The organism is Psychrobacter sp. UBA6766 (assembly GCF_002453355.1).
GTDB lineage: Bacteria > Pseudomonadota > Gammaproteobacteria > Pseudomonadales > Moraxellaceae > Psychrobacter.
This window is the reverse complement of sequence record NZ_DKGQ01000022.1, coordinates 1-57,671: the sequence shown is the minus strand read 5'-3', so window position 1 is coordinate 57,671 and position 57,671 is coordinate 1. Positions and strand designations below refer to the sequence as shown.

The following is a 57,671-nucleotide window of genomic DNA, read 5'->3' as shown; positions in this document are numbered from 1 at the left end:
AACTTCAAGGCCAATGAGTTACCGTATTGAAGCTGGAGATGTCATGAGTATAGCACTCACTGACTATCCGAATATCAGTGCCTCAACATCAAGCCTGACTGTCGATCAGCAGGGTTTTATTCAATTTCCATTGATTGGACGCCTGAAGGCGAGTGGCATGAGTGTGCCGCAGTTCACTGCAGTCTTGCAAGGTAGGTTGCAACGCTATCTGAAATATTCAGACCCGCAAGTCCGAGTCATCAACTATCTTGGTAGCAAATTCTTTATCGATGGAGAAGTTGCTAAGTCTGGCGAGTTCTCTATTGCTGATGCACCGGTTACCTTATATGGCGCTTTGTCCATGGCAGGGGGCGCCACTACGACAGGCGATTCAAATAATATTGTATTAAATCGCCGAGGTAAAAACTATAGCTTAGGTTTGCAATCATTGAGACAGATGGGGCTATCTGCCAACCAAGTTTATATACAAGATGGCGATTCCATTCATGTTAATAGTCAAAGTCGTAATAAAGTCTATGTTTTGGGGGAGTTTGGTCGAATTGCGCCAGTCGCTATACCTGAGCAGGGGCTAAGTCTATCGCACGTAATGGGTGAATCAAGTGGTCTCAATCCCAACACCGCCAATGCTGCCAAAGTATATATTGTCCGTGACAATCAACAGTACAACTACACCAATATCTATTATGTCGATATGCAGACTATTACGGGCTTAGCATTGGCAAACCGCTTTGAGATGCAAGCCAATGACATTCTTTATGTGGATCCTACGGGTCTAACGCGTTGGAACCGTGTGCTAAGTGCTCTTTTACCCTCAACTTCGGCGATCAGGTCACTCTCAGACTTTTAAGCGCTAAGGGTTATGGCGTTTGAGAGTAGCATCGCGAGCCTTGAAAAATGGACTAAAAAAATAAGCGAACCGACTCATACTAATTGATGAAGACATAGTCATGGATAACAATGTTATGGATAACAATTCAAAAGACTTATCTAAACACAACAATGATAAAGATAATAATTTACTGGGTCTGCTTTTAGTATTACTACGCGGCTGGAAGATCATTGTTTTGTGCGCAATTTTGGGTTTGATCATAGGGGTATTATATGTTCGCTACGAAAATCCCACCTTCAAATCAGATGCCTTGGTCCAAATTGATGAAACCTCCAAAAACTTATCAGGGCTCGGAACGAATATAGGAGAGCTATTGCCCCCTGATGATAGTTCAATGCAAGCGCAGATTAAGCTAATAAGATCCCGCATGGTATTAGAGCCAGTGGTTGATTTGCTGCATTTGGGTATTAAATTGAACGATCCGGCAGTTAATCAGATAGATAGAATCAGAAACAACCAGACGAACGTGCAAATGAATAGTGCTGATGGCGTTGTACTCGAGACGAGTAACGGCCGGATAGAAGTGAGTCAATTCGATGTAACAGAAGATTATCTAGATAAGCCCTTCACTTTATTAAGAACTAACACAGGCTTTGTCTTGAGTAATGACAGTGAACAATTTCAGGGGCAGTTGAACAAAGCCTATCGTTTCACCGGTAAGAAAGGTCTCATTGACATTACGGTCAATGATCTACCTACTGATGAGCACCCTATCGACATCACTAAGCAATCACTGCAAATTACCACGGACTCTATCAATAGCGCTTTGTCAGTAGTGGAAGAAGGCACTAAGACCGGTATGATTGAGCTGTCTTTGTCAGGGCTAAACCAAAAGCAGGTCAGCCTAATATTAGAACATATTGTACTGTCTTATAGTGCACAGGATCAAACACGCAGCTCGGAACAAACTATCAAAACCATTGAGTTTATGAAAAAACAAATTCCAGCATTAAAACAAAAACTCAAAGAATCAGAAGCCATATTTAATAAATTTCGTGAGAACTCTGGGACCATTGATGTGGCACAAGAAGCGTCAATATTGCTGAGTGAAAATGCTGGAATTGATACACAAATTAGTGAGCTTAAGCTAAAAAGAGCAGATCTAACCACTTACTATACCAATGAGCATCCTCTAGTCATCCAAATCAACGAACAACTTGGCGTATTGAATGCTAGAAAGCAGCAAATCGACAATACCATCAATAAATTGCCAGAAGTACAAAGAGAGTTTTTGACCCTCTCTGAAGATGTAAACATCGACAGAGAGATCTATCTTACTATCCTTAAGAACTACGAACAGCTAAAAATTGCCAAAGCAGGTGAGGTCAGCGCCGCCCGTATCATTGATTTGCCTATCAATACTAATAGAAGCATCACCCCCAAAAAACAATTAATAATGACGTTAGCCACCCTAGCAGGTGCTCTGCTAGGTGCTTTATTAGTGTTTATGATACATATGCTTAGAAATGCTGTTAAGGATCCTGAACGTATTGAGTCTAAGACAGGGGTGCCAGTCATCGCCACGATTCCACGCTCTGCTGTATTATCGCGATTAAGTGCTAACAAAAAGGCCGCCCCTCGTATGCTGGCGCATGTTGATAATAGTAGCTTGAGTTATGAAGCAATCAAAAGCCTTCGAACGAAACTTATATTAAGTATGCCGTCAGTCATTTCAAATAGCCAACAGGCAAAAGTACTTTTATTCACTGGTGAAAGCCCAGGTGTCGGCAAGTCGTTTATCTCGGCTAATTTGGCAGAAGTCTTTGCTCAGCTGAACAAAAAAGTTTTGGTCATGGATGCAGATATGCGTTTGGGTGAGCTGCACAAGGTCTTTGGTATGAGTCAATATGATGGCTTGGCAGATTATCTGTTGCTAGACGAGAGTAGTTTGCAACTTAACCTACTTAACACACCGAACAAAAGCGCCGCTGCTCAAACAATTAATGAGGTTTCTGATTTTAGTATAGATAACTTTATTCATCCGACGGGTATCAAGCATATTGACTTTATGCCACGTGGAGGGCATCCCAGTGATCCTGAATCGCTATTAATCAGCGAAAGATTTGATGCTTTGTTAACAAGATTAAAGTCTCAGTACGACTACATTATCATCGACTCACCACCATTATTGGCCGCTTCAGACGCTATGGTATTAGCGCAACATGCAGACAAAGTACTCATGATAACTAGGTACGACGCTTCAATGGAAAAACAGTTGATCTATGCCGTTAAGCAAATGGATGAGTCTAATATCCAAGTAGATGGCATTATTCTTAACGATGTCAAGCAAGGTCTTATGAGTAAATATAGCTATCATTATCGCTATACCTATGCCGACAGTCGGTAATACAGGGCATTGTAGTTACTATTACATTTTCGATCACGCTCTTCAAAAACGCTTAGGTGGTAGAACGCTATGACAAATATAAATGAGCTAAAAATTGCTGTGATTGGTTTGGGATATGTCGGACTTCCTCTGGCAGTTGAGTTTGGCAAGCAGCTTTCAGTGGTAGGTTTTGATATTAATGCCAGCCGTATTGCTGCGCTAATGTCAGGTACAGACCATACATTGGAAGTTAGTGATGAAGAGCTAGCTGTAGCGACACATTTGCGTTATAGCTCAGATATCCAAACACTCAAAGACTGTAATTTTTTTATTGTAACCGTGCCGACACCTATTGATAGCTCAAAGCAACCCGACTTGACGCCGCTAATCATGGCCTCAAAGGCAATAGGTTCATTACTAAAGAAAGATGACATTGTGGTGTATGAGTCTACGGTCTATCCTGGCGCGACCGAAGAGGTTTGTGTGCCAGTACTAGAAGAAGTATCTGGATTAATCTTCAATCAAGACTTTTATGCAGGCTATAGCCCTGAACGGATAAATCCAGGTGACAAAGAGCACCGCGTGACTAATATTTTAAAAATAACGGCTGGATCGACACCTGAGGTCGCCGATTTTATTGATAACGTTTATAACTTAATCATTACTGCGGGGACGCATAAAGCACCGAGTATTAGGATCGCAGAAGCAGCCAAGGTCATCGAAAACACCCAAAGAGATGTCAATATTGCCCTGATTAATGAGTTAGCGGTCATCTTTAATAAGATGGGAATAGATACCGAAGCAGTGCTCAAGGCAGCGGGAACCAAGTGGAACTTTTTACCGTTTCGTCCCGGCCTAGTGGGTGGTCATTGTATCGGTGTCGATCCTTATTATCTGACTCATAAGGCACAAGCTATCGGTCATAATCCTGAGATTATATTGGCAGGTCGGCGTTTGAATGACAGTATGGGTGAGTATGTGGTCACGCAGTTGGTCAAAACCATGATCAAAAAGCGCATACAAGTTGAAGGTGCTAAAGTTTTGGTTTTAGGACTCAGTTTTAAAGAAAACTGCCCAGATGTACGTAATACTAAGGTCATCGATATTGTACATGAGCTACAAGCATACAATATCGAGATCGACGTTCATGACCCTTGGATAGATGCCAACGAGGCTAAGCGGGAATACAGTATTACTCCTATCGCTCAGCTTGTAACAGCGCAATACGACGGTATTATTTTAGCGGTCGCTCATGAGCAGTTTGTAGCGATGGGAATAGAGAACATAAGAGCATTGGGTAAAGATAATCACGTTCTCTATGATCTAAAGTATTTGTTTACCAAAGAAGATGCCGATATACGCCTTTAAGTATTCAGAGTAATCAAAGTAATAAGGGAGATATTTGCTATGAAAGTAACCGTCTATCAACAAGTTACAGAAGCATTAGTCAATGAACCAAAGACTTGGCTTATTACAGGGGTTGCAGGATTTATAGGCTCAAATTTACTAGAAACTCTGTTATTACTCAATCAAAAAGTCATTGGATTAGATAATTTTTCCACAGGTTTTCAGCATAACTTAGACGAGGTTCAATCGGTGGTAACGTCCGAGCAATGGCAGCGTTTCAACTTCATAGAAGGTGATATACGCAATTTAGCAGACTGCCAAACCGCTTGCACAGATATTGACTATATTCTCCATCAAGCAGCATTAGGCTCAGTGCCACGTTCTATCGCAGATCCTATTAATACCAATGATACCAACATTTTAGGCTTTTTAAATATGCTTGTCGCCGCTCGCGATGCGAAGGTGACAAGCTTTACCTATGCCGCTAGTAGCTCGACTTATGGTGATCATCCAGCATTACCAAAGGTTGAAGATGCTATTGGTAAGCCTTTATCCCCCTATGCTGTGACCAAGTATGTCAACGAGCTATATGCTGACGTTTTCGCTCGTACTTATGATTTTCATACTATTGGTCTGCGTTATTTTAATATCTTTGGTAAGCGTCAAACCCCGGACGGTGCTTATGCGGCGGTGATACCTAAATGGACAGCCGCTATGATTCAAGGCGATGAGGTTTATATCAATGGTGATGGTGAAACCAGTCGTGATTTTAATTTTATCGAAAACGCGGTACAGGCCAATATCTTGGCAGCTACCGCCAATGATGATGCCAAAAACCAAGTCTATAATGTGGCTGTTGGTGGTCGTACCACGCTCAATACTTTATTTATGGCACTAAAAGATAACTTAAACGTTAATGGCGTAGATTATAGCCAAGCGCCTATTTATCGTGGCTTTAGAGAAGGGGATGTACGCCACAGTCAGGCTAATATTAGTAAGATTCAAGGCGCTTTGGGCTATGACCCTCAGTTCGATGTTGTTCAAGGTATAAAAAAAGCGATGCCTTGGTATGTCACTTTTTTACAAAAGAGCTTGTATGGTTGATACCAAATAAAATAGAGACGTTGCCTTATGACACAGAACTTTATAAATGTTTCTAGGGTGCTGTGTCTACTTCGCTAGAGGCTGTAAAAAAATGCTCCCAGTCTCGCTGCATCCTTTTTATATTGAACTTATTATAGTTGGATAAGTTATGTTAACAGTAATCAAACAGCTCTTTGCCCTGCTGACCGATAAACAGTTAAAACAATTTTATATATTGCAATTGCTGGTGGTTATTATGGCGTTTACAGAGCTATTGGGTATTGCGTCTATAGCCCCTTTTATGGCGTTAGTTGGCGATATTAGCATACTAGAGACTAATGGCGTTTTTGCGCAGTTGTATCAGATGTCTGGTCTGAATAATCCAATGGACTTCTTATTTTATACTGGTGTGATCGTTCTGGTTATGCTGACATTTTCTACTGTGGTTTCCATGTTCACCACTTGGAGATTGTCAATATTTGGCGCACGTATCGGTACTGAGATTGCAGATCGACTTTATACTTACTATATGCAGCAAAGCTGGCAGTTTCATGCCAGTGGCAGTAGTGCACAGCTGACGAAGCAGGTATCTACAGAGGCGGCAAGGATAAGCTCACAAATTGTCCAGCCACTCATGACGATGAATGCAAAAATAGTATTGGCTCTGTTCATATCCATCAGTATTGTGATTTATGATCCAGTGGTCGCTATCTTGGGCTTATGCATCTTTTCATTGGCATATTTTTTATTATATAGAATGGTTCGAGAAAAGCTCGTTGACAATGGTCAGCAATTATCAGAAGTCTCTACTGAGCGTTTTAGGCTGATGAATGAAGGGTTTGGCGGTATTAAAGATGTATTGCTACTCAACCGCAGCCATGATTTTATTGAGCGTTTCCAAAATAGGGGTAACGCCTTTGCTCGTGCTCAAGGTACCAATATAGCTATTAGTCAAGTACCACGATATTTTATAGAGTTGATAGCCTTTGGGGCGATGATTTCCTTAGTCTTAGTATTGGTTAAATTGCATTCTGGCAACTTAGGAGAGGTCTTACCTATTTTAGCAATTTATGCTCTAGCAGCATTTAAGTTGTTGCCAGCGCTACAGCAAATATACTCTAGCCTATCTCAAATTAAAGGTAATATTGCTGCTTTTGAAGCCATCAGAGAAGATTTAGAACAGTCATTTGAAAGTCAGAAAACTAGCAATGATACCGCTATATCCACCTCAGTTGATCTAAAAAAAGGCATCAAGCTCAGCGACATAACGTTCAGCTATCCTGGTAAAGATAGACCGGCTGTGAATGGCGTTACTATTGCTATTCCTGTAAACAGTGTGATTGGACTGGTTGGTTCATCAGGCTCTGGCAAGTCAACTTTGATAGATCTACTGCTTGGCTTATTAACGCCGCAACAGGGCAGTATATATGTCGATGATATCCGTATCACTACAGATAATAAACGAGCTTGGCAAGATCTATTGGGATTTGTACCACAAAGTATTTTTCTGAGTGAAGGGAGCGTCGCTGAAAATATAGCCTTTGGTATTCCGGCGAAAGACATCAGCCTTGAGCAAGTTAATAAAGCGTTAAATCTAGCCAATTTGACAGAATTGGTCGAGCAACTGCCAGAAGGTATCAATACGAAAGTAGGTGAGCGCGGCGTACAGCTCTCAGGTGGACAGCGGCAACGTATTGGCATTGCCCGCGCACTCTATCATGAAGCAGAGGTTTTAGTATTCGACGAAGCAACCAGTGCATTAGATGGTATTACTGAAAAGACAGTCATGGACGCTATCCACGAGTTCAGTGGTCAAAAGACTATTATTATGATTGCACACCGTCTAAAGACAGTAGAGAAGTGTGATCTTATCTACTTTATGGAACAGGGTAAAATAATTGATTGTGGGACTTATCAGGAACTTGTAGCACGTAATGTCAAGTTCAAAGAAATGGCACAATACGCTTAGCGTTGGCAGCGAGAGGTTTGGCATGTATTTAAGTTTGATTGTCCCGTTTTTCAATTCGGCACATAAATGCAAGAGACTTCTTAAACGTATATCAGAAATAACGTCGAGCGATCTTGAGGTTGTTTTAATTGATGATGGCTCAACTGATAGCACTTATCGTTTACTTACCGATTTTAGAGATAACCTACCACAGGCTAATATAACCGTAGTAAAACAAAAAAATAAGGGCCCTGGTGGTGCTAGGAACACGGGGTTAAAACGGGCAAACGGTGAATATGTTTGGTTCATCGACTCTGATGATGACATCACGCTAGAGGCATTAGCATGTATAAAAAGCAACTGCGCCAATCAGTATGATTTTATCGATTTTAATGTTGTAAGCTCAGACGGTATTCCTGTCAATAGAATGGGTGTGTTGGCAGGCAGCTATCGAGATAGACAAGAAATTTCTTCTCTGCTTTTTAGCAAGTTTTTGTCTCAAACATGCAAAGCTTTTAGGCGGAAGTTTTTGATTGAAAATCAGGTTCTTTATCCTGAATACTGCTATTACGAAGACATTCCACTGGCGTTTACTTTTCCGCTTCTCGTCACGAGTTTTTTAAAAACAGACATCGTTGGCTATCTATACCATCAAGAGTACGATTCTATCACGAGAGGTGAGATAACGCTAAAATCACTTGACCGTCTTTATACATCAACTCGTGGACTGAGAGAGGGTTTGACACTTGCCAAAACGGATATAGAAATCGATATCATAAAGCAGCGTTTTATTCAGCTGTACTTGATAGACAGTGCTGAGATGTTCTTTAGTGTCATGCCCAATAAAGGGTGGATAAGTATTTGGCGAATTATGAGCGAATATCGAAGATTGGCTAAGCAATTTAATATAAGTTTAACCCCTTTTCCTCTCATTAATGAAAAGGACTATCAGTATAAAATTTATTTCCAAGCACAATGGCTTATGTCTTTTATGATAACGGGAAATCAGGCGGCTTATTTTGCAAGAATAAGGAAAAAAGCGTGGGGTTTTTGACCTCCTCCCCTCCCTAAAATGAGGGGATTCCTACTACTAGACGCTCAAGCCCGAGCGCGAGAATGTTTTTTGCCGCATTAATATCGCGGTCATGAGTGACACCATACTCGCAAAGCCATTCTCTTATTCCAAGACCCGTCCTACCTTTCGGACTGTTTTGGCGTGAGCCACAACACGAACAAGTTTGGGTGGTGTAACTTTCATTTACCTCACCATAGTAGCAACCTGCGTTCTCGCACTTATAGGTCAGTTGCCGCTTAATCTCAAACCAACCTGCATCATAGACGGACTTGCGAGCTTGCCCCTAGTGAATGATGTTGATTGAAGTTTGCCAATGATGATTATTTTATTAGTCTTGGCAAGGTTGGTGGTGAATTTATGAATCAAGTCTTGGCGTGTATGTTTAATCTTGGCGTGAATTGCCTTAACTCTTTGTTTGTTTTTAGCCCGCTGAGCAATGCCTAGTTTTTTAGCGTATTGCTGGGTGACTTTGGTTTTTAGTACCTCACCATTACTTGTCGTTGCTGAGTCCCTGCAGCCTAAATCAATACCTACTTGTTCAGTGCCACCAGTTATTTTTGGAAACTCTTTAATGGTGAGACAGGCATACCAGTGGCCGCGACTGTCTTGTACAAGCTCACAGGTGTTGATGGTGTAGAGTGCTAGATTATAGCTATCCCACACGTCGATGGTCAGCTTCTTGCCTTTAGCCAGGCTAAATTGAATGGTGGATTTAAGAGCTTTTTTACCTGCTTTTTTGACACCTAAGTATTTGATTGCTGCTTTTTTAAAGGGAATCCAACCAAGTGATTTCCTTTTGGCGTTTGGGTTGTTGGTTCGCCAGTTTAGTTTGGCTTTTTTGAATTGCTTGCGAGATTTAACATGGGTTTCGGTGATGGCTTGTAAGGTTTGACTGTGCAAATTCAAAAACTCGCCACTACCTTTTACATAAGCCGCAATATCATAAGCTGAAAAGAAATGATTGGTGCGTTGAAGATGCTTAAAACTCAAGTCATTCACGAAATTCCACACAAAGTTAACTGCACCAGCCAATTTATTTAGCTGGTTTGCATGTTTGTCTTTGATGCGCAACTTGAGCGTTTTCATAGAGTGATTATGGCCTCAATGAGTTTGGTTGACAAGTCTGTTTTAAGGCTGAGCGACAATAGCTGACGCCTGATATCCACGCCCTAGAAGGGAGATGGTTTTACGGCGCTTTTTGATAAAGCTATATACCTACTAAATCTCTATATTTTCGGCCCCTAATCTATTGGTCAGTCACCGCTGATAAAACCAAATGATAAGCCCAAACACAACTAATTAAATTACCTGATACATTCTTAACCAATATATTCGAAATTAAGAATATATTTCTTTACAAGAAAAGTACTTTGCAGCATAGTTGTCGTGATAAATATTTTATTTACGGTCAGTAAGGCGTTTTATTTCAGCGTTGTTAAGGTTAGATAGAATAAGGGATATTCTCGATTAGGTTAAAGGAGAACCAAGTAATGGAAGAGATTGGTATAGCAATGCATAAGCTTTGTGAAAAGCTGTTTCCGATATGTCGTAGCATCACTGGCGCAGGTTTTCGAGAATCTTTAGAGATTCTAAAAAATGATATGCAATTGCATGATTTGAATGTGTTTGAGGTAGCAACTGGTACCAAGTGCTTTGATTGGGAAGTCCCAAAAGAGTGGAGTATTAGAGACGCCTATATTATTACTCCGGATGGCAAAAAGATATGTGACTTTAAAGTGTCTAACCTTCATGCCGTTGGTTACTCTCTACCCGTAAATCAAGACATATCGCTTGAAGAGTTGCAGGAGCATCTTTACTCATTGCCTGAACAACCAAATGCGATACCTTATATAACCTCATACTACCAAGAAAGATGGGGTTTTTGTATCACTCAACAAGAAAGGGACATGCTCACATCGGGTACTTATAAAGTATACATAGACAGTGATTTACAAGAAGGAAGCCTAACCTATGGCGAATTGATCATTTCAGGTCACACAGAAGAGGAAGTCTTTCTGTCCAGTTATTTATGTCACCCATCAATGGCAAACAATGAGCTATCAGGACCAGTGGTAACAGCGTTTTTGGCAAAATGGCTTTTAAGTTTGCCGTCCCGAAAATATACTTATCGTATCATTATTATCCCTGAAACTATTGGCTCAATAACCTATCTAAGCCGTCATCATGAAGCGATGAAACAAAACATCATTGCTGGCTTTAATATTACCTGTGTCGGTGACGATAGGGCTTACTCATATTTGCCTTCCAAAACCGGTGACACGTTAGCAGACCAAGTGGCAAAACATGTTTTAACCCACATGCATCCAGAGTTTGTCAGTTATTCTTTTTTGGACAGAGGAAGTGATGAAAGACAGTACTGTAGCAAGGGGATAGATCTGCCTGTATGTTCAATTATGAGGACAAAGTATGGATGCTATCCAGAGTATCACACCTCTTTAGATGACTTGAAGCTGGTCACGGCTACCGGGCTGCTTGGTAGCTATGAGGTGCTAAAAAAATCGATTGAATGTCTTGAAGCTAATGAGGTACTTGATACAAACTTTTTATGCGAACCCCAACTTGGCAAGAGAGGTCTACATCCCACCATAGGCACCAAAGACAGTAGCTTAATAGTCAAAAATATGATGAATTTTTTGGCTTATTGTGATGGAGTCAGTACCAATCTAGAAATAGCAGAAAAAATAAACGCGCCATTATGGGCATTGCAAGATACTATAAATAAGTTGAAAGCTGAAAATTTATTGGTAAGTGTTGGCTTGGTTTCAGATCATGATGACAGTTATGAATATTCAAAACTGCTAATTTGACCTTTATAGTAGATTGCTAATCTGCTTACTTTTACCACATCGAACACTGTAGCTCATGTTTTTATAGTCAGTTCAAAATAAAAGCAATACGTTATACCTATGTACGACTGGTATAAATTTTCCTTGCTTACTGTTGTCACAGAGGCTACGAGAAATTCATCTCAGTCGCACTGTACCGATTTTAGAGTAATTCTACTATATTAATTATTTTCTAAATTATTTTTTCTGTAGATAATAGTGATTTCTTCTAACTGGTAAAGAGCGTTGGCTTACATATATGAATAATCATATGTTTAGGCCAACGCTCTTTTTTTTGATGATTAATTTTTGTCATTTATATTATGTATAATTTATTTTTTCTGGCTATATATTTAAATATTTATATTAATAAATATATATATGCTTTATTTTGCATATTAATGGTGTTATAGTTTTGTTAAGTTTATTACAGAATAATTGATCGAATAATATTTGGTAGCGTTGCAACTGGTAGAGGGATTTTACATGTTGACTAATAGCACTATTCTTATCACTGGCGGCACAGGTTCATTTGGTAATACCTTTTTACCCATGACCTTAGCGAAATATAATCCTAAAAAAATCATCATCTTTTCACGTGATGAGATGAAGCAATGGGAGATGGCAAAAAAATTCGTCGGTGACGATAGAGTGCGCTTCTTCATCGGCAATGTCCGTGATAAAGAGCGCTTATACCGTGCATTAGACGGCGTTGATTATGTGGTTCATGCTGCTGCTACTAAAATTGTACCCACTGCTGAATACAATCCCTTTGAATGTGTAAAAACCAATATCAATGGTGCCATGAACTTAATTGATGCCTGTATTGATAAAGGGGTCAAAGGTGTGGTTGCGCTCTCTACTGATAAAGCCAGTAGCCCGATCAACCTTTATGGTGCTACTAAGCTTGCTTCCGATAAACTGTTCGTAGCGGGTAACGCTTATTCTGGCGAGCATGGCACTAAGTTTTCAGTAGTACGATATGGCAATGTGATGGGTTCGCGTGGCTCAGTCATTCCTTTTTTCATGTCTATTAGAGATAAAGGTGTGCTACCGATTACCGATGACCGTATGACCCGCTTTATGATTTCACTAGAAGATGGCGTCAGGTTAGTTTGGCATGCGTTCGAAGATATGATTGGTGGCGAGATTTACGTCAAAAAAATCCCTTCTATTAAAATGACAGATCTCGCCAGAGTACTCGCCCCAGAAGCCAAGCAGGAAATTATAGGTATTCGTCCCGGTGAGAAACTGCATGAACAAATGATCAGTAGCGAAGACGCTTATTATACCTATGAATATCCCGAACATTTCAAAATTTTGCCGCTGATACATAACTGGGCAGTATGTCCAAAGCGAATCAAAGATGGCAAAAAAGTACCTAAAGGTTTCGTGTATGCCAGTGATAGTAACCTCGAGTGGATGTCTGATGGCGATTTGCAAGATTGGCTACAGATAAACTGCGAAAAAATAGGGAGCGTCTAAATGATTCCCTATGGCCGCCAAGACATCAATCAGCAAGATATTAATGCGGTTGTTGAGGTGCTTAAATCAGATTTTTTGACCCAAGGCCCTCAAGTTCCCACATTTGAACAGGTCATCATAGATGCGTGTGGTGCCAAATATGCGGTTGCGGTTAATAGTGCCACGTCGGCATTACATATCGCCTGTTTGGCCTTAGGGTTAGGCAATGAAGATTGGCTTTGGACAACACCAAATACTTTTGTCGCTTCAGCAAACTGTGCGCTGTATTGCGGGGCCAAAGTTGATTTTGTCGATATCGATCCCCGTACTTATAATCTTTGCGCGAAACAATTAGAGAAAAAGCTTATTGCAGCGCAAAAGGTAGGAAAGCTACCGAAAATAGTAATCCCTGTGCATTTCAGTGGTCAGTCATGTGATATGCAAGCAATCCATGAACTGGCTAAAAAGTATGGCTTTCACATTATTGAAGATGCCTCACATGCGATTGGCGGTAAATATAAGGGTGAGCCTATTGGTAATTGTCGCTACAGTGACATCACGATATTTAGTTTTCATCCGGTCAAGATAGTCACCAGTGCTGAAGGTGGCGCTGCCGTGACCAATAGGGCAGATCTCGCTGAAAAAATGTTGCTACTGCGCAGTCATGGTATTACTCGTGATGAAGAGTTAATGACTAAAGCTGCAGATGGCCCTTGGTATTATCAGCAAATTGCATTGGGCTTTAACTATCGAATGACAGAGTTGCAAGCTGCTCTTGGGCTATCACAAATGCAGCGCTTAGAAGCGTTTGTTATCAAGCGTCATAAGCTAGCGTCTCGCTATGACGAGTTACTTCAAAATCTACCAATCACCTTACCCTGGCAACACCCCGACAGTGAATCAGCCAGACATCTATACGTCATTCGCCTGCAATTAGAAAAAATTAACATAACCCACCTTGATGTGTTTAACGCGCTGCGGGCGGCAGGGGTTCTCGTTAATCTGCATTATATTCCTGTGCATATGCAGCCCTATTATCAAAAATTGGGATTTGCGTCTGGTCAATTCCCTGAAGCGGAGCAGTATTATAAAGAAGCCATCAGTATCCCACTGTTTTCAGCGATGACTGAAGGGCAACAAGACACTGTATGCTCGACGCTGAAAACCATATTGAGTAAAGAAACATGAATACCCTAGCGCACAGTCACAAGCTTGCGCTAGGAACGGCGCAATTCGGGCTGAAATATGGTTTAGCCAATATGTCAGATAAAGTACCAAGCGACATGGTCGCGCAATTACTAAAAATAGCCAGCGCATGTGACATAACAATGCTCGATACCGCTATTGCTTATGGTGATAGTGAACAAGTCTTAGGTCGGTATAACCTTACGAAGTTTGAGATAGTCAGTAAGTTACCAGCAGTGCCATCTGATTGTTCAAACGTAGAAGAATGGGTGCTAGAACAAACAATAGCTTCATTAAAGCGTTTAAAAACGAACAAATTGCACGACTTGTTATTACATAAGCCAGCCCAGTTGCTAGGGACAAACGGAGAGAAAATATATAAGTCGATATTAAAACTCAAAGAGCAGGGCATGGTGGACCAGATTGGGGTTTCTGTTTATGGTCCTGATGAACTATCCGAGCTGATTAAAAGGTTTGATTTTGATGTGATTCAAGCACCTATGAATATATTTGATCGGCGTATGGAGAATACAGGAATGCTTAAACAGCTAAAAAAAGCAGGTGCAGCCATTCATATTAGATCAGTTTTTTTACAAGGTCTTTTATTGATGCCAAGTGAAAAGATTCCAGTATATTTCGCGCCATGGGCATCATTAATTAAACAGTACCATCAGTGGTTAAATCAACAAGGCATCTCTCCTTTGCAGGCCTGCTTAAGCTATCTTAACCAACATAGTGATATCGATAAAATTGTAGTCGGAGTAGATGATATTTGGCAGCTGAAACAAATCATTGCTGCAATTAATACTCCTAGCATTGGCATTCCTGACTTCTTGCAATCAGTAGACGAAGGTTTGATTAATCCGTCGAGGTGGCAGCTATGACATTAAAATTGGGCGTCATCGGTTCATCTGAAGGCAATGGGCATCCTTATTCATGGAGCGCTATCTTTAATGGTTATGATGCGCTGGAAATGGAAAAATGTGGCTATCCTGTTATACCACGTTATTTAGAGCAGCAACACTGGCCTGCGAGTCAAATAAAAGAGGCGAGAGTGACTGCTATTTGGACACAAGATATCGCACTTTCTCGGCACATTGCCAAAGCGGCAAAAATCGAGCACGTCGTAGCTTGTTACACAGATATGATTGGACAAGTAGATGCCGTTCTGTTGGCACGTGATGATGCCTATAACCATTTGCAGTATGCCGAACCATTCTTACGTCAAGGCATCCCTACTTATATAGACAAACCCATTGCTCTATCAATTAATGATTTAGATAGGTTATATGCATTAGAACAATATTCAGGTCAGATCTTTACTTGTTCAGCGCTCAGATATAGCCAGCAGTTAGCGCTGACTAAGGCAGATAGGCAGAGTTTGGGAACTATTAAGCAAATCGCTGCATTTACCCCAAAATCATGGTCTAAATATGCCGTACATATTATTGAACCCGTGCTAAACATGCTCTCAGAAGGGGATAAACCAGTAGAAATGACCGTTCTTTCTGCTGATAAAGACAGCGGCTCGGGTAGCCTAATGGTTCGCTGGGGAAGTGGTATACAGACCAATTTTTTTGCACTGGGTGATGTGCAAACCTCAATCTCAATCAGAGTGTTTGGCACGAGTGGTTGGAAAGACTTTACATTTACAGATTCATTCTCAGCGTTTAAAGCAGCTTTACAAGCTTTTATACAAGGTATCTCAGACAAGAAGGTAATGTCAGATAAAGCATTTAATACAACAGTGGTTCAACTGCTTGAAAGAGGTTGCCAATGATAGAGACGATCTTGATTACGGGTGGTACAGGTAAGTTTGGCAGGCAGTTTGTCAAACATTTCGCAGCTAAGGGCTGGCAGGTGTTATTTACGACGACCTCTCAAGATAATGCCGATAGTTTAATAAAAGAGATAGTTGGCGACTGTTATTTGATGCCGCTGATAGTTGATTTTACTAAGCCGCAAGCAGTACAGGACATCGTTAAGCACATTCAAGATACTGGCTATATCATTAATCACTTGGTGAACAATGCGCGTAGTTTGGATTTTCTGCAGACAGACTCATTAGGTCAGACTAGCCGTGAAGATTTTTTAGCTGAGTATTTGATGGATGTTATCGTGCCTTATGAGCTATCAATAGGGTTGTTCAATATTCAGCCAACCGAGCTAAGCACCGTTACCAATATAGGCTCGCAGTATGGGGTCGTCGCTGCCAACCCTGCTTTATATGAGGATTATCCAAAACAGTCGCCGATTCAATACAGTGTTGCCAAAGCAGCATTGATACATCTAACAAAGGAGTTGGCTGTACGTTTTTCTGATTTCGATATAAGGGTTAATTGTATTGCCTATGGCGGTGTCAGCGGTCGCGTTGATGATAGTTTTGAAGCCAGATATGCAAAGCTTACGCCAAGCGGTCGTATGCTATCCGAGTCAGATCTCATAGGGCCTCTAGATTTTTTAGTTTCAGAAAACTGTAAAGCAATCAATGGTCAAACCATTCAGGCTGATGGGGGGTGGACATTATGGTAAACCGTAGAATTGCCATTATTCCTGCTCGCGGAGGCTCAAAAAGAATCCCGAAAAAAAACATAACCGATTTTAATGGTTTACCGATGATCGCTTGGACCATTAAAGCGGCGGAAGAATCTAAATTGTTTGATCGCATCCTTGTTTCTACCGATGATACAGAAATAGCAGAAATATCAAAGCAATTTGGTGCGGAAGTACCCTTTCTACGCAACAGTTTTGCTGATGATTATTCCACCGTTAGCGAGGCCACAACACTTGCTTTACAGCAGGCTATGGAGTATTGGAACGAGAAATATAATGTGGTGGTTCAATTGATGGCAAATTGTCCATTACGAAATAGTGCGGATATACAATCGTTAGTTTCTATATTTGAAGCAAAAAAGCGCACAGCTCAAATTAGCTGCTTTGAGTATGGGTGGATGAATCCGTGGTGGGCGGCAACAATTAATGATACGGGTAAGCCCACTCAAGTTTTTTCCGAAACGTTGTCTCAGCGTTCTCAAGACTTGCCCAAGCTTTATTGTCCAACGGGAGCTATTTGGATATCTACAGTGAAAGCGCTGTTGGCTCACCAAACGTTCTATTCAGCAGGTTACACATTTGAGCCTATTTCGTTAAAAAGTGCCATGGACATAGACGACTATGAGGATTTAGAAATTGCCAATGCATTAGACGTAGACAGTGATTACTCGTCATGACAGCGAAAGAGTACAAGATTGTCTTTCGCTGTGATGCTTCTATTCAGATAGGATCTGGTCACGTCATGCGCTGCTTGACTTTAGCTGATGAGCTATCTAGGCAAGGCGCGGAATGTTCTTTTATATGCCGTCAGCACGATGGCAATTTGATTGAGGAGATTCAGCAGCAGGGATATAAAGTATATCCGCTTCCTTTAGAGCAAGACTTAGGTGTTGAGACAGAAAATAAGGATTTACTTGCCCACGCTGATTGGCTGGCTAGTACGCAACAAAGAGATGCAGAGCTAAGTCGCTCGATAGTGGAGCAGATAAAGCCTAATTGGTTAATCGTTGATCACTATGCGCTAGATGAGAGTTGGGAAAAAAGACTGCAGCCTTATTGCAAAAAGCTAATGGTCATCGATGATCTGGCAGATCGAAAGCATGATTGCGACGTTTTACTGGATCAAAACTTTGGTCGTGAGCCGCAAGACTATGCTGCCTATGTTAATAAAGATTGTGAATTACTATGCGGGTCTAAATATGCGTTACTTAGGCCTGAATTTGCAGAATGGCGAAGCTACAGCTTAGAGCGGCGTCAACATAATAAATTGGCAAGTATTTTGATTAATTTAGGTGGGGTTGATAAGGATAATATGACAACCAAAATCCTGAAAGAATTGCAAACGAAATCTTTACCGGATTCCTGCTCAATTACCATCGTGATGGGTTCCACCTCACCATGGATTGAAGCAGTAAAAAAACAAGCCGCAATCATGCAGTGGCGTACGGTAGTAAAGGTAGGCGTAAATAATATGGCTGAGCTAATGGCCAATAGTGATGTGGCTATCGGCGCTGCAGGGTCAACCTCATGGGAAAGGTGCTGTTTGGGACTGCCGACTATTATGCTGGTTTTGGCGGATAACCAACAGATTATTGCTAGCGCATTAGAAGATGCGGGGGCTGCACGAACATTTGATATAAATATATTAGAGTCTGAGCCATTAGCGTTTGATCAAGTCATAAAGTCAGTCGTACCTAAGATGAAAGATATGAGTAAGGCGGTAAGCAACGTTACTGATGGGCTTGGCGCATTACGCCTCGCAAGATTTTTATTTCAATAGGCCGAAAGGAAATATTATGAAGATCAGTTTCCTATGTAATGACCCTAGGCATCCCGTCAATGACTATCTATACGCCTGGATCAAAAAGAACAATAGCAAACATGAGATAGAGCTAGTGCGTCAGAAAAACGATCTGTCTGGAGGTGACATATTATTTCTCATTTCCTGTTCAGAGATTATAAGTAGCCAAGAGCGTAATGCTTATATGAACTGCCTAGTAATTCATGCCAGTGACTTACCAAAAGGTAGGGGGTGGAGCCCTCATATATGGAGTATTTTAGAAGGAAAAGAGGAGCTGACTTTAACATTGCTAGAAGCGAGTAATAAGGTCGATAGTGGCAAAATATGGAAAAAATTAAAGTTTCAAGTACCCAAACATGCACTATGGAATGAAATCAATCACCAACTATTTGAAAAAGAAATTGAGTTAGTAGATTTTGCGGTTAGTAATTTCAAGAGTGTTTCACCTAAGCCACAAGACCTAAATATAGCGCCAACTTATTATTCCAAACGTACATCTAAGGATAGCGCAGTTGATCCCTTCAAAAGTATAGAGAGTCAGTTTAATAAAATCCGAGTCTGTGATCCTGATCGATTTCCTGCATATATAGAGCTGTATGGAGAGAGGTATAAAATTACTTTGGAGAAAATAAATGACCAATAGTATCAATATAGATGGTCGTATCATAGGTCTTAATCAAGCCCCTTATATCATTGCTGAGATGTCGGCAAATCATAATGGGGACCTCGATGTGGCTTTACGTATTATTGCAGAAGCCAAACGCGTTGGTGCTGACGCCGTTAAAATGCAAACGTACAGGCCTGATACGATTACTTTAAAGTCAGACTTACCGGATTTTCAAATTTCAGAGGGTTTATGGGCTGGACGTACTTTGTATGATTTGTACGAGTGGGCTCATACCCCATGGGATTGGCATAAGCCACTGTTCGATTATGCTCGTCAACTAAGTATTACGATATTTAGCTCCCCTTTTGACAGCACCGCTGTAGATCTACTTGAGGATCTAGGAGCACCTGCATACAAAATAGCTTCTTTTGAGGCCGTTGACTTAGCATTAATTAAGTACGTTGCTAGTACTGGCAAGCCGATGATTATATCTACTGGTATGGCCAATATTGATGAAATAAAAGAAGCGATAGATGCTGCACGTGTAGGCGGCTGTAAGGAGCTAGCCATCCTTCACTGTGTCAGTGGTTATCCTGCGCCTGCTGCCGATTATAACCTGCGTACTATTGCCGATATGATAGAGCGCTTTGGGTTGGTCACAGGCTTATCTGATCACACTCTTGATAATACCACTGCAATCACAAGTGTCGCCCTTGGAGCCTCTATCATCGAAAAGCACTTTACCCTTGATCGTAATGGTGGTGGTCCTGACGACAGTTTTTCATTAGAGCCAGCAGATTTGGCTGCCTTATGCCGTGATACCAAGACAGCTTGGCAAGCGCTTGGACAGGTAGATTACAGCCGAAAAGCCAGTGAAAAATCCAATACTAAGTTTCGCCGTTCATTATATTTTGTAAAAGATATGGCAGAAGGCGATACGATAGCTGAAGACTCTGTACGCAGTGTCCGACCTGGGTTTGGCTTAGCACCAAAATATCTGCATGAGGTGATAGGTAAAAAGGTAACACGGAACGTCAATGCCAACACTGCTCTTACTAGCGATACTGTAGAAGGATTATTTGAAGAGATTGTAAGAATATAGGTAGGACGGTCGAACGATTAAATATATTGGAGTGTATAAGATGGATGTGTTTATCGTAAGAACGAGACTACAGTCTTTAATTGTTGAAAAAATAATAAATGTAGAGAAAACAAGTAGATATATCTTAGTACTGTGTTATCTGGATAATAAATATGAAGATGACTCTGAATATTATACTACTTATAAAAAAATTAGGAAAAATGCCTTTTTTACTATAAATGTATTTTGCAGTAGTAGGATTTCAGTCAACTTTTTAAAGTTTACCGTATCACAGTTAATGGCGCTTATCACCAGCGGTAAGGTTTTTTTAGCCGTCATTGATAGCTATCCTTTTGCACTTTCAAATATGTTTTTTCCTAGTTTAGAGATTAATACATTCGACGATGGCTCATACAATGTGATTAAGTCTTCAGCGTATTTTAATGAGAACGCTCTCGCTAGAAAAGGAGTAAAAGGATTTATTTCTAAAAAGGTTTTCCCTAATGGGGGAGCTAAGTATTTAAGAGATAAAACCAAGCGTCATTATACCGTTTTCCCTGATTTAGATAATATCGTAGAAAAAGACAGGGTGGTCAATCTTGATTGGGATTGGAGCGAACTGTTAGATAACAGGGATTTAGATAAATTGCCGATGAATACCAATACTATTTTATTAGGAACCGCGTTTCAAGATTTCAGCATTAGGCAGCAAGTAAAGCTTAAAAAAAACGTAATGAAAATCATTGATGATGTAGGGCTGTATATCATGCATCCACGGGAAGAGAGTTGGTTTGAAAATACAAAAGCAGTTAAATTGCATAGTCCTGCAGAAGCGGTATTAAAGTATATGCAGAGTGCTAATAATAACGAATTGACTGTATACCATATCGACACAACCGTTTCTTATTCCTTAAAAAGTAATGAGCATATCAGATTTATTGATTTGCTTTCTGAAGTTTGATTGGGTGTTAGCTAAATAGTTTTTATAAAATGGTGTAATAAGTAAGGTTATAAAAGTTATAAAAAGTATTTTTATGAGTAAGAAAAGAAATATATAACATTTTTTGTTAGACAACAGTCTACTTAAAAAAGGCTACATAATAATGAAAAAAATTGCGTTTTTTTTACCAGATCTTCGGTGTGGCGGCGCAGAAAAGGTAGCGCTTTTGCTTGCTAACGAATTTATCAAACAAGGTTTTAACGTTGATATGATCTTGAGTAAAGCTCAGGGAGAATTCTTATCAGAGCTAAACAGCCAAATTCGAATCGTAGACTTAAAAGCAGATCGCATACGTTATGTGTTTAAGCCCTTATTAAAATATTTTAAAAGTGAAAAGCCGGATGTGGTATTAGCATCCATGTGGCCTTTGACATTATTGGCAGTTGTCGCATTTAAATCAGCGAAACTATCTGGCTCGGTTGTAGTCTCAGATCATACTACCTTTTCTCAAGCTCCTTTGATGCAAAACAGGTCAATGCGCTGGTTTTTTAAATATAGCTTAAGTTTGGTTTATCCTTTTGCTGACGCGATAGTGGCAGTGTCTGATGGTGTCGCTGATGATTTGTGCCGACTAGGTGGGCTAAAACGTAAAAGTATTACCGTTATATTTAATCCTGTAGAACTCAATACAGATCTTTGCGCAGAAGACGAAGGCTTTAGGCATTGGAAAAGTTATAAAGGCAAAAAAATAATCGCTGTTGGGGCTTTAAAAAAGGAAAAAGATTATCCAGCGCTACTAGAAGCATTTTCTCTGCTTCTTAAAAAAGAAGATGCTTACCTAACGATATTGGGGCAAGGAGATTTATTAGCAAATCTAAAAGCTCTAGCCGTAAAGTTAGAGATAGCTGAACGGGTTAACTTTGCAGGCTTTAGTAGAAACCCCTCTGCATGGATGGCGTCATCTGACTTACTCGTTCTTTCATCTAACTGCGAAGGCTTTGGCAATGTGTTAATTGAAGCCATGAGTGTTGGTACACCGGTGGTTTCTACCGACTGTCAGTCAGGACCAAGAGAAATACTCGAAAACGAGCGGTATGGAAGGTTAGTGCCAGTTGGTGATATTAAGGCTTTAGCCAATACTATATATAAATCCCTTAATGATCAACATAATATAAATGCTTTAAAGAGTCGTGCTGCTGATTTTTCAGTAGATAAAATTGCGAAACAATATATTGGAGCGCTTAAATAATGTGTGGATTATTGGGAATAGTAGATTATAAAAAAAGTATCAATACAAATTTATTTAATGAGATGTTAAATAGCTTGAAACACCGTGGGCCAGATGATGAAGGGATAGAGGTTTTTTCTTTAGAGTCGTGCTCTGTATTTCTAGGTCATAGAAGACTGTCAATAATAGATATCAGTTCTAATGGTCATCAGCCTATGCTCTATGAGCACCTAGCTATTATATACAACGGAGAGGTTTATAACTTCAAGGATATACGGCAGGATTTAATATCAGAAGGTTATTCGTTTGACTCAAATAGTGATACAGAAGTAATTTTAAAGTCCTATCACTTTTGGGGAATAGATTGTGTAGAACGATTTAGAGGTATGTTTGCCTTTGCAATTTACGATTCTGAACAACAAGAAATTATCATTTTCCGAGATCGTGCAGGTGTAAAACCTCTATATTACTCTCAAACCGATAATGCATTAATATTTTCAAGTGAATTAAAACCTCTTCTGAACTATCCTTATTTCAATAAAGAGATAGATTTCGAAGCGGTATCTTCTTATTTGCAGTTTGGATATATTCACGCTCCAAAAACGATATTTAAAACTGTCCAAAAACTCCTTCCTGGACATTATCTAAAATATGATATTAGATCAAGGATTTTGGTAAAAGAGTGCTACTGGAATATTAATAATTTTTATGAGAATCAAGTGGCAAGAGAGGATATTACAGAGAAATTAGAAGCTACTATCATTGAAGCTTTCAACCTACGTATGATAGCAGATGTTCCAGTAGGGGTTTTCCTTAGCGGTGGCATAGACAGCTCTTTAGTAGCAGCAATTGTCCAGAAATATAGCAAAATGCCTATCAATACTTTTACGATTGGATTTGAGGATAAAAAATACGACGAATCTAACTATGCCAAGGAAATCGCTAAATACTTAGGTACAAATCATACCGAACTTATTTGTAACAAAGAAGACGCTTTAGCAATTATCACGAAGTTACCAAAGATATTCGATGAGCCATTTGCAGATAGCTCTGCTATACCAACTGTTTTGGTTTCTGAGCTTGCAAAAAAACAAGTGTCAGTGGTGCTCTCTGGTGATGGTGGTGACGAATTATTCTGTGGATACCCAAGCTACGTGCTTATGGAAAAAAGGTTTGAGCGGCTATCTAAAGTTCCATTTAGAAAAATATTAAAAAAAATATCTAATATATTTACAACCCCTGTTTTTATACAAAGTAGATTTAATGGCAAGTTATATAATAGATTTATAAAAGTTAAGAATATGCTAGATCATGATGATATCGTCAATACCTTCAAAGTTGCAAATTCTGTCTTTTCAAAAGATGAGATTAAGCGTTTAATAAGAGCAGACTATTTTTTCTCTAAAGATATACCTGCTACTACATCAAACTTAGAAAAAATGATGATTTCAGATTTTAAGGGTTATTTGCCTGATGACTTAATGGTTAAAATAGATCGGTCGACAATGAGTGCGTCTTTAGAGGGACGAGAACCCTTACTTGATCATAAAATAATTGAATTTGCTGCAAGCTTACCAGTTTCGTGTAAAAAGAATAAGGAGATATTAAAAAAAATTCTAGGTCGTTACGTTCCTGAGGATTTATTTCTTAGAAAAAAACAAGGTTTTGGCATTCCCATAAACACTTGGCTCCGTAAAGAACTTAAATATTTATTAGATGAGTATCTATCTGAAGATCTGATTAACGAATATAAAGTCTTTGACTATGTGTACGTCTCTAATTTGTTAGAGTTATTTTACGAAGGAAGAAACGATGATAGTAAAATATGGGTTTTGTTGATGTTTCAGATGTGGTTTTCAGAAAATATAAAGAGTCATGTAGCTGACGGAGTTTCCAGTAGATAAAGTTGTCGATCAATATTTAGAGGTGATTTTTTCTAAGAAACTAAGCTGCTTCTAAAGATATCACACTATTTTACGACATCGAGACGAGAGTATTAGGTTCTTAATATGAACTAGCTTTACATATCTATAAAATATGACGGAGTATCTATGAGCAACTCAGTATTGTTTATCTCCTATGATGGCCTATTAGATCCTTTAGGCGGTAGTCAAATATTACCGTATTTATATAGTATCCGTCAGCATCCTCGTCCTTTACACATCTTAAGCTACGAAAAACCTGAACGTTTTAAGGCAGGTGGTGAGTTATTAAAAGCAGAGTTGGCCAGTTCTGGCATAAGGTGGACACCTTTGTCTTTCACAACACGTTTTGGCAAGTTAGGCAAGCTTTGGGATTTATCTCGCATGTATGAAGTTGCTTTATATTTGCAGCTTAAACATCGTTTCGGAGTGATTCATTGCCGTAGCTATCAAGCCATGCAGGTTGGCGCATTACTGCGTAAGCTTACCGACGTAAAGGTCTTGTTTGATATGCGCGGTCTTTGGGTTGACGAGAGAGTAGATGGCAATATTTGGAAGCTAGATAATAGCATTGATGCTTCAATATTTAAGCTATATAAGCATATAGAAAGCAGCCTTCTTTTGAGTGCCAGTCATATTGTGGCTCTTACAGAACGAGTGGTACCTGAACTGTATAAGCTGTCGCCACATATGTCTGCTCCCATTACCGTGATTCCTTGCTGTGCAGACTTTGAGCATTTTATCCTACCTACTGCTAAGCAGCGTATGGCTACTCGTCAGGAGCTAGGATTACCTGAACATGCTTTTGTACTCTCGTACCTAGGCTCTTTGGGGACTTGGTATATGTTAGACGAAATGCTGCAACTGTTTGGCAAAGCGGCTACTAAGCGAGAAGAGGTGCACTTTTTATTGATTACTAAGGATTGGCGAGCGGACCATGAGGCATTAATAAGTGCACTTGGCTTGTCACATTTGCGTACGCGGATACATGTGCATGAAGCCAAACGCGACCAAGTGCCTGCTTATATAGGATGCTCTGATTTAATGCTTAGTTTCATTAAGCCCGCTTATTCAAAAATGGCAAGCTCACCTACTAAGATAGCCGAAGCGCTTGCGGTAGGCGTGCCCGTCATTAGTAATGCTGGAATTGGTGATATAGATGATATGACTACTCGGCTACAAGCAGGTGCAGTTATAGATTTAGAGAAGCCTGACAGCCTATCTGATATCGTATCCTCACTTGATAGCCTTAAGAAAATGGGTGGCCCCAAGCTCCGAGCGCGAGCTAAATCCGAATTAGATCTCCATGTCGCAGCATTAAGTTATAAGAAAATTTACGAGCAGCTGGAACAGACACTATGACTAATAATTTAGATGCTACTTTATTTATAACAGATGTTTGTGGCACATTGGTCTATGACGATACAACGTTAGGCCTGCTCAGAGTACATTTTTCTCAGCAGCCTGAACGTCAATGGCGTTTGTCAGTGCTGCGTGCTTTGACCGCACATCGTAGTCCGTTTCGATTGGGGGTAGCAGCGATTGAACGTCTCTCTGGTAAGCATATTTTAAAACATCTGCTCGTCAGAATGATGAAAAACGATACGGTCAGCTCTCTCGAATTGAATGCAGAGATTTATGCACAATGGTTATTGGAGAATAGAAAAGTTCCTGCTGTTTGGGATGTCATCAAACCGGCGATAAAAGGCAAACACACGATATTGGCTTCTGCCAGTTTACAGCCTATCGTTTCGGCATTGGCAAAGCAGCTAGGTGTCAGGTTTGTTGCTAGTGAGCTTGAGAGTAATGACGGTGTTTTAACAGGTCGTTATAAAAGTGATTTAACTGGATTAAAAATACCAGCATTAAGTGATCTTATAGGTCAGGACCTGAGTAGCAGCTTTTACAATGCTATCAGCGACAATATAACAGATCGAGAATTATTAAGTGGTGCAAGGAGAGCTTATGTGGTTTTGCATAAAGCGCCCCATAAGGAGCGCTGGGCAGGATTAACCGCTACTTATATAAGGCTAAGCTGATGAATATCATATATATATTGCCATTTAGTTACTTCTACAATACGCGTTTACGTAATGGAAGTTGGGTTTTTCATGCGCTATTTGAGTGGCTAAGTGCAGCAATACTTGTGATGGCTCTGGGTAGTGTCCCACCGTTTCAAGCCTTGATACAAGCTATCTTAGTATACTTTGCATTTATCAGTTTGTATGAGATCGGCTATCTTGTAAATGACTTATTCGCGGCGCGTAAAGAGAAAGATGGACGTCGGCGCGGTCCTCAAAATGCACCTATGATGTGGGTTCTTACGTGGATTGCTTTTCGAATACTGGCTTTTATAGCCTTAACTTTTGTATTAAATATGCAAGGGGTATTGGCATGGTGGAGTTTCTTTTTAGCCTTGTCCATTGTATTCGCTCTGCATAATATGTTTGTTGATCGGGGGTTCAAGGTAGCAACTTTTCTTTGGTTGGCCTGGTTTCGATTTATGGCACCAGTGATATTTGTGGTAGAAGATCGTTATAGGATGGGTATCGCCCTAGCAGCAGGAATCATTTATGCTGCTTTCCGTCTTTTTGGTTATCTTGATAGTAAAGGGTTGCTAAAAATGCCGGGTCGACAAAGAATTCGTTTTAGACTGGTGTTTTTTCTGATGCCTTTAACAGGGGTCTTAGCATTAGCTCCTTACGACGAAGCTCGTGGTTTTGTTCTGCTTTGTGCGGTTTATTCTTTTATCGCGTTAGCAGCTGCCGGTAGCAGTTGGTTACGTCATGGTCGTCTAGACTAAGGAGTATTTTATGTGTGGTATTGTTGGTTTTCGCCAAGATCCATCAAGTAACATAGGGATACGTGCTTGTATCACGCAGATGAATGATACCCTCTATCATAGAGGTCCGGATGCTGGCGATAGTTGGCTGGATGAAACGATTGGCTTAGCGCTTGGTCATCGGCGTTTAGCCATTTTGGAGCTGTCAGAAGCAGGCGCACAGCCGATGCATTCTGTGTGTGGACGATATGTGGTTGTGTTTAATGGTGAGATATATAACCATCTGCAACTACGTCAACAGCTTAATCAAGAGGGCTTCTTACTCGAATGGAGGGGTCATTCGGATACCGAAACCATGCTCGCTTGTTTCGTAGCTTGGGGTATAGAAAAAACGCTACAAGCGATGATAGGTATGTTTGCCATTGCTCTATGGGATAAGCAAACAAAACTACTGACTCTAGCTAAGGATAGGATGGGGGAAAAACCTTTATATTGGGGTTGGCAAGATGATAGCTTGTTCTTTAGTTCGGAATTAAAAGCTCTGCAAGCAAATCCTATGTTCAAAGCAGACATCGATCGTGATTCAATTACTTTACTATTGCGTCACAACTGCATTTCTGCTCCTTATAGTATTTATCAAGGCATTAACAAGTTGCGACCTGGCCATTGGTTGCAGCTTCCTTTAGCAGAATTGGAAACAGCTAAGAGAGCAACACCTAAGGCTTATTGGAGTCTTAATGCTGTCGTTGAATCAGGGCTAGAAGCCCCTTTTATTGGCAGTCCAGAGCAAGCGATAGATACTTTAGAATCTACACTTATGGAGAGTATTGGCAGTCAAATGCAATCAGACGTGCCACTTGGTGCTTTTTTAAGCGGTGGTATAGATAGCAGTACAGTAGTCGCCTTAATGCAGGCGCAAAGCGAACGGCCAATTAAGACTTTTACGATTGGTTTTGAGGATGAAGGATATAACGAAGCAACGAATGCAAAAGCTGTGGCCAAGCACATTGGTACTGAACATACTGAGCTTTATATAACCCCTAAAGATGCTTTAGCAGTGATACCGAAATTATCGTCTATATATTATGAGCCATTTTCAGATAGCTCGCAAATTCCAACCTTTTTAGTCAGTCAGTTAGCAAGTCAGCATGTGACAGTTGCCTTAAGTGGTGACGGGGGTGATGAGCTATTTGGAGGTTACAATCGCTACCTCATGGCTCAGCAAGTTTGGAATAAAAATCGTAAACTGCCTAGACCAATGCGACGCTTCGCATCGTCGACACTGACTGCTTTAGCGCCAAATAGTTGGGATGCTATCTTTAAAACCTTCAATCCTATTATACCTGAGCGATTACGGTTGAATGCTCCGGGTGATAAGGCTCACAAACTAGCCGGTGTGCTAAATATTGATAGTGAACAGGAGTTTTACCAGTCATTGACCAGTCAGTGGCAGCACCCTGAAAAATTAGTCATAGGCGCAAAAGAACCTAGTACTTTGATAAGCGACATAAGTTGTTGGCCGCAGACAGATAGTTTTCAACATGCGATGATGGCTATGGATGCACAGACTTATATGGCTGACGATATTTTGGTAAAGGTTGATCGCGCTGCTATGGCTAATAGCTTAGAGACGCGAGTGCCGATGCTCGATCATCGTATTGTTGAATTAGCCTGGAAAATGCCATTGAATTACAAAATACGTCATGGTGAAGGTAAGTGGTTGCTGAAGCAGGTACTATTTCGTCGTGTTCCTCGCCAATTGATTGAGCGGCCCAAAATGGGGTTTAGACTACCTTTACACGATTGGCTGCGTGGTTCATTACGGGATTGGGCTGAAGCATTACTAGATGAAAAGCTGTTACTACAGCAAGGATATTTTTATCCCGCACCCATACGTAGGATGTGGACAGAACATCTGAGCGGTAAATATAATCATCAAGATCAACTATGGAATATATTAATGTTTCAAGCTTGGCTTGAGACACAGTAATTGATATGGAATGATTCATATAGAGAGCAAAATTATAAATATATTTATTATTTTGAATATAAATAGTTATTAGACTACAATCAGCAGGATACCTTTTAAAACATAGCCGTATAAAGCCAGTAGGTTAAATAGAATGTTCCAATAGGCTAATCACAATATTATCTTTGATAATAGCCAAAACAGACATGTCATTTGAATTTTTTATTAAAAATATTGAGACAAACTAATGTCAGACCTAAGTTGGATTTATACGTATGGATTTTTAGGGACCAGACTTTTTGAGTTACCTAGTCTGCTGATATGCGTGTTGCTAATTGTTATTGTTGGATACAAGTTTAAGGTTCCCTCTAACTATCAAGTAGTTCTTGCTTTACATTGTTTGCTGCCTTTTGTTCTAAATGACGTAATGTTCAGTACGTCATACATGGGCGATCAGTTTAGATACTGGGAAGGCGTGAATGCGATAAGATCTGGAGAACTAGGATTGGTCGAGGCATTAATAGGGGGTGACAATGTCTTTCAAGCCAGTGCTATGCTCGCATTGTTGCCATTTCCAGCGCCAGTTTCTCCTATTAGTTTAGGATTCTATAATACTTTTCTCTATATCATTTTGTTCTTCGTTTTGTATGTCAAAAACATTTTCACAAAAGTATCAATATGGTTTTACCTCTTGTTTCCAAGCATGGCTCTATACACAGCGCTAAGCTTGCGAGAAACTCTGATTTTATTTTTTATGGTGCTAACGGTTGTCTATGCGCGTGAGTCTAAGATCTTTAAAAGTATTTTATTTATTACTCCTTTATACTTAATTAAATTCCAGAACTTTTTTATTTTAGGTCCTATTGTTCTAATGTATTTTATTTTCAATGTGGCCAAAAAGGGCATGGGGTTAGCAAAAGCGGTAACTATAAGCCTAATTAGTCTGGCTGGATTGCTGCTTGCTGCTCCGATAGCTATCCCTCAAATTAATCATTTTAGGGCGGCTATGTTTGTAGAAGATGGCGGCAAAGCGGAAGAAATTATGCTTATTTCTGGAGCAGGAGAGTTTGTCGTTGAAGGTTTGACGTCGGGTGTTTACTTCTTGTCTAAACCGTTTTTGTGGGAAGCGAGCGGCTTTCTACCTTTGATTCAGTCATTTGAGAATTTATTTGTACTTGCCATTTTGTTTTTGATAACTCGTAAAGCGTGGTTGAAAAGCCCTGATAATCTTGCTTTTTGGTTGCTATTTATGGCTTTATCCATGTCTGTATATGGCTTAGTGGTATTTAATTATGGAACAGCGGTTCGTTATAGATATCCATTCGTTATGATATATGTCCTGTTCGTATGTGCTGACTGCGACATTCGCACATTACTTTCTAATAAAGAGCGTTCTAATCAAGAGCTTCCAAATAATTCTCCACTCCCTAAAATCAATCAGTAAAAATTCTTAACAATCTCTCTTAAAGGTATAAATATAAATTATTTATGTCCTTCTATTGTAATGCTCAGAAATATTGTCTATATTATATTTATATATGTGAATATAAGAATATAATTTGAGTCGAATTTTAGTTTGCAGTATTAATAGTCATATTTATAGCTATTCTCTTTATACGATTTAAATAACTAAGTTGAAAAATCATGCCTAAGAGAAAAAGGTTTCTAATATTTTCTAACTATTTGCCTCATGTATTGAATTTTAGAGGTAAGCTTTTGGAGTCCGTTGCTCAACTAGGCTATGAGATACATGTCGTTTCTCCTGATTTAGAGAAATATACTGTAGACCATAATGAGCTTATAAATCGTGGATATCATATTCATCAGATTGCTATGCAAAGAACCGGAACGAATCCGGTTAAAGATATAAAGACCTTTATTCATAGTTATCAGCTATTAAATAGCATTAAACCAGAATATATACTCTCTTACACTATAAAGCCTATAGTGTACGGGACATTAGCGGCATGGCTGGCAAGAGTACCCTATCGTTTTGTGTTGATATCAGGATTGGGTTATACCTTTCAGCAAGTAGAAGAAACCAACAAGCGTGGCATTTTACAAAAATTTGTACATGCACTTTACCAACAAGCATTAGCAAAGTCTTCTAAGGTGTTTTTTCAAAACAATGATGACTTAAATTTATTAAAAAAACTAAATATTGTTCAGTCAAACCTTCCAACAGTAGTGGTAAACGGTTCAGGGGTAGATTTAAATGACTTCAATGTATTTCCATTACCTAGAAATGAGTCAGGTAACGTCAAACCTTCTTTTTTGTTGATCGCTAGACTGCTCAAAGATAAAGGAATAGTGGAATATGTTGAAGCATCTAAACAGATAAAGAGAGAATATTCTGATGCCGAATTTCATCTAGTAGGCTCAATAGATGAAAACCCAGCAGCTATTGAGCAAGCACAGTTGGATCAATGGATAGCAAATGGTGACATTATCTATTGGGGTCAGCTTAAAGATGTTCGTCCTGCTATAGCGGCCAGTTCAGTATATGTATTGCCGTCTTATCGCGAGGGCACATCACGCTCTGTGCTAGAGGCCATGTCAATGGGACGGGCTATCATTACGACGGATGCGCCTGGGTGTAGGGAGACGGTAACCACTGGTATAAATGGTTATTTAGTTCCCGTCCAAGCCGTTACTGAGTTAATAGATGCCATGCGTCAGTTCATAGAGTATCCAAATCTTTATGAACAAATGGGGTCGGCCTCTAGAGGTATTGCGGTCGATAAGTATGATGTTAAAAAGGTAAACGCTCATATGATAATGGAGATGGGTTTAGGTTAGATTTTATATCGAAATATATCTCTTAATCATTGTTTTAGGGAATACATAGTCTAATTATTTCTATCTTGGAAGTTACTTTATCTAATACATTCGTTTGCAAGAATTTATATATTTAATATTTATTATATAGAGGAAAAGCATTATAGGTTTGGGTATATCGTGAACTGCTCTACATAGGAGGTTTAAAATGCGTAAAAGGATATTCGACGTGAGCATTGCTCTAGTGGCCTCGATTTTATTGCTGCCTATTTTTATCTTGGTGGCATACAAAGTTAGGAAAAATTTTGGTGCACCTGTGTTATTTCGTCAAGCTCGGTCCGGCCTCAATGGTAAAACATTTAAGATTATTAAATTTCGGACAATGAGTGATGAGAAAGATTCTGAAGGTAATCTCTTGCCTGATGAATATCGTCTGACAGAGTTTGGTAAGCAACTTCGAGCGAGTAGTCTCGATGAGTTACCTCAACTATGGAATGTGCTCAAAGGTGAAATGAGTATAGTAGGGCCGCGTCCTCAGCTTATGGAGTATTTGCCACTATATAGTGAAGAGCAGTTTAAGAGACACTTAGTTCACCCAGGTGTCACTGGTCACGCGCAAGTCAATGGTCGTAATAACATCAGTTGGGAAAAACGCTTTGAGCTGGATATTTGGTATGTTTATAATCGATCACTGTGGTTAGATATTCAAATATTATTTAAAACAGCGAGGATTGTTATTACAAGGCAGGGTATTTGTGCCGAGGGAGAAGCGACAATGAGCCGATTTACGGGTAATAAGCGACGAAGTTATAAAGTCATTAACGCCAGTGTTAGGAGAAGCTTGTTAAGCCGTCGTTATCTAAATAGGCATTTTTCAAAGCGTAATACCCATGTATAGTTCAGTATTAAAAATAAGAGGGATAAGTATCATGCTTTATTAAAAGTGTATTCGCTTATATAAATTATTCCCCACTTATAGAAATGGTTGTATCATTAGCTCTTTATCGCTGGCTCTTTAAAGTGCGCTAGGATTTTTTAGCCCAGACAGGTACAATATCAGTCTCAATTAACAGTCAAAAAGAATTGACTGCGCATAAGACAGGCATGCAAAAACACTGCAGGCGCTGTCTTCATTTTTTATCGTACCCTATTTTTTTATCGCACCCTTTATTGGAGTTACTATGTCAATTGCGTCTATTACGTCAACTGCCCAAGGATCTGCTACCGTTTTGGATGGTAAAGCACTTGCTAAACAAATAGAACAGCAACTGAGAACGCGTGTAGACGCTATCAAAGCTAAGACCGGACGCACCCCAAGCCTAGCGACGATATTAGTCGGTGACGATCCTGCTTCTGCAACTTATGTTCGTATGAAAGGCAACGCTTGTAAGCGTGTCGGCATGGACTCTATCCGTGTTGAGATGCCAAGTGCGACAACGACCGAAGAGCTGATGGCAAAAATAGACGAGCTGAATAATAATCCAGACGTCCATGGTATCTTGCTTCAGCATCCAGTTCCTGCCCATATCGATGAGCGTGCTTGTTTTGAGCAGATTGACTTAGCAAAAGACGTCGATGGCGTGACCTCTCTTGGCTTTGGTCGTATGGCGATGCAGCAATCTGCTTACGGCTCATGTACGCCGCAAGGTATCATGCATTTATTAGAGCATTATAATATTGAGCTGGCAGGCAAAGAGGCGGTGGTCGTTGGTCGCAGTGCTATCTTGGGTAAGCCAATGGCGATGATGTTGTTAAATGCCAACTGTACGGTGACGATTTGCCACTCACGAACGCAAGATCTAGAGTCACATACTAAGCGTGCTGATATCGTGGTTGGGGCAGTGGGTGTACCTGAGCTGATCAAAGCCGATTGGATTAAAGAAGGCGCGGTGGTTATCGATGCAGGTTTCCATCCAACGGATAATGGCGGCGTCGGTGATATTGAATTGCAAGGTGTGGAAAATATTGCCAGTGCTTATACACCAGTTCCGGGCGGCGTTGGCCCCATGACCATTAATACCCTAATTCGCCAAACGGTTGATGCGGCGGAAAAAGCTGCTGGTTATAATATGTAAACCGTTAATAGAGTTTAAATGAAAGTAGTTAAATTTTATTTAAAAGGGCTTCAAATGAAAGCCCTTTTTTTATGTTCAAAACTTGTCTTATAACCATTTAAGTCGCTTAAAGTTGAGATATAAAAAGCTGCACAAAGAAAGGATGACTGCCATAATAACAAGGTAAGAATATTCCCAATGTAGCTCTGGCATAAAGTCAAAGTTCATTCCATAAATCCCTGCAATCGCTGTCGGAACGGCTAAGATACCAGCCCAAGCGGCGAGCTTACGAACGACTTCGTTCTGTCCCATATTGACCATAGCGAGGTAAGTATTCATCACCACGCTAAGCATTTCATTTAAGCCATTAATCGCATCTAAAGAATGCAATAAATGGTCATTGACATCGCGGAAATAGGGTTTAGCAGCGTGAGAAAATGGTGATATTAAGTCACTTTTATCGTGATTGATAAAGTAACTACAAATATCTTGCATGGGCAAAATCACCGCACGCATGTGTACCAGCTGCGATTTTAATTCATACAGGTTTTTTAGCGTCTCTTTATTAAACTCATAAGTGAAAATATTGCGCTCTTGCTCACGTAAATAACTGCCCAAGCGATCGGTAATCGGCATATAGTTATCGACGATAAAATCGAGAATGGCATGCAGGACAAAAATAGGTCCCATGCGAAGTTTTTCTGGTCGCCGATGGCAGTGTTCGCGTACGGGTGCATAAGAGTTCGACGGACCATTACGAATCGTGATCAGATAATTTTTGCCCATAAATATTGCGGTGGTGCCATAACGAATGACATTGTCTTCAAGCTTGGCAGTTCGCAGCACCACGAATATCATATCATTATCGTAGTTCTCAACCTTGGCGCGCTGATGATCAGCAAAGGCATCTTCAATTGCCAATTCGTGCAGCTCAAAAGCATCTCTGACTTTTACCATGGTCTCTAAACTTGGGTCATAAAGACCAAGCCAGATAAATTGACCGCTATTACTTAAAGCGCGACTAACATCATTTAGGCCAATTTTACTGGTTTTTTCGCCCGTTTTACGCGAGTAGGCGTAGCAATTGACCACTTCGTCATCGCTGGATAAGTCGATATCCTCATAGCGTTCAGAGTCGGGATCATAGACGGTCATCGTCTCAATCGTATCCTCTACCGTCGCATCCGCGTCGCCATAAATATAGCTGTCATAGCTATCGTAATTGTCTAAATAAGAGCGCTCATCGGCCATGCTGGCGCCGATAAGGCTGACATTAGAGTCAGGTGTGATACGCGTTGTCGGTTTGACAATCAGGTCATCATCTTGGTTCATACCCTCTCCTTTAGTCTGAAGTTAATATCAAATAAAATAAATATTAATCAAAATAGATTATGACACGCGACTAAAATAATTTTTTTCTGCAAATTACAGTGCCTTGCATTTCAATGCTTTACAGGGCAAAGCGTTTTAGCGTTTCAATATCAACCAAACTCAATAAGCTTTCGTGACAGGCTTCGAGCTTTATTTGCGGGGCAATGTCAAAGTCCAATGCTTCAACCCAGCGTAGCGCACAGATACACCAATAATCACCAGGCTGTAGACCAGCAAAACCGTATTCAGGCAGCGGCGTGATTAAATCATTGCCGCGACTGGCTGAAAAGTTTAAAAATTCACTGGTCATTTTGGCACAAACGGTATGTTGACCAACGTCATGGTTGCCTGTATGACAAAAGCCATTGCGATAATAGCCGGTAATAGGGTCAAAACAACAGCTGGCAAGGGCAGTGCCAAGGACGTTGGTTTGGTTAATAGCAGGATTTGGATGGTAATCAGATGACATAAGACTTTCCGAAATAAAAATAAGATCTAGTGTAACATGAGTCGAGCGTTAAGGCGTTATCAAGCAACAGACAGCAAACGCTTTAAACGGTTTGCATACGGTTTATTAGACGGCTATCTGGCTTGATAAGTAACGAATTTAAGAGGTAATTAGTTTGCGAGCTATTTATAGTCGGTCTAATGTAAAAAAATACAGCGAGGCTGGAAGGAATTTTTTGCAGCCTCTGTCGGCGTAGGTACAGCAAGCCAGAAAACTTTATACCAGTCTCGCGTTAATAAACAATGTATGCATTTTATTTAGCATCGACGATAGTATGAAAAATAATAGATGGCAATTGGGGTCAATTGTCACTAGGCGAAGCTTGACTGCTATGCTAAACTAAAGCATAAAGTGCCTTGATTATTTATCATAGTTTTCTATCGCATAAATTTTAGCGCATAAAGATACTCGTCTTATCATCCTAACTTATACTTATTACTCACCTTTTGCGGTCACCTAGTTTGCTTATAGATAATTGGGTCAGTGATGTTGCGCGTCAAAAATACAAAACGCCTTACATCCCTGCCACTGTAAATATAACTTTTAGTACCGCATCAGGCACGCGTTTTTGGTAAGCGCTACGCCAAACAAGGATTCATTGTGTCTGTCAGTTCTGATTTTGCAAAACCTGCCCTGTCAAATTCTTCAAATCAAGCGGCGACTCAGCCTGCTGATAACCGTGCTGCCGCTAATGGTCTGCCATATCTCAGCAACTTTGCCAGTGACGTTGCCAATAACAGCTGGCTGCTACCTGACGGGGTGGTCGATGTGCTATTTGAAGATGCCCATAAGCAAGAGGTTCTCAGACATCAATTGATTCAGCAGCTTATCAGTCATGGTTATCAATTGGTCAATCCGCCAATGATTGAGTTTACCGAATCTTTATTAAATGACGCTTCAGAAGATTTAAAACGCCAAACCTTTAAAATTATCGATCAGCTGACCGGTCGTTTAATGGGCGTGCGTGCGGATATTACGCCGCAGATTTTACGTATAGACGCCCATCACGGCGGCAGCGGAATTGCGCGTTATTGCTACGCCGGCGATGTAATTCATACGCTGCCTTCTGGACTATTTGGCTCGCGTACGCCGCTTCAGCTCGGTGCTGAAATATTTGGTTGCGCTGACCTTGCAGCAGATTTTGAGCTCATAGATGTGCTGTTTAGCATGGTTAATAGCCTAGAGATGAGCGCTGCGCTCCACATCGATTTGGGTCACGTGGCGATATTTAAGCGTTTGGCGGCATTGGCTGAACTGTCGGATAATGACACCGAGCAATTGATGCAGCTTTATGCCAATAAGAATTTACCCGAGTTAAAACGTGTCTGTCAGCTATTGTCGATGGGTAATGATTTTTACGCATTGGCACGCTTTGGCCATGATATGGCAAAACTGTTAGACACACTGTCAGATACTGCCAAGCAAGACACGCACATTGCCACGGCTGTCGATGAGTTGCATCGTTTAAAAGCACATTTAGAAACGCAGTGGCAGACGCCAGTCAGTATCGATGTGACCGAGCTATCTGGCTATCATTATCATACAGGCATTATCTTTAACGGCTATATCAATAGTGAAACCCAGCCGTTAGTACGTGGCGGGCGCTTTGATGGTATGCAAAGCACAGGACAATTAAGCGCGAAGCAGTCACGTGAAGCGACAGGTTTTAGTATGGATGTCAGCCGTTTGTTGGCGCATACGCAGCTTGAGTCGCCAATTATTGTACTGGTTGATTATGAGGCATTAAAGCAGGCTGAGACTGACCAAGTGCAAATGCAGGGGCTATTACAGCAGGTCACAAGCTTACGTCAGCAAGGCTACCGCGTCACCATGCCACTAACGTTTGATGACCGTCCAGCGGCGATGACGCACCGTTTAAACTTTGTAGATAATGAGTGGCAGCTAGAGACTGTTTAAGCTTAGAAGATATTTAAGTTTAAACGCTATATGTTGAATTCAAAATCTACAGTCGATCCACTATAAAATAAACACAGGGCTACTGGGATAAATTTTGTGTAGCCTCTCCTCTGGAGTGACGAAGTCACACAGCAAGCAAGGAAAATTTATACCAGTAGCAGTCCTAAAAATTGTATTCTTTTTATTTAAGATTCACTATATTTCAAGAAACATCATTAAATGACTGAATGATTAAGGCGCTAAAGAATGTCTTCTAACCATATTTTTTAGCGTAAATTCAGTTCTAAACCGTTATTGCACACACCTCAATACATAAAGGTAAGGATTAATCATGGGTAAGAATGTCGTAGTTTTGGGTAGCCAATGGGGCGATGAAGGTAAAGGTAAAATTGTTGATTTACTGACCGAAAAAGCCTCAGCCGTTGCACGTTTCCAAGGCGGGCATAATGCCGGTCACACCCTAGTTGTCGATGGTAAAACCACCATCCTACATCTCATTCCTTCAGGTATCTTGCGCGAAGGCGTGACCTGCTTTATCGGTAACGGCGTGGTGCTTGCACCTGACGCATTACTAAAAGAGATGAAGGCCCTAGAAGAGAAGAATGTGCCAGTCCGTGAGCGTCTACGTATTTCACCAAACTGTCCATTGATTATGCCTTATCACGTTGCGCTTGATCAAGCACGTGAAGCTAAGCGAGGCACGGGTAAAATTGGTACGACAGGTCGCGGTATTGGACCAGCTTATGAAGACAAAGTTGCGCGCCGTGCGATTAAGCTTGCTGACTTATTCCGTGATGATTTAGAAGAGAAATTACGTAACTTAATTGAATATCATAACTTCCAACTGACGCAGTATTATAAAGTTGACGCCATTGATTTTGATGAAACCTTTAAGCTTTGCCAAGAGTGGCGCGAAGAAATCAAAGGTATGGTTACCGATGTCACCGAAGACCTAAACCAATTACGTCTTGCCGGCAAAAACTTAATGTTCGAAGGTGCGCAAGGTACATTGCTTGATATCGATCACGGTACTTATCCGTTTGTGACCAGCTCAAGCGTCACCGCGGGCGGCGTATCAACTGGTACGGGTATTGGTCCATTGTATTTAGACTATGTATTAGGTATCACCAAAGCTTACACCACGCGTGTTGGCAGTGGCCCTTTCCCAACGGAATTGTTTGATGATGTTGGCGCACATTTGGCCAAAGTTGGTCATGAGTTTGGTGCAACCACTGGTCGCGCGCGCCGCTGTGGTTGGTTCGATGCCGAAGCGTTACGCCGTGCCGTGGTACTAAATTCTATGTCAGGTATCTGCTTGACCAAACTTGACGTGTTAGACGGTCTAGAAGAATTGCTCATCGGCGTCGGTTATAACCTGCCTGAAACAGAATGTGCAGGCGCGCATGATGCAGAGTTCTATGAAGCAGTCACGCCTAAGTATGAGACGATGCAAGGCTGGAGTGAGTCAACCGTTGGTATCACAAGCTATGATGACCTACCAGAAAACGCTAAAAAATATATTAAACGTATCGAAGCGCTCATTGGTTGCCCAGTTGATATCATCTCAACCGGTCCTGACCGTGAAGAAACGATTGTATTACGCGATCCGTATGATGCGTAAATATTAGCTGGCTTTGATTGAATGACAAAACCCTAGTGCTTAGCATTGGGGTTTTTTAGTAGCAACAAATCATAAATATTGGGGCTATAGTAGATAAGCACTATGTTAGACTACTTTTATGAAGATAACCCGTTGTAAACTAAGTAAAAAAGTACAGCGACGACTGTTAGGGTTTTTCACGGCTGAAGTAACCGCTAGAACAGCGGCAGATTTACTCAATATCCAGCCTAACAGTGCCGCGCTTTTTTATCATAAAATAAGACTTGTTATAGATTACCATCTCTCATTAGAAGCTGATGAGCTTTTTTAGGCGTAAGTCAAATTAGATGAAAGTTACTTTGGCAGTGTATGCAAAGGCAAAAGAGGTCGTGGGGCTGCTGGTAAAACCGCTGTATTTGGTATTCTAAAACGAAATGGCAAGGTTTATACCATTGTCGTAGTAGACACCAAACAAAGCACTCTAATGCCCGTTATCAAGCGTAAAATCAAGCCTGACAGCTTTGTTTATACTGATAGCTATCGAAGTTATAATGCATTAGATGTGAGCGAGTTTAAATATTTTAGAGTCAATCACTCTAAAGAGTTCACTTGCGGTAAAAACAATCACATCAATGGCATTGAGAACTTCTGGAACCAGTCTAAACGAACACTCAGAAAATATAATGGGATTGGTAAAAAGAACTTCCCTCTATTTTTAAAAGAGTGCGAGTTTAGATTCAACTATGGGTCACCGTCTCATCAGCTTAAAACCTTGAGAAAATGGTGTGATATTTAATCTTTATCTACTACAGCCCCTAAATATTTGTTAAATGAGCGGCAAATTTTGGCTCTATGCAAGCCAATTTTCTAAATTAACCCTATCATTTATAACCTCAATCATTATATTGACATACTCCCATACTTTCACAAAGCTCAAGTGCGGGATTCTAAAAGCATAAGCTCTTAGGCGACTTTCTCACGACCGTCACAAGTTTTCTGTTTCAAAGGGCGACCTTTACCGCGTCCTCCCTCCGCAGACAACACGGCATGTCCTGCCGCGAGTATATTACGAGCCGCATTAACATCTGCGCTCGCAATATATGTGCATTTGACGCACTCAAACCTAGCTTGGGTTTGTCTATTCTCTTTTGCAACATGCTTGCATTCAAAGCAGGTTTGGCTGGTGTGGCGTGGGTTTACTTTAATAAGCAACCCACTTTGCCATTGCTGTTTGTACTCAAGCATATTAACCATCATGCCCCAGCCTTGATCTAAGATAGATTTGTTCAATCCTGACTTGGCTTTGACATGACTGCCTTTTTTCTTCATCGATCCGCTTGCAGATTTCGACATATTGGCGACTTTTAAATCTTCACAGACAATCATGGCGTGGTTTTTGCTGATGCTGGTAGTGATTTTATGCAAGTAGTCATGGCGAATGTCGGCGATGTGCTGATGAAGTTTTTGAATCTTACGGTTTTGCTTTTTCCAGTTTTGGCTGAACAGCAGCTTTTTACTTAGTCGGCGCTGTAATTTAGCAAGTTTGATTTGATTGGTTTTAAAGCTGTTCTTAGGTTGGATGTACTCACCATTTGAGAGGGTAAGTAGCTTAGTAATACCCATATCTAAGCCAATGGCGCTTTTCGAGGGGTGAATTGGTTTTTGCGATAATATACTTTCGCATCCAAACGACACGTACCAGCGCCCTGATTTTTTGCTGATGGTGATGTTTTTAATGGTGCCGATAATGTCTTGCGATTTTCTGAACTTCACAAAGCCAACACCGTTTGGTAGTTTGACGCGCTTGCCTTCAACACGGCAATACTTATCAAACTGAACCAAGCGAATTGAGTCGCGGCCATCTGATTTACGCTTAAAGCGTGGCATAATTGGGCGTAGTTGAATTTCTGTGCCGTCAGCCAATGTAAAGAATTTAGGCTTTTTAGGTTTTCTCTTGTTTTCTTTGAGCCTTGCATGAGTTTTAGGATCAAAAAACCGCGACCAAGCCGATGCTAAGTCACGAACCTTTTGTTGTAAAGACACCGCATTGGCGTGGGTTTTTAAGAAATCAAAAGCAGGATTGGCTTTAATATCCATGATTTTATTAACCAAGTTGGTGGCACTAATAAATTCATTTTTAGCAAACATTTCAAACGACATCGCTAGCATTTGATTCCAAACAAAACGTGCAGAGCCGACAAGATTATTTAGAATAATTTCCTGCTCTACATTAGGCTCAAGCCTAAATTTATACGCTTTGTTGATTTTCATAACGCCAATTCATTTTTTTTGATATAATATAAACTCTAAAGTTTATAATAATTTATTTCAATATATTATTTGTGTAAAGATATAATAAACAAAGCGCTAGGCGAAATTCACTTCCACCCTAACATCAGGTGGAGTCCTTTTTCACGTTTTGATAAGCAACAATCCTGTGTTGGCATCCATTTGCTTGACTTTATATTTTCATATTGATAAATCATGAGTCATTTCAATAAGGACCAGCCAACATGGTGGTCAGAAATAAAATAATCCCTTTACTATTTCATTTCTTATTTTAATTTTTCAATCCCTCATTTATTAGGAGTTTTTATGGCTATCGAACGCACTTTATCTATCATCAAACCTGACGCTGTTGCTGGTAACCACATCGGCGCTATCTACGACCGTTTCGAAAAAGCGGGTCTAAAAATTGTTGCAGCAAAAATGCTCCAACTTGATGATGAAAAAGCAGGTGGTTTCTACGCTGAGCACGCTGAGCGTCCATTTTACAACGATCTAAAATCTTTTATGATGTCAGGTCCAGTATTGGTATCAGTACTAGAAGGCGAAAATGCAATCGCTAAACACCGTGAAATCATGGGCGCGACTAATCCAAAAGAAGCTGCTGAAGGCACTATCCGTGCTGATTTCGCTAGCAGCATCGATGAAAACGCCGTCCATGGTTCAGATTCAGCGGATTCAGCAGCCCGTGAAATCAGCTACTTCTTCAATGAAGATGAAGTTTGTTCCCGTACGCGTTAATAGCAGTTTTTATTAATAACTACTCATATCAATAATAGTGCTTATTAATAAGTAATGTAGCAAGACGGCTTATATCTTAAGGTATAAGCCGTTTTAGCTATTATAAATTTTGATGTTTCGCTCCGATTCATCGAAATGACGCATTGAAGTTTCTAGGCACTTGCCTCATTATTAGTGTTACTGAGCATTATCAATCCCTTATCAGCATGTTTTTATTAGGTTTTTATAAATTCCAAGTATCATAAACACATCGTTAAAAAATACGCTCATAACGGATTGCCAATGCATTCATAAATTGAGTCCGTCTAGCAACGCCCATCTCAACAATTGCAGCATTTATCTAAAAGCCTGCAAAAAGGTTACCTACTATGTCCACTTCTCAAACCCCTGTCCAACATATCCCAGCACAGACTACTAAAAATCCAACAAAGCCTGCGAAGAGCATTAAGCTGGTCGATGAAGCGCAAGCAAAAACCAATCTACTCGGCATGACGCAAGCGCAATTGGCCGATTATTTTAAAAGTATTGGCGAAAAGCCATTTCGTGCGACACAGGTCATTAAATGGATTTATCAACATGGCGTGACAGATTTTGAGCAGATGACTAATTTAAGCAAGTCCTTGCGTGATAAATTATCTGCCAACGCTTGTGTTACGCCGCCAAAGGTAATTCATCGTCAATATAGCGATGATGGCACGCGTAAATGGGTGTTTGAAGTCACAGGCGGCTCATTGGTTGAGACGGTACTGATTCCAGCCGACGACAGTAAGCTAAATGGTCGTAAAACCTTGTGTATCTCATCGCAAGTCGGCTGTGCACTAGATTGTAGCTTTTGTAGTACGGGTAAACAGGGTTTTGAGCGTGATTTAAGTGCGGCTGAAATCATTGGTCAGTTATGGGTAGCGAATGCCTCTTATATGAGCGATGAACATGACAGTTTGGAGAACGTCGAACATAGTTTATGGGAAAATAACGTCACTAATGTCGTCATGATGGGAATGGGTGAACCGTTATTAAATTATAAACCAGTCGTTGGCTCGATGGAACTGATGCTAAGCGATCACGCTTATGGTTTATCAAAGCGCCGCGTGACGCTATCGACTTCAGGCGTGGTGCCAAAAATGTACCAATTGGCGCAAGATATCGACGTGGCATTAGCGATTTCACTACATGCGCCAAACGATGAGCTACGTAACGAGCTGGTGCCGATTAATAAAAAATACCCGTTAGATGAACTAATTGCTGCGGCCAAAAACTATGTTTATGATGTCAATCCGCGTCATAAAAAGCACGTGACGATTGAATATGTCATGCTTGATGGCGTGAATGATAGCAATGAGCACGCGCATCAATTGGTGGCATTATTAAAGGATTTACCAAGCAAGATTAACCTGATTCCATTTAATCCATTCCCGCATGCGCCGTATGATAAATCGAGCAATAACCGCATTCATGCATTTAGTGATATTTTAAGCCAAGCGGGTTTTGTTTGTACCATTCGTCAAACGCGCGGTGATGATATTGATGCTGCTTGCGGTCAATTGGTCGGACAAGTGGCGGATAGAACGCGACGCTCCGCAGCGTGGCAGCAAAGTATTAAAGATCGAGAAAGTATTTAATACCTTTTTCATTGTCCAAAGTTAGTAAGTCAGGATTAAACTTTTGCTGATTGGCAAGTGAGTAGGTAAGGCAATGAATTGAATTGCTTAACTGTCTTTTTTATCTCACAATGGTAATAAAATGTAGTTACGGGCATCAATCACATAGAGCGGCACAATTAATATCAACTAAATTGTACTTATGGGTGCTAAATCCATTAAACTGATGCCTCGATGATCGAACGCATTGACCCACAGTTTTATGATGGCGGCTATGATGACTTTTAAAAATCTTTGTCAGTTCAAATATCAACCCTTACTATCTCAGGTGATGCAGCAATCAGTTGTTAGTATCCCCCAAAAGCGTGACTCAAAAGTTATTTTGTTAGCAAGTGCGCTCATTGCTTTATTATTAAGCGGTTGTCAAAGTACGACGACCACAGACTTGACGGGCAATATCCCTTACCAAACGTCGACGCGACCGAGCGACAATCGCAATTTGGATCAGCAAGAAATTGCTCGCGTTCGCACGTCACTTGCGGCACAATATATCCGCAAAAATGAGCTCGATACGGCCCAGCGTCAACTTGAAAAAGCCTTTGCTGCCGATAGCCGTTATGCGCCTGCCTATGATATGATGGGCATTTTGTTGCAGCAAGAGGGCAGTCGCCTTAACCTTGCAAAAGCCGATCAATATTTCAAAAAAGCCATTATGCTGGATAAGGATTTTGATCAAGCGCACAATAACTATGGCGTTTATTTGTCGCAAATGAAGCGCTATAAAGAGGCGGCAGAGCAGTTTGAGATTGCAGGGGCGGCGCTTGGCTACGAGGGCCGGATTAGTGCGTTAGAGAATTTAGGGCGTACCTACCTTCAGCTCAATGATCATCCAGCGGCGGCTAAAGCATTTTTACGCGCTTTAGATGGCAATCGCAACAGTGTGATTGCGCACATTGAATTGGTTGATTTATTACTCGAGCAGCAGCGTGTGCAGCAAGCACAAACGCTTTATGATGAAACCTTGCTACTGGTACAAGGGCAGGGTATTAGCCCGCGTTTGCTATTACAGGGCATCAAACTTGCAGCGGCACAAAATAACAGAGTGACGCGCCAGCAATTGGCACAGCAGCTTTTATCTGCTTATCCGCTAAGCGATGAAGCAAAACAACTTAAGATTTGGCTTAATAATCCAGAGGCACCATGGAAATGACCACCCCATCATCAAACACTCAATCTAACGCTCAGGGATCATTTGGTGCTATGTTGCAGCAAGCCCGCAAAACCAAACAAGTCAGTTTAGAAGAAGCCGCTGCCGAATTATTTATTTTAAAACGCCATTTACAAGCGCTCGAAAATGAAGATTTCGTTGATTTACCGCAAGCGGCGTTTGCGCGAGGTTTTGCGATTAACTATGCCAAGTTTCTGGGATTAGATCCCGTAAAGATAGCGAGTAGCTTTGATGCCGCTTATCCTAATGAGCTAAAAGCGCGCTCGACTAATAATATTGAGTCGCCACTGCGTCCGATGGGGACGTTGCAGCGCGATACCCACAACCGCATTCGCTTTAATCCTTTGCTCATCATCGCGGTCATTGGCGTAATTATTTTAGCGATTTTTTTATTTCGTATGGTGACTAATGCTAGTAAAGACAATAATGAGCAGCCAGTAACGACCAGCGAAGACATTTCAGCCCTAGAGCAAGCACAAGGTGCTGCGATTGACACCGATAGCAATGGCGTCAGTGCTTCTGGCTCGGCGCTTAATTTGGGCGGTGAAGAAAGTATAGCAGCCGCTACGCTCGACGTTAAGCTGACCGATGACGCTGCTGTGGTGATTACCGATGCCTCAGGAAGCAGTTTAATGAATGGCTCTCAGACCGCGGGTGATTATAAACTATCTGGTATGCCGCCATTTAATGTGCAAATTGACAATATTAAAAATGTCAGCTTAATGCTTAATCAAGAAGCAGTGGCGCTAGACAGTTATGCCACAGGTACGCAGGCCAGTTTTGAGCTAGCGCCTTGATATTTAGTAGCTATTAGTCTTAAGAAAATGATTTTTCTTAAAATGACTTTTCTTAAAGAGCTGTTAGCGTTAAAAAGTAATGTTGGTTTCCAGATTTTAGTTTTAATTTGTTCCAATTTGTTCCAATGAAAGGGTTTGTCTATGTCAACGTCAGCGCCTATTAACCGTCGTCTTACCAAAAAAATACACGTTGGTGATGTCGCAATCGGCGGCGATGCACCGATTAGTGTGCAAAGTATGACCAATACCGACACCTGCGATGTAGAAGCGACCGTTGCTCAAATCGAGCGCTGCGTCGAAGCTGGCGCAGATTTAATGCGCGTGTCGACTCCAACGATGGACACGGTCAAAGCCTTTGCGGAGATTCGCAAGCGGGTTAGCGTACCACTTATCGCAGACGTGCATTTTGATCATAAAATCGCCTTAGCAGTTGCGGCAGCTGGCGCGGATTGTCTGCGTATTAACCCTGGTAATATCGGTAGCGACGCCAAAGTTCGCGAAGTGGTTGCTTGCGCCAAAGATTACAATATTCCGATTCGTATTGGTGTTAATGCAGGCTCTTTGGAAAAAGACATTCAGCGTAAATATACCGAGCCAACGGGTGAGGCGATGCTTGAATCCGCCATGCGCCACATTGATATATTAGAGCGTTTAAATTTTGATCAATACAAAGTATCAGTTAAAGCCAGTAACGTGTTTTTGACTTTAGATGCGTATCGCTTGATCTCAGCACAAATTGATAATCCGCTACATTTAGGTGTCACTGAAGCAGGCGTTTATCGTACTGGTGCGGTTAAATCTGCGATTGCACTTGGCGGTCTATTATTAGACGGCATCGGCGATACCATTCGTATCTCCTTAGCTGCAGAGCCAGAAGAAGAGATTAAAATCGGCTTTGATATTTTAAAATCGCTCAATATTCGCTCAAATGGTGTTAACTTTATCGCTTGCCCAAGCTGCTCGCGCCAAGAGTTTGATGTGATTAAAGTGATGACGGCATTAGAGTCGCGTCTAGAAGATATCCGTGAACCGATGAATTTGTCGGTGATTGGCTGTAAAGTCAATGGCCCAGGTGAGGCAAAGGAGGCGGACATTGGTATTGTCGGTGCGGCACCAAAGTCATTGGTTTACCGTATGGGTGAAAAAAGCCATCTGATTGATACCAATAATTTGGTCGATGAAATCGAAGGCATGGTTCGTGCGCATGCCGAGGACCTAGCAAAAAAACGTGAGAATGAAATCATTCGCGTAAAATAATTCATAACAAATAATAGAGATAGCTTGTTAAAATTTAAGGATGTGACCGTACCATGATTAAAGCAATCAAAGGGTTTAATGATATTTTGCCTGACCAGTCTGCAAAATGGCTGCACTTAGAGTCAATATTGGCAGATGTGCTGGGCAGGTACGGTTATGAGCATATTCGTCTACCTATCGTTGAGCAAACCGACTTGTTTGCGCGCGCTATTGGCGGCGCAACCGATATCGTCGAAAAAGAGATGTATAGCTTTACCGATAAGTCTGAGCCGCCAACGCCACTAGCATTGCGCCCAGAAGGTACGGCAGGGGCAGTTCGCGCGGTCATCGAGCACAATTTGCTGCGCGGTGATACGCCGAAACTTTGGTATATCGGTCCGATGTTTCGCTATGAGCGTCCGCAAAAAGGTCGCTACCGTCAGTTTCATCAATTGGGTGTCGAAAGTTTTGGTAGTGCGCTGCCCGATGCCGATGCCGAGCTGATTGCCATGACGCATTTGATGTGGCAAGCATTTGGTTTAAAAGACGAGATGCGCTTAGAGCTTAATAGTTTGGGTGAGCTTGATGAGCGCCATGCTTATCGTGAAGCGTTGGTCGCCTATTTAACCGATAAAAAAGATCAGCTAGATGAGGATAGCAAACGTCGCCTGACGACCAATCCATTACGCATTTTAGACAGTAAAGAGGCGAGTACCCAAGCGCTATTGGCAGAGGCGCCAAAGCTTGCTGAGTTTTTGGGTGCGGAAAGTAAAGCACATTTTGAACAAGTGCAAGCGTATCTAACCGCACTTGGTATTGAGTTTGAGATTAATCCGCATTTAGTACGTGGTCTTGATTATTATAATAAAACGGTTTTTGAATGGGTCACTGATAAGCTTGGTAGCCAAGCGACCGTTTGTGCGGGTGGGCGTTATGACGGTCTGGTTGGGCAATTAAAATCTATCGGTATTCCTGATGATAAAGGACAAAATAAACCTGTGAAGTCTGAGCCAGCCGTTGGTTTTGCCATGGGTCTTGAACGCTTATTGCTGCTTATCGACGCTGTGTCACCGATTGCAGAGTTGCCCGCTTGCGATATTTTTGTCGTTGCCCATCCAGAAGTTTATAGTGCAGGTATCAGTTATGCGCAAGCGCTTCGTTATAGCCGTCCTGACCTGCGCGTAAAAATGGCGAGCGCAACCAGCTTAAAAGCGCAAATGAAAAAAGCGGATAAGTCGGGTGCAGCATTGACAGTCATTATCGCGCAGCAAGAGCTCGATGATAATACTATCAGCATTAAAGACATGCAGACGGGTGAGCAAAAAACAGTCGCGCAGGATTGGTTGTCGAGTAAAGGAAATTTCGTTCGCCAGTAGTTGATTGTGGTTTTAGCGTTAGCAATTTAATATCAATTTTATCAGGTAAAAATATATGGCTCTGACACCCAATTCGCCAAATGCAGACAATTCAATGCAAGCGTTACAGCAATATGGCAGCTACATTGTCACTGCGATTTTATTGGCGTTAGCAGCCTATTTCGGCTGGACGTATTGGCAGAATAACCATGCGCGCGTCGATACGGTGGCCGCCGACCATTATGCCGATATTCAACGTTTAAATGAAGAAGTCAGCCTATCGTCACAAAACCCAGACTTAGAAGCAGAGGCGCAAGCGTCACTGACCGAGAGCCGTAAACAGTTAGATAAAGATATTGATGCGTTAGTAAGCACTCACGGTGACTCTGTTTATGCATGGCAGGCGCTGATGATTAAAGCGCGTCAGCAAGTCGACAGCGATGATTTTAAAGGGGCGAGCGAGACTTTTAAAAAAGCCTTAGCAATCGACTTGGGTGATGCAGGGCTAGAAGCGATTACGCGATTGCGTTACGCAAAAACTTTATTGGCAGCCGGCGATACTGATGCGGCCTTAACTGAAGCCAATAATGATATGCCAAGCTCGTTTGAAGCAAGTCAGCAAGAGCTGTTGGGTGATATCCATTTGGCGCAAGACAATAAAGATGCGGCGATTAAATCTTACAATAATGCTTGGGAATTGTTACGTAGCCGTCAAGAAACACGAGCAGTATTGGCATTAAAAATGGAAAGTCTTGGCATTGTGCCTGAACCTATTGAGCCGCAAGCAAATCTTATTCAAGAACCTGCTATGCCTGCACAGCCAGTCGTAGCAGAAAGTGAAAATGCGGTAGACATGGGCGGATAAGCTGTTCTTTAAAAATACCAAAACCCCATATTAAAAAAATAGCAAAAAAGTTAACGTTTTATAAAGAAATAAAGTTTGCAATACCTCAAACCGTTTTACAAACTGTCCTACAAACTAAGTAGCGCAGTAAGTTGGAAAGGTAGTATCAATCATAAGTGCTTATTATACTTGTTATTGTTCACCGCTTACTTGCTGATGGCTAATTTATTCATGATTACTTTATTGGTAGTGAGAACCTATAATGACTCAAGCTATTTGCTCTAACAAAACTATAAATGCTAAAACCATCAAAACGACGGCCATGCATATCGCCGTCATTGCAGTGATGGCAACCGCAGTCGTTGGATGTAATCGAGGTATCAAACCAGTCGTTAATGAGCCTGTAAAATTGGTGCAAATTGCGCAGCCAATTAGTGTGTTGCAGCCTGTTTTTAGTACCGATGTTGGTAGCAAAAAAGCCAGTAATAAAGATCCACTTAGCCTGCAAGTGGGCTATGCCAACTCACAAATCGTCACGGCCTCGCGCGGTGGTGATTTAACAGGCTTTGATAGTAAGGGTCAACGCCTATGGTCGGTGAATATTGACGATCAAATTACCGGCGGCGTGGCATTAGATGCCTTGAGTCAGACAGCTATTGTAAGTACTCGAAGTGGTTTGGTGATGGCATTTGATAGTGCGACTGGTGCCAAGCGCTGGAAGCAACAACTAACCGGAACGGTTTTGACGCCAGCGTTAATCAGCAATAATCGGGTGATTTTATCGGCTAATGATGGTTTCTTACATGGCCTATCGCTACAAAATGGTCAATCTGTTTGGCAGTTTGCCACTCAAGTACCTCCTATCAGCGTTCGCGGTACTGCTGCACCGACATTATTAGATGATAAAACCGCATTATTAGCAACGGCAGACGGCCGCCTGCATGCCATCACTATCGATAATGGCTTGCCGCAGTGGTCACGCCGCGTTGGCGTTGGGTCAGGAAGTAGCGAAGTCGAGCGTATGAGCGATGTCGACGGTATGCCCATCGTTGATAACAATCAGCTATTTGCCATCAGTTATAGCGGTCAGCTGCTTGGTATTGATCTAGCATCGCGTCAAGTCATGTTCGTCAATGAGCTTGCCAGTTTAAAATCGCTTGTAGTCAATAATCAACAAGTTGTTGCCACCAGCTTAGATGGTAAAGTGGTTGCTTATAATCGCTCTACTGGTGAAGTGTTGTGGGAAAGCGAAGAGTTGGCTTATCGTCATTTAACCAATCCTGTGATGATCGGCAGTTATATTGCGGTCGGCGATTTTGATGGGGTGGTGCATTTATTTGACCCTGCGAGCGGTAAAATCGTCAGTCGTGTCCAGACCAAAGGCGCTTTGACCAATTTGCAAGTTCAAGGTAGCCTGTTAATGACCCAAAGTGCTTCAGGACAAGTGGCGATTTGGCAATTGGCCCGCTAAGTTTTCATGAATGGTTGCTTATTTAACAGGGTATATATGAATACTCATCGTTAAATAGGCAAACTAATAATAAACTTAAGAAAAACGCTGCTTTGTCAGCGTTTCGTGCCTTGTGTAAATTGCTTGTTTAAATCGTGGCTTTCGCGTACTCTATGCGACCGATGTGTGGTAGGCATTGATGCTACAAGTCATTATGATTCAGTTGTCTTTATGATTGAATGCTGGAGCTATTCGTACTTTGAGCAATATTTTAACCAGTATTTATAGCGTCGGATTGGTTTAAGAAACCCTACTGTTCTTCACCATCGCTTTATCTTTATCCTTTATTTAAATTTGCGGTCGAGTGTCGCTATTATTCTTAATATAAGAGTAAACGCACCGCCTGCCATTGTACACTTTATTGTGTCTTTCACTGAGAGTAACCCATGAGTATCAAGCCTGTGGTCGCCTTAATTGGTCGTCCAAACGTCGGTAAATCTACCTTATTTAACCAGTTCACTAAAAGTCGGCAGGCATTGGTTGCTGATTTATCAGGGCTGACTCGTGACCGTCAATACGGTGATGCGACCTATGAAGACAAATCTTTTATCGTGGTAGACACGGGCGGTATTGGTGAAGCGGACGATGGCAGCGGCAATATTGATGACTATATGTCTGAGCAGTCGCATACCGCCATTCATGAAGCCGACATTATCGTCTTTGTGGTCGATGCGCGAGCTGGTATGATTGGCGCCGATGCCGAGATTGGCAAGTTTTTGCACACGCTTGGCAAGCCTGTTTATGTCGTTGCCAATAAAGTTGATGGTGTCCATGATGCTGCGCCTGCAGAGTTTTATGCATTAGGATTGGGCGAGCCGTATCCGATGGCCGCTAGTCATGGTCGCGGTGTCGGCAATTTGCTAGAAGTTTTGACTGCTGATATGCCGCCGCAAGACAATATTGTCGAGCCAAATGGGTTAAAGCTTGCGATTATTGGTCGTCCAAACGTTGGTAAATCAACGCTGGTTAACCGTTTATTGGGTGAAGACCGTGTTGTGGTATTTGATATGCCGGGTACAACGCGAGATAGTATTTATATTCCGTATAAACGCGATGGCAAAGACTACGTCTTAATTGATACGGCTGGAGTTCGCCGCCGTGGTAAAATTGATGAAAAAGTGGAAAAATTTTCGGTCATCAAAACCTTGCAAGCGATTGAAGATTCTAACGTGACGGTGATTGTTATTGACGCGCACGAAGGCATCGTCGATCAAGATTTACATATGATTGGTTATGCGTTGGATGCTGGGCGTGCATTAGTAGTGGCTATTAATAAGTGGGATGGGTTAACGCCAGATCAAAAAAACTATATCAAAATTGAGATGGATCGCCGTTTTAACTTTATTCCTTATGTAAAAGTGCATCTTATCTCAGCGCTACATGGTACTGGGGTGGGTAACTTATACCCTTCTATCTTGCGTGCTTATCAATCATCGATGTTTGAGGTATCAACCAACCGTTTGACGCAGATTTTACAAGACGCGGTCACGGCTAATCCGCCGCCAACGGTTGCTGGTCGCCGTATCAAGCTACGTTTTGCACATATTGGTGGTCATAATCCACCGGTAATTGTCATTCATGGTAACCAAACATCTGCGCTACCAAAAAGCTATCAGCGCTATCTTGAAAATCAATTCCGTCAAGTATTTAAGCTTGAAGGCACACCGCTCAATGTCATTTTTAAGCAAAATGACAATCCATATGCCAATAAAAGCGACACGCCAACCAAAGCAAAGGCACAGCAGCTACGCCAACGTGAACGAAATCGCGCGCAGAAATTTACTACCAAAGATAAAAAGCGTTAATTTCGCGAGATGATGAACGTCTTTATATTGCTTTGGCAAATAAAGGCGCTTTCATTTGCTGTTTTTCTGTCGTTTTTTCTGTAATCTAATTTGTCATGATGACTATAGCAGTTGTCATGGCATTTTTTAATTTAATACAGTGTTAAGTTACATTAAAATGTCGCATTACCCTTATTCTCTCTATAAAATATCTATACTATAATCAAAAGTTGTCTTCACTCAGTTGAGTTATATGAACAACCGCTCCCCAAAAACCCTACCGTTGCTTATTTGGCAATCTGTCGTGCAGACCATGACTTTGGCTGTCTTGGCTGGTTTTTTGTTGTCTTTTGTTTATGGGTTGGTGCAGCATTATAAAGAGGAACGTCAACATATTCAGAAATTGGCGAACTTGCTAACGATTAGTGCGGCGAGCGTAGATGGCGATGAAGTAGTCGCTGAGCAAGTGCGCTTTTTGTTGGAAGATGAGCATAATATTGAAAGTGTTTTATTTTATACCACCTCTCAACCTATGTCAGATGACAATCTATCAAAAGACGATTGGAAGAATGCATTATTTGCCAATACGGTCAGTTTCAATTATCCAGTCGTTGGCGATTATATCGATGGTAATAGTACCCTCTCTATAGACAGTAATAGACTAAATGGTAATCAGCAAGGTTTTAAGGCTTTGCCCGCCATTAAGTCTGAATCAAACTCGATTAGCGAAGCGATGGCTAATAATATTGATACGACTTTAGTAGGTTATATCAATATTACCTTAAATGTGGCAATGCTGCGCTCAGATTGGGTGCAAAACAATTTATGGTTATGGTTAATGACGACGGCATTGGCGATTGTATGGGCGCTGTTTATACTGCGCAAATTGACCTGGCCATCGAAGGACATTGCCGCGCTCACAGAAGTCTGTGACATTGTGCTTAAAAACCCTGAACTTGAGCAGCTACCTGTGATTCCGCAGCGTTTTAAGTTTGATGAATTGGTACAGATTAAACAGGCTTTTACAACTTTATTTAACCGTCTACAAGCGTCGAAACAGGATTATGAAGCGCTGGCAGTTTTTGAGCAGCAGTTGCATCAAAAAGATTTATCGCTTGATATGCAGCTACATAATTTTCAAAGCATGATTACCCATGAGCTAAAAACCTCACTGAACGCTATTGTAGGCGGTTTACAGCTGTTAGATGAGGAGCATCTAAACCATGAGCAAAAAGACGCGCTTGATATTATTCATAATGGTAGTGACAAATTGGTCTTAGCGCTTAATCAAATTATCCAGCTTAATCAGATTCAAAAAGGACAAATCAGCCTACAAATTAGTGAGTTTAATCCGCTACAATTAATTGCTGATCTGTTGGCAGAGTTTGAACCTATTGCCCAACAAAAAGGTCTTGCGTTAATCAATCATATTCATCATATCGATTATAGCCTTGAAGGCGATGCTGAAAAAATACAGCAGATATTGTCGATACTGCTGAGTAACGCGATTAAGTTTACCCCAGTCGGTCAAGTAAGCCTGACTTCGCAGCTGACCCATTTCGATTATAGCAATCGTTGGCAGATTCGAATAAAAGATACAGGAATCGGTATTGATAGCAGTTTTATAGAAGATATTTTCAATCCATTTTTCCAAGTAGATTCATCGCAAACTCGCCAGTATGAAGGTACTGGGATTGGCTTGCCAGTGGTTAAGCAAATGGCGCAGCTGATGGGTGCTAGTATTGAGGTCAGTAGCACGCTAGGGGTAGGGACTGAGTTTATTGTTACCTTTCAGCTGTCCAACCAGCGTCAATCTCGTCAGCAATATTTGCTAACTGGGTTGGACATTGTTTATTATTACTATCAAAATAGCGGCGCTTTGGCGGATGAGTTACAGCGACTAGGGGCGCGGGTCATTTGCTGTCAACATGAACAGCTCGTTCTTGATGAAGTAAACAACAAAAAAGTTGACATGGTGATGTTTGCTGAAGACGTATTACCAAGCAAAGCTGAAGCCTTAGCAGGGCGTATTCGGGTGTCTGAGACCGATCATCGAGCTTTATTGGTGTACTGGTATTCACAGCAGCAAGCACTTCATTTAGACAGTTTTGAGCATGGATTAAAAGGCGCTGGCGTGGATTACTGTCAGGTGGGCAACTATGAAGACAAAGCGCTTAGTAATTTGTTAAAAAGTTGGCTGGTTTGGTCTTAAAAGTAACTATATTAATCAACATAAAGGTAGACCAATAAAAAGACGCCCATCAAAAGGCGTCTTTTTAATACCAGTCATTGGATCAAAGGTTTAAAACAAATTTTGTGCCCAGCGCGTAAAACGTTGCCAGATACGGCTCATAAAACCTGATTGTTCAATATCGCTCGTGGCTACAACAGGCACTGAGGCAACTGCTTTACCATCAATTACCGCCATCATTTTGCCAATCTCTTGGCCTTTTTTGATGGGTGCCTCTAAGCTTTCAGGGATATCAACCACGGTAGTGATTTTATTTTTTTGCGTTTTGCTGGTCAAAATTTTCAGACTGTCACCGGTCGCAAGCTCTACTTCTTTTGCCTCGCCAAACCAAACAGGAACCTTACTCACAAACTGTCCAGCAGGTGCTTTAGTTACGGTGGTAAAGTGACCAAAACCCCAATTTAGAAGTTCGCGTGACTGATCGGCACGGGCTTGCTGACTTTTTGTACCCATGATGACAGAGATAAGGCGCATATCGTCACGATTGCTTGACGCTACTAAGCAATAACCTGCTGCGTCCGTGTGGCCTGTTTTTAGGCCATCAACGGTAGGGTCGGTAGCGAGTAGGGCGTTACGGTTTCCTTGAGTGATGCCGTTGTAGGTAAACTCTTTTTCTGCGTAAATACCGTAGTAGTTGCCGCTATTTTTAATAATAGCGCGAGCCAATTTTGCCATATCTAAAGCCGACGCTTCGTGGCCTTCATCAGGCATTCCCGTCGCGTTCACAAAATGGGTATTTTTCATACCGATCTTTTCTGCTTCTTCATTCATCAAAGTCGCAAATGAAGCGTCGCTACCAGCGATGTGTTCTGCCATGGCTTTTGAGGCATCGTTACCCGATTGAATGATAATGCCACGTAGCATATCGATAACGCTGGCGGTTTTATTGACTGGTACATACATACATGACTGGCTGCTACTGCCACGGCACCAAGCATTTGCGCTCATCAATACTTGTTCGTCTTCTTTGAGATCACCTGATGCTAAGCGCTGCTCAATCATGTAGCTGGTCATCATTTTTGTCAAAGACGCCGGCGGTAGTGGTTGATTGGCGTTTTTCTGCGCCAGTATTTCACCCGTGTTATAGTCCATTAATACATAGGCGGTATTGTCCATTTCAGGTGGTTGAATGGCTGCGCTCGCCATCATTGCACTCATAGAAACACTAACGCCAACTACCAGCTGTACAAGCTGTTTTTTCACATGCTTTACTGTCATAGATTGTTACACCGCATCATAAACCAAATGTATCTATCGCTGATATCTTAGGCCAAATCTCATGGTTAATCTGTCATAAAACGCTGAAAATTTAAGCGTCAGAACAGATTTTTTCTGAAAGCCTTGACGACTGAGCGATGGACATAAAATTAACGCCTTATCTTAGCAAAATGCCGACCGATGGGGAAATGATAAATAAAATAAAATCAGCCCTAACTAAAAAATGAGGTCATAGATACTTTTTTAACAAACACAAAAAAGCTTGCTGTAGCGTCCGTTAGAGCGGAGGATACAGCAAGCTGATTATTCTAGATAAATCCAATATCTACAGCGTAAAAATATCCAGTATTTTATTATCGTTAATAGTAATGATGATTATTTACGCCGACTAGATGCTGGATTTTATTGTAAAAACAACGACTGCCTTATCTAAGCTGATTAATGGTATTCAGCATTGGCCAAATCTTCACACAAGGCTCTGTTTTCTTGCTTCGAAAAACCCATTGTCCAACTGCGAATACCCTGTAAGATCTGACGATAATCCTGCTGGGTAGACAAGTATTGAATGGCTGCTTTTGGGTCTTCTAACGACGGCATCAGCTCATGAAGCTGGACGTTATATGATTTATAAAAGCGCTGTTTTTGTTTGCCATTTAACATCGGCGGGCAAATCTCTGATAGCACTTGCATCACTGCAATTTCGTGCTTAGTGATATTCACACCCGATAAATCTAGTGGGATGGTAGTCGAATTGGACGCAGCTTGGGTCGCTTGAGACAGCATAGCAATAGACGTTATCAGTCCTGCAAGACCAACTTTTGATGCGGTCTTTGCTATCACAGAAGCTATAGATAATATCGATTGATTTTTCATTCAGTATTACACTCGCTTATCTTTGTTTGATGGTGCTATGTTAATTGGTAAAAAAACAAAAGTCACATAAAATATTGATTTATGTGTAGATATATTGTGAGCCAGATCGTGTTTACAGCAACATATCAGCATTATATCGGTCTAAGTTACCTCAATATAAAAGTATCAATTGATAATGTTATTCCTTGTCGTCCGCTGTAACCCCAGCGCTGTATTTTATGCAAAACAATACTCATCACCATCATAAAAATTGCTAAGAAAATCAATTATTAAAGCAGAAAAATCGAAAGACTGGGTTCGACTCTAGACGCTATTAGAGTATAATCGCCCAAAATCTGATTCGCTACAATCATTGTCTTGGTGTCGGCAGGCATGATTATAGCTGTTTTATGATAAGAAAGTAGATAAGTGGACAGACAGTCATTAATAACGGTATCAAGCAGAATTGAGCAACCATGAAAATTTTAACATTTTACCGCAGAAATCCCCTACCTCTAAGGTAGTGGGATGAATGCGTTTGACCTTGTATAATTATTATTATATGATAAATAAATAATTCAGTCTATTTATACGAAGGTCTTGTAATCAAATGCTTTTAGATACTAATTATCATTCAGTATTTTCGCTAAATTATCATCTAGTTTTAGTAACTAAATACCGCAGACAAGTTTTTGAT

45 protein-coding genes and 2 pseudogenes (1 of these 47 running past the window's edge) are annotated in these 57,671 nt (G+C 41.1%); 41 read left to right on the top strand and 6 right to left on the bottom strand.

What is annotated here, in order from left to right; all coding sequences use genetic code 11:
- The 6 genes from B4K26_RS05110 to B4K26_RS05085 all read left to right on the top strand — a co-directional run.
- Positions 1–847 carry the 3' portion of a polysaccharide biosynthesis/export family protein gene (locus B4K26_RS05110; RefSeq protein ID WP_296243941.1) on the top strand. Its footprint begins 227 nt before the window's first position, so 847 of the gene's 1,074 nt are visible here — the last part of the coding sequence; its start codon lies off the left edge, out of view; it ends in the stop codon at positions 845–847.
- A 115-nt stretch (positions 848–962) separates the two neighbouring features.
- A complete protein-coding gene (locus B4K26_RS05105; protein ID WP_296243940.1) occupies positions 963–3,236 on the top strand; it encodes a GNVR domain-containing protein in 2,274 nt (757 codons plus the stop codon).
- 69 nt (positions 3,237–3,305) lie between these two features.
- The gene (gene tviB, locus B4K26_RS05100; RefSeq protein WP_296243939.1) at positions 3,306–4,583 is read left to right on the top strand and encodes a Vi polysaccharide biosynthesis UDP-N-acetylglucosamine C-6 dehydrogenase TviB; all 1,278 of its coding nucleotides are present in this window, start codon (positions 3,306–3,308) and stop codon (positions 4,581–4,583) included.
- A 39-nt stretch (positions 4,584–4,622) separates the two neighbouring features.
- Positions 4,623–5,666 (top strand): NAD-dependent epimerase/dehydratase family protein, encoded by a 1,044-nt coding sequence (locus tag B4K26_RS05095; RefSeq protein ID WP_296243938.1) that lies wholly within the window; start codon positions 4,623–4,625, stop codon positions 5,664–5,666.
- Positions 5,667–5,814: 148 nt separating this feature from the next.
- A complete protein-coding gene (locus tag B4K26_RS05090) occupies positions 5,815–7,614 on the top strand; it encodes an ABC transporter ATP-binding protein (RefSeq protein WP_296243937.1) in 1,800 nt (599 codons plus the stop codon).
- The gene (locus B4K26_RS05085) at positions 7,580–8,647 is read left to right on the top strand and encodes a glycosyltransferase family 2 protein (protein ID WP_296243936.1); all 1,068 of its coding nucleotides are present in this window, start codon (positions 7,580–7,582) and stop codon (positions 8,645–8,647) included. Before B4K26_RS05090 ends, B4K26_RS05085 begins: the two co-directional genes overlap by 35 nt.
- Before the next feature lie 13 nt (positions 8,648–8,660).
- Here B4K26_RS05085 and B4K26_RS05080 read toward each other — a convergent pair.
- A pseudogene (locus B4K26_RS05080) lies at positions 8,661–9,754 on the bottom strand (RNA-guided endonuclease InsQ/TnpB family protein).
- Positions 9,755–10,158: 404 nt separating this feature from the next.
- On the opposite strand from B4K26_RS05080, the gene B4K26_RS05075 reads away from it, so the two are divergent.
- The 21 genes from B4K26_RS05075 to folD all read left to right on the top strand — a co-directional run bounded on the left by B4K26_RS05075 (position 10,159) and on the right by folD (position 33,899).
- The gene (locus tag B4K26_RS05075; protein WP_296243935.1) at positions 10,159–11,496 is read left to right on the top strand and encodes a DUF4910 domain-containing protein; all 1,338 of its coding nucleotides are present in this window, start codon (positions 10,159–10,161) and stop codon (positions 11,494–11,496) included.
- Between the two features lie 504 nt (positions 11,497–12,000).
- The gene (gene pseB, locus B4K26_RS05070; RefSeq protein WP_296243934.1) at positions 12,001–12,999 is read left to right on the top strand and encodes a UDP-N-acetylglucosamine 4,6-dehydratase (inverting); all 999 of its coding nucleotides are present in this window, start codon (positions 12,001–12,003) and stop codon (positions 12,997–12,999) included.
- The gene (pseC, locus tag B4K26_RS05065) at positions 13,000–14,166 is read left to right on the top strand and encodes a UDP-4-amino-4,6-dideoxy-N-acetyl-beta-L-altrosamine transaminase (RefSeq protein ID WP_296243933.1); all 1,167 of its coding nucleotides are present in this window, start codon (positions 13,000–13,002) and stop codon (positions 14,164–14,166) included.
- Positions 14,163–15,047: an aldo/keto reductase gene (locus B4K26_RS05060; protein ID WP_296243932.1), complete on the top strand. Its 885-nt coding sequence runs from the start codon at positions 14,163–14,165 to the stop codon at positions 15,045–15,047. The genes pseC and B4K26_RS05060 overlap by 4 nt, the downstream gene beginning before the upstream one ends.
- Complete coding sequence (locus B4K26_RS05055) at positions 15,044–15,943, top strand: Gfo/Idh/MocA family oxidoreductase (protein WP_296243931.1); 900 nt, start codon at positions 15,044–15,046, stop codon at positions 15,941–15,943. The genes B4K26_RS05060 and B4K26_RS05055 overlap by 4 nt, the downstream gene beginning before the upstream one ends.
- Positions 15,940–16,695 carry an SDR family oxidoreductase gene (locus B4K26_RS05050; protein ID WP_296243930.1) on the top strand — a complete coding sequence of 252 codons (756 nt, stop codon included), beginning with the start codon at positions 15,940–15,942 and terminating at the stop codon, positions 16,693–16,695. Before B4K26_RS05055 ends, B4K26_RS05050 begins: the two co-directional genes overlap by 4 nt.
- On the top strand, positions 16,689–17,393 hold the full coding sequence (locus B4K26_RS05045) for a cytidylyltransferase domain-containing protein (RefSeq protein ID WP_296243929.1): 705 nt from the start codon (positions 16,689–16,691) through the stop codon (positions 17,391–17,393). Before B4K26_RS05050 ends, B4K26_RS05045 begins: the two co-directional genes overlap by 7 nt.
- Positions 17,390–18,496: a UDP-2,4-diacetamido-2,4,6-trideoxy-beta-L-altropyranose hydrolase gene (gene pseG / locus B4K26_RS05040; RefSeq protein WP_296243928.1), complete on the top strand. Its 1,107-nt coding sequence runs from the start codon at positions 17,390–17,392 to the stop codon at positions 18,494–18,496. Before B4K26_RS05045 ends, pseG begins: the two co-directional genes overlap by 4 nt.
- 16 nt (positions 18,497–18,512) lie before the next feature.
- Complete coding sequence (locus tag B4K26_RS05035) at positions 18,513–19,160, top strand: formyltransferase family protein (RefSeq protein WP_296243927.1); 648 nt, start codon at positions 18,513–18,515, stop codon at positions 19,158–19,160.
- The gene (pseI, locus tag B4K26_RS05030; RefSeq protein ID WP_296243926.1) at positions 19,150–20,226 is read left to right on the top strand and encodes a pseudaminic acid synthase; all 1,077 of its coding nucleotides are present in this window, start codon (positions 19,150–19,152) and stop codon (positions 20,224–20,226) included. Before B4K26_RS05035 ends, pseI begins: the two co-directional genes overlap by 11 nt.
- Before the next feature lie 40 nt (positions 20,227–20,266).
- Positions 20,267–21,166 (top strand): glycosyltransferase family 52, encoded by a 900-nt coding sequence (locus tag B4K26_RS05025; RefSeq protein ID WP_296243925.1) that lies wholly within the window; start codon positions 20,267–20,269, stop codon positions 21,164–21,166.
- A gap of 142 nt (positions 21,167–21,308) precedes the next feature.
- Positions 21,309–22,394: a glycosyltransferase gene (locus tag B4K26_RS05020; RefSeq protein ID WP_296243924.1), complete on the top strand. Its 1,086-nt coding sequence runs from the start codon at positions 21,309–21,311 to the stop codon at positions 22,392–22,394.
- On the top strand, positions 22,394–24,277 hold the full coding sequence (gene asnB / locus B4K26_RS05015) for an asparagine synthase (glutamine-hydrolyzing) (RefSeq protein WP_296243923.1): 1,884 nt from the start codon (positions 22,394–22,396) through the stop codon (positions 24,275–24,277). Before B4K26_RS05020 ends, asnB (B4K26_RS05015) begins: the two co-directional genes overlap by 1 nt.
- A 147-nt stretch (positions 24,278–24,424) precedes the next feature.
- On the top strand, positions 24,425–25,657 hold the full coding sequence (locus B4K26_RS05010; protein ID WP_296243922.1) for a glycosyltransferase: 1,233 nt from the start codon (positions 24,425–24,427) through the stop codon (positions 25,655–25,657).
- The gene (locus B4K26_RS05005; RefSeq protein WP_296243921.1) at positions 25,654–26,334 is read left to right on the top strand and encodes a haloacid dehalogenase-like hydrolase; all 681 of its coding nucleotides are present in this window, start codon (positions 25,654–25,656) and stop codon (positions 26,332–26,334) included. The genes B4K26_RS05010 and B4K26_RS05005 overlap by 4 nt, the downstream gene beginning before the upstream one ends.
- Positions 26,334–27,098, top strand: coding sequence for a hypothetical protein (locus tag B4K26_RS05000; RefSeq protein ID WP_296243920.1), 765 nt, complete (start codon positions 26,334–26,336; stop codon positions 27,096–27,098). The genes B4K26_RS05005 and B4K26_RS05000 overlap by 1 nt, the downstream gene beginning before the upstream one ends.
- Positions 27,099–27,108: 10 nt before the next feature.
- Entirely contained in the window at positions 27,109–29,067 is a 1,959-nt protein-coding gene (asnB, locus tag B4K26_RS04995; protein WP_296243919.1) for an asparagine synthase (glutamine-hydrolyzing), read from the top strand.
- Positions 29,068–29,293: 226 nt separating this feature from the next.
- Positions 29,294–30,490, top strand: coding sequence for a hypothetical protein (locus B4K26_RS04990; protein ID WP_296243918.1), 1,197 nt, complete (start codon positions 29,294–29,296; stop codon positions 30,488–30,490).
- A gap of 200 nt (positions 30,491–30,690) precedes the next feature.
- Positions 30,691–31,845, top strand: coding sequence for a glycosyltransferase family 4 protein (locus B4K26_RS04985; RefSeq protein ID WP_296243917.1), 1,155 nt, complete (start codon positions 30,691–30,693; stop codon positions 31,843–31,845).
- 187 nt (positions 31,846–32,032) lie between these two features.
- The gene (locus B4K26_RS04980; RefSeq protein ID WP_296243916.1) at positions 32,033–32,722 is read left to right on the top strand and encodes a sugar transferase; all 690 of its coding nucleotides are present in this window, start codon (positions 32,033–32,035) and stop codon (positions 32,720–32,722) included.
- 283 nt (positions 32,723–33,005) lie between these two features.
- Complete coding sequence (gene folD / locus B4K26_RS04975; RefSeq protein ID WP_296243915.1) at positions 33,006–33,899, top strand: bifunctional methylenetetrahydrofolate dehydrogenase/methenyltetrahydrofolate cyclohydrolase FolD; 894 nt, start codon at positions 33,006–33,008, stop codon at positions 33,897–33,899.
- An 87-nt stretch (positions 33,900–33,986) separates the two neighbouring features.
- Here the strand turns inward: folD and corA are convergent, their stop codons facing one another.
- Together corA and B4K26_RS04965 are read right to left on the bottom strand one after the other, a co-directional pair.
- Entirely contained in the window at positions 33,987–35,210 is a 1,224-nt protein-coding gene (corA, locus tag B4K26_RS04970) for a magnesium/cobalt transporter CorA (protein WP_296243914.1), read from the bottom strand.
- Between the two features lie 118 nt (positions 35,211–35,328).
- Positions 35,329–35,718 (bottom strand): DUF2237 family protein, encoded by a 390-nt coding sequence (locus B4K26_RS04965; RefSeq protein WP_201546817.1) that lies wholly within the window; start codon positions 35,716–35,718, stop codon positions 35,329–35,331.
- A gap of 639 nt (positions 35,719–36,357) precedes the next feature.
- Between B4K26_RS04965 and B4K26_RS04960 the strand changes: the two genes are divergently transcribed.
- From B4K26_RS04960 to B4K26_RS04950, 3 genes and pseudogenes are all read left to right on the top strand, one after another.
- Positions 36,358–37,674 carry an ATP phosphoribosyltransferase regulatory subunit gene (locus B4K26_RS04960; protein ID WP_296243913.1) on the top strand — a complete coding sequence of 439 codons (1,317 nt, stop codon included), beginning with the start codon at positions 36,358–36,360 and terminating at the stop codon, positions 37,672–37,674.
- A 331-nt stretch (positions 37,675–38,005) separates the two neighbouring features.
- Positions 38,006–39,295: an adenylosuccinate synthase gene (locus B4K26_RS04955; RefSeq protein ID WP_296243912.1), complete on the top strand. Its 1,290-nt coding sequence runs from the start codon at positions 38,006–38,008 to the stop codon at positions 39,293–39,295.
- A 118-nt stretch (positions 39,296–39,413) separates the two neighbouring features.
- A pseudogene (locus B4K26_RS04950) lies at positions 39,414–40,070 on the top strand (IS1595 family transposase).
- A gap of 167 nt (positions 40,071–40,237) precedes the next feature.
- Here B4K26_RS04950 and B4K26_RS04945 read toward each other — a convergent pair.
- Positions 40,238–41,545 (bottom strand): RNA-guided endonuclease InsQ/TnpB family protein, encoded by a 1,308-nt coding sequence (locus B4K26_RS04945; protein WP_296243911.1) that lies wholly within the window; start codon positions 41,543–41,545, stop codon positions 40,238–40,240.
- Between the two features lie 324 nt (positions 41,546–41,869).
- Here B4K26_RS04945 and ndk point away from each other — a divergent pair, with 324 nt between their 5' ends.
- From ndk to B4K26_RS04895, 10 genes are all read left to right on the top strand, one after another.
- On the top strand, positions 41,870–42,301 hold the full coding sequence (gene ndk, locus B4K26_RS04940; protein WP_296243910.1) for a nucleoside-diphosphate kinase: 432 nt from the start codon (positions 41,870–41,872) through the stop codon (positions 42,299–42,301).
- Positions 42,302–42,669: 368 nt separating this feature from the next.
- Positions 42,670–43,920, top strand: coding sequence for a 23S rRNA (adenine(2503)-C(2))-methyltransferase RlmN (gene rlmN, locus B4K26_RS04935; protein WP_296243909.1), 1,251 nt, complete (start codon positions 42,670–42,672; stop codon positions 43,918–43,920).
- A 253-nt stretch (positions 43,921–44,173) separates the two neighbouring features.
- A complete protein-coding gene (gene pilW / locus B4K26_RS04930) occupies positions 44,174–45,109 on the top strand; it encodes a type IV pilus biogenesis/stability protein PilW (protein ID WP_296243908.1) in 936 nt (311 codons plus the stop codon).
- Positions 45,106–45,924, top strand: coding sequence for a helix-turn-helix domain-containing protein (locus B4K26_RS04925; protein ID WP_296243907.1), 819 nt, complete (start codon positions 45,106–45,108; stop codon positions 45,922–45,924). The genes pilW and B4K26_RS04925 overlap by 4 nt, the downstream gene beginning before the upstream one ends.
- 141 nt (positions 45,925–46,065) lie before the next feature.
- The gene (gene ispG, locus B4K26_RS04920) at positions 46,066–47,181 is read left to right on the top strand and encodes a flavodoxin-dependent (E)-4-hydroxy-3-methylbut-2-enyl-diphosphate synthase (protein WP_296243906.1); all 1,116 of its coding nucleotides are present in this window, start codon (positions 46,066–46,068) and stop codon (positions 47,179–47,181) included.
- 53 nt (positions 47,182–47,234) lie between these two features.
- On the top strand, positions 47,235–48,536 hold the full coding sequence (gene hisS, locus B4K26_RS04915) for a histidine--tRNA ligase (protein WP_296243905.1): 1,302 nt from the start codon (positions 47,235–47,237) through the stop codon (positions 48,534–48,536).
- Positions 48,537–48,591: 55 nt separating this feature from the next.
- Complete coding sequence (locus B4K26_RS04910; protein WP_296243904.1) at positions 48,592–49,380, top strand: YfgM family protein; 789 nt, start codon at positions 48,592–48,594, stop codon at positions 49,378–49,380.
- Between the two features lie 241 nt (positions 49,381–49,621).
- A complete protein-coding gene (gene bamB / locus B4K26_RS04905) occupies positions 49,622–50,830 on the top strand; it encodes an outer membrane protein assembly factor BamB (RefSeq protein ID WP_296243903.1) in 1,209 nt (402 codons plus the stop codon).
- Between the two features lie 425 nt (positions 50,831–51,255).
- Positions 51,256–52,674, top strand: coding sequence for a ribosome biogenesis GTPase Der (gene der, locus B4K26_RS04900; protein WP_296243902.1), 1,419 nt, complete (start codon positions 51,256–51,258; stop codon positions 52,672–52,674).
- Between the two features lie 232 nt (positions 52,675–52,906).
- The gene (locus B4K26_RS04895; RefSeq protein ID WP_296243901.1) at positions 52,907–54,865 is read left to right on the top strand and encodes a sensor histidine kinase; all 1,959 of its coding nucleotides are present in this window, start codon (positions 52,907–52,909) and stop codon (positions 54,863–54,865) included.
- 90 nt (positions 54,866–54,955) lie between these two features.
- Here B4K26_RS04895 and B4K26_RS04890 read toward each other — a convergent pair whose 3' ends face one another.
- Positions 54,956–56,122, bottom strand: coding sequence for a D-alanyl-D-alanine carboxypeptidase family protein (locus tag B4K26_RS04890; RefSeq protein WP_296243900.1), 1,167 nt, complete (start codon positions 56,120–56,122; stop codon positions 54,956–54,958).
- 438 nt (positions 56,123–56,560) lie between these two features.
- Positions 56,561–56,995 (bottom strand): MCR_0457 family protein, encoded by a 435-nt coding sequence (locus B4K26_RS04885; protein WP_296243899.1) that lies wholly within the window; start codon positions 56,993–56,995, stop codon positions 56,561–56,563.
- Between the two features lie 589 nt (positions 56,996–57,584).
- On the opposite strand from B4K26_RS04885, the gene B4K26_RS04880 reads away from it, so the two are divergent.
- A partial coding sequence (locus B4K26_RS04880; RefSeq protein WP_349681502.1) for a transposase occupies positions 57,585–57,671 on the top strand: 87 nt, incomplete at its 3' end.

What these genes read in the sequence shown, in the direction of transcription:
- B4K26_RS05105 (WP_296243940.1), top strand. Translation starts at nt 963, where the DNA reads ATGGATAACAATTCAAAAGACTTATCTAAACACAACAATGATAAAGAT.
- tviB (WP_296243939.1), top strand. Translation starts at nt 3,306, where the DNA reads ATGACAAATATAAATGAGCTAAAAATTGCTGTGATTGGTTTGGGATAT.
- B4K26_RS05095 (WP_296243938.1), top strand. Translation starts at nt 4,623, where the DNA reads ATGAAAGTAACCGTCTATCAACAAGTTACAGAAGCATTAGTCAATGAA.
- B4K26_RS05090 (WP_296243937.1), top strand. Translation starts at nt 5,815, where the DNA reads ATGTTAACAGTAATCAAACAGCTCTTTGCCCTGCTGACCGATAAACAG.
- B4K26_RS05085 (WP_296243936.1), top strand. Translation starts at nt 7,580, where the DNA reads ATGTCAAGTTCAAAGAAATGGCACAATACGCTTAGCGTTGGCAGCGAG.
- B4K26_RS05075 (WP_296243935.1), top strand. Translation starts at nt 10,159, where the DNA reads ATGGAAGAGATTGGTATAGCAATGCATAAGCTTTGTGAAAAGCTGTTT.
- pseB (WP_296243934.1), top strand. Translation starts at nt 12,001, where the DNA reads ATGTTGACTAATAGCACTATTCTTATCACTGGCGGCACAGGTTCATTT.
- pseC (WP_296243933.1), top strand. Translation starts at nt 13,000, where the DNA reads ATGATTCCCTATGGCCGCCAAGACATCAATCAGCAAGATATTAATGCG.
- B4K26_RS05060 (WP_296243932.1), top strand. Translation starts at nt 14,163, where the DNA reads ATGAATACCCTAGCGCACAGTCACAAGCTTGCGCTAGGAACGGCGCAA.
- B4K26_RS05055 (WP_296243931.1), top strand. Translation starts at nt 15,044, where the DNA reads ATGACATTAAAATTGGGCGTCATCGGTTCATCTGAAGGCAATGGGCAT.
- B4K26_RS05050 (WP_296243930.1), top strand. Translation starts at nt 15,940, where the DNA reads ATGATAGAGACGATCTTGATTACGGGTGGTACAGGTAAGTTTGGCAGG.
- B4K26_RS05045 (WP_296243929.1), top strand. Translation starts at nt 16,689, where the DNA reads ATGGTAAACCGTAGAATTGCCATTATTCCTGCTCGCGGAGGCTCAAAA.
- pseG (WP_296243928.1), top strand. Translation starts at nt 17,390, where the DNA reads ATGACAGCGAAAGAGTACAAGATTGTCTTTCGCTGTGATGCTTCTATT.
- B4K26_RS05035 (WP_296243927.1), top strand. Translation starts at nt 18,513, where the DNA reads ATGAAGATCAGTTTCCTATGTAATGACCCTAGGCATCCCGTCAATGAC.
- pseI (WP_296243926.1), top strand. Translation starts at nt 19,150, where the DNA reads ATGACCAATAGTATCAATATAGATGGTCGTATCATAGGTCTTAATCAA.
- B4K26_RS05025 (WP_296243925.1), top strand. Translation starts at nt 20,267, where the DNA reads ATGGATGTGTTTATCGTAAGAACGAGACTACAGTCTTTAATTGTTGAA.
- B4K26_RS05020 (WP_296243924.1), top strand. Translation starts at nt 21,309, where the DNA reads ATGAAAAAAATTGCGTTTTTTTTACCAGATCTTCGGTGTGGCGGCGCA.
- asnB (WP_296243923.1), top strand. Translation starts at nt 22,394, where the DNA reads ATGTGTGGATTATTGGGAATAGTAGATTATAAAAAAAGTATCAATACA.
- B4K26_RS05010 (WP_296243922.1), top strand. Translation starts at nt 24,425, where the DNA reads ATGAGCAACTCAGTATTGTTTATCTCCTATGATGGCCTATTAGATCCT.
- B4K26_RS05005 (WP_296243921.1), top strand. Translation starts at nt 25,654, where the DNA reads ATGACTAATAATTTAGATGCTACTTTATTTATAACAGATGTTTGTGGC.
- B4K26_RS05000 (WP_296243920.1), top strand. Translation starts at nt 26,334, where the DNA reads ATGAATATCATATATATATTGCCATTTAGTTACTTCTACAATACGCGT.
- asnB (WP_296243919.1), top strand. Translation starts at nt 27,109, where the DNA reads ATGTGTGGTATTGTTGGTTTTCGCCAAGATCCATCAAGTAACATAGGG.
- B4K26_RS04990 (WP_296243918.1), top strand. Translation starts at nt 29,294, where the DNA reads ATGTCAGACCTAAGTTGGATTTATACGTATGGATTTTTAGGGACCAGA.
- B4K26_RS04985 (WP_296243917.1), top strand. Translation starts at nt 30,691, where the DNA reads ATGCCTAAGAGAAAAAGGTTTCTAATATTTTCTAACTATTTGCCTCAT.
- B4K26_RS04980 (WP_296243916.1), top strand. Translation starts at nt 32,033, where the DNA reads ATGCGTAAAAGGATATTCGACGTGAGCATTGCTCTAGTGGCCTCGATT.
- folD (WP_296243915.1), top strand. Translation starts at nt 33,006, where the DNA reads ATGTCAATTGCGTCTATTACGTCAACTGCCCAAGGATCTGCTACCGTT.
- corA (WP_296243914.1), bottom strand. Translation starts at nt 35,210, where the DNA reads ATGAACCAAGATGATGACCTGATTGTCAAACCGACAACGCGTATCACA.
- B4K26_RS04965 (WP_201546817.1), bottom strand. Translation starts at nt 35,718, where the DNA reads ATGTCATCTGATTACCATCCAAATCCTGCTATTAACCAAACCAACGTC.
- B4K26_RS04955 (WP_296243912.1), top strand. Translation starts at nt 38,006, where the DNA reads ATGGGTAAGAATGTCGTAGTTTTGGGTAGCCAATGGGGCGATGAAGGT.
- B4K26_RS04945 (WP_296243911.1), bottom strand. Translation starts at nt 41,545, where the DNA reads ATGAAAATCAACAAAGCGTATAAATTTAGGCTTGAGCCTAATGTAGAG.
- ndk (WP_296243910.1), top strand. Translation starts at nt 41,870, where the DNA reads ATGGCTATCGAACGCACTTTATCTATCATCAAACCTGACGCTGTTGCT.
- rlmN (WP_296243909.1), top strand. Translation starts at nt 42,670, where the DNA reads ATGTCCACTTCTCAAACCCCTGTCCAACATATCCCAGCACAGACTACT.
- pilW (WP_296243908.1), top strand. Translation starts at nt 44,174, where the DNA reads ATGATGACTTTTAAAAATCTTTGTCAGTTCAAATATCAACCCTTACTA.
- B4K26_RS04925 (WP_296243907.1), top strand. Translation starts at nt 45,106, where the DNA reads ATGACCACCCCATCATCAAACACTCAATCTAACGCTCAGGGATCATTT.
- ispG (WP_296243906.1), top strand. Translation starts at nt 46,066, where the DNA reads ATGTCAACGTCAGCGCCTATTAACCGTCGTCTTACCAAAAAAATACAC.
- hisS (WP_296243905.1), top strand. Translation starts at nt 47,235, where the DNA reads ATGATTAAAGCAATCAAAGGGTTTAATGATATTTTGCCTGACCAGTCT.
- B4K26_RS04910 (WP_296243904.1), top strand. Translation starts at nt 48,592, where the DNA reads ATGGCTCTGACACCCAATTCGCCAAATGCAGACAATTCAATGCAAGCG.
- bamB (WP_296243903.1), top strand. Translation starts at nt 49,622, where the DNA reads ATGACTCAAGCTATTTGCTCTAACAAAACTATAAATGCTAAAACCATC.
- der (WP_296243902.1), top strand. Translation starts at nt 51,256, where the DNA reads ATGAGTATCAAGCCTGTGGTCGCCTTAATTGGTCGTCCAAACGTCGGT.
- B4K26_RS04895 (WP_296243901.1), top strand. Translation starts at nt 52,907, where the DNA reads ATGAACAACCGCTCCCCAAAAACCCTACCGTTGCTTATTTGGCAATCT.
- B4K26_RS04890 (WP_296243900.1), bottom strand. Translation starts at nt 56,122, where the DNA reads ATGACAGTAAAGCATGTGAAAAAACAGCTTGTACAGCTGGTAGTTGGC.
- B4K26_RS04885 (WP_296243899.1), bottom strand. Translation starts at nt 56,995, where the DNA reads ATGAAAAATCAATCGATATTATCTATAGCTTCTGTGATAGCAAAGACC.